At 60.7% G+C, this 56,387-nt stretch carries 53 protein-coding genes (1 of these 53 cut by a window edge); 36 read left to right on the top strand and 17 right to left on the bottom strand.

The annotated features are described in order from the left end of the window. Window positions 1-62: the end of a DUF6482 family protein gene (locus ACPF7Z_RS00525; protein ID WP_425191204.1), read on the top strand. Its footprint begins 241 nt before the window's first position; only the last 62 of its 303 coding nucleotides appear in the window; the start codon falls outside the window, past its left edge; it ends in the stop codon at window positions 60-62. A gap of 15 nt (window positions 63-77) precedes the next feature. On the opposite strand, the gene ACPF7Z_RS00520 is transcribed toward ACPF7Z_RS00525, so the two are convergent. Continuing rightward, entirely contained in the window at window positions 78-1,658 is a 1,581-nt protein-coding gene (locus ACPF7Z_RS00520; RefSeq protein ID WP_425191203.1) for a cryptochrome/photolyase family protein, read from the bottom strand. Window positions 1,659-1,766: 108 nt separating this feature from the next. On the opposite strand from ACPF7Z_RS00520, the gene hemH reads away from it, so the two are divergent. Further along, a complete protein-coding gene (gene hemH, locus ACPF7Z_RS00515; protein ID WP_425191202.1) occupies window positions 1,767-2,756 on the top strand; it encodes a ferrochelatase in 990 nt (329 codons plus the stop codon). Window positions 2,757-2,777: 21 nt separating this feature from the next. Here the strand turns inward: hemH and ACPF7Z_RS00510 are convergent, their stop codons facing one another. Genes ACPF7Z_RS00510 through ACPF7Z_RS00485 form a run of 6 tightly spaced genes read right to left on the bottom strand, consistent with a single transcriptional unit; the run spans window position 2,778 to window position 8,623 of the window. After that, complete coding sequence (locus tag ACPF7Z_RS00510) at window positions 2,778-3,176, bottom strand: Na+/H+ antiporter subunit G (protein WP_425191201.1); 399 nt, start codon at window positions 3,174-3,176, stop codon at window positions 2,778-2,780. 21 nt (window positions 3,177-3,197) lie between these two features. After that, the gene (locus ACPF7Z_RS00505; RefSeq protein ID WP_425191200.1) at window positions 3,198-3,467 is read right to left on the bottom strand and encodes a K+/H+ antiporter subunit F; all 270 of its coding nucleotides are present in this window, start codon (window positions 3,465-3,467) and stop codon (window positions 3,198-3,200) included. After that, a complete protein-coding gene (locus tag ACPF7Z_RS00500; RefSeq protein WP_425191199.1) occupies window positions 3,461-3,958 on the bottom strand; it encodes a Na+/H+ antiporter subunit E in 498 nt (165 codons plus the stop codon). The genes ACPF7Z_RS00505 and ACPF7Z_RS00500 overlap by 7 nt, the downstream gene beginning before the upstream one ends. Beyond that, window positions 3,955-5,478, bottom strand: coding sequence for a monovalent cation/H+ antiporter subunit D (locus ACPF7Z_RS00495; RefSeq protein WP_425191353.1), 1,524 nt, complete (start codon window positions 5,476-5,478; stop codon window positions 3,955-3,957). Before ACPF7Z_RS00495 ends, ACPF7Z_RS00500 begins: the two co-directional genes overlap by 4 nt. Continuing rightward, the gene (locus ACPF7Z_RS00490) at window positions 5,475-5,825 is read right to left on the bottom strand and encodes a Na+/H+ antiporter subunit C (RefSeq protein WP_425191198.1); all 351 of its coding nucleotides are present in this window, start codon (window positions 5,823-5,825) and stop codon (window positions 5,475-5,477) included. The genes ACPF7Z_RS00495 and ACPF7Z_RS00490 overlap by 4 nt, the downstream gene beginning before the upstream one ends. Then, window positions 5,825-8,623 carry a monovalent cation/H+ antiporter subunit A gene (locus tag ACPF7Z_RS00485; RefSeq protein ID WP_425191197.1) on the bottom strand — a complete coding sequence of 933 codons (2,799 nt, stop codon included), beginning with the start codon at window positions 8,621-8,623 and terminating at the stop codon, window positions 5,825-5,827. Before ACPF7Z_RS00485 ends, ACPF7Z_RS00490 begins: the two co-directional genes overlap by 1 nt. 524 nt (window positions 8,624-9,147) lie before the next feature. Here ACPF7Z_RS00485 and ACPF7Z_RS00480 point away from each other — a divergent pair. Beyond that, window positions 9,148-9,615, top strand: coding sequence for a DUF3429 domain-containing protein (locus tag ACPF7Z_RS00480; protein WP_425191196.1), 468 nt, complete (start codon window positions 9,148-9,150; stop codon window positions 9,613-9,615). Between the two features lie 78 nt (window positions 9,616-9,693). Beyond that, the gene (locus tag ACPF7Z_RS00475) at window positions 9,694-10,998 is read left to right on the top strand and encodes a lytic murein transglycosylase (RefSeq protein ID WP_425191195.1); all 1,305 of its coding nucleotides are present in this window, start codon (window positions 9,694-9,696) and stop codon (window positions 10,996-10,998) included. Window positions 10,999-11,016: 18 nt separating this feature from the next. Here the strand turns inward: ACPF7Z_RS00475 and ACPF7Z_RS00470 are convergent, their stop codons facing one another. Then, entirely contained in the window at window positions 11,017-11,730 is a 714-nt protein-coding gene (locus ACPF7Z_RS00470; protein WP_425191194.1) for a 16S rRNA (uracil(1498)-N(3))-methyltransferase, read from the bottom strand. Between the two features lie 187 nt (window positions 11,731-11,917). Between ACPF7Z_RS00470 and phaR the strand changes: the two genes are divergently transcribed. From phaR to xylB, 18 genes are all read left to right on the top strand, one after another. Then, on the top strand, window positions 11,918-12,391 hold the full coding sequence (gene phaR / locus ACPF7Z_RS00465; protein WP_425191193.1) for a polyhydroxyalkanoate synthesis repressor PhaR: 474 nt from the start codon (window positions 11,918-11,920) through the stop codon (window positions 12,389-12,391). Continuing rightward, window positions 12,388-13,674: a phosphoribosylamine--glycine ligase gene (gene purD, locus ACPF7Z_RS00460; RefSeq protein ID WP_425191192.1), complete on the top strand. Its 1,287-nt coding sequence runs from the start codon at window positions 12,388-12,390 to the stop codon at window positions 13,672-13,674. The genes phaR and purD overlap by 4 nt, the downstream gene beginning before the upstream one ends. Window positions 13,675-13,734: 60 nt before the next feature. Continuing rightward, complete coding sequence (locus ACPF7Z_RS00455; RefSeq protein WP_425191191.1) at window positions 13,735-14,184, top strand: acyl-CoA thioesterase; 450 nt, start codon at window positions 13,735-13,737, stop codon at window positions 14,182-14,184. Next, window positions 14,184-15,056 (top strand): phosphoribulokinase, encoded by an 873-nt coding sequence (locus ACPF7Z_RS00450; protein ID WP_425191190.1) that lies wholly within the window; start codon window positions 14,184-14,186, stop codon window positions 15,054-15,056. Before ACPF7Z_RS00455 ends, ACPF7Z_RS00450 begins: the two co-directional genes overlap by 1 nt. 79 nt (window positions 15,057-15,135) lie before the next feature. Further along, entirely contained in the window at window positions 15,136-15,477 is a 342-nt protein-coding gene (locus ACPF7Z_RS00445; protein ID WP_425191189.1) for a histidine triad nucleotide-binding protein, read from the top strand. Window positions 15,478-15,742: 265 nt separating this feature from the next. Beyond that, entirely contained in the window at window positions 15,743-16,699 is a 957-nt protein-coding gene (locus ACPF7Z_RS00440; RefSeq protein ID WP_425191188.1) for a sugar-binding transcriptional regulator, read from the top strand. Between the two features lie 131 nt (window positions 16,700-16,830). Beyond that, window positions 16,831-18,141 (top strand): ABC transporter substrate-binding protein, encoded by a 1,311-nt coding sequence (locus ACPF7Z_RS00435; RefSeq protein ID WP_425191187.1) that lies wholly within the window; start codon window positions 16,831-16,833, stop codon window positions 18,139-18,141. 68 nt (window positions 18,142-18,209) lie between these two features. Next, window positions 18,210-19,100 (top strand): carbohydrate ABC transporter permease, encoded by an 891-nt coding sequence (locus ACPF7Z_RS00430; protein WP_425191186.1) that lies wholly within the window; start codon window positions 18,210-18,212, stop codon window positions 19,098-19,100. An 18-nt stretch (window positions 19,101-19,118) separates the two neighbouring features. Continuing rightward, on the top strand, window positions 19,119-19,937 hold the full coding sequence (locus ACPF7Z_RS00425) for a carbohydrate ABC transporter permease (protein ID WP_425191185.1): 819 nt from the start codon (window positions 19,119-19,121) through the stop codon (window positions 19,935-19,937). Window positions 19,938-19,950: 13 nt separating this feature from the next. Then, window positions 19,951-21,120: an ABC transporter ATP-binding protein gene (locus ACPF7Z_RS00420; protein ID WP_425191184.1), complete on the top strand. Its 1,170-nt coding sequence runs from the start codon at window positions 19,951-19,953 to the stop codon at window positions 21,118-21,120. Window positions 21,121-21,130: 10 nt separating this feature from the next. After that, window positions 21,131-21,835 carry an HAD family hydrolase gene (locus ACPF7Z_RS00415; RefSeq protein ID WP_425191183.1) on the top strand — a complete coding sequence of 235 codons (705 nt, stop codon included), beginning with the start codon at window positions 21,131-21,133 and terminating at the stop codon, window positions 21,833-21,835. A gap of 36 nt (window positions 21,836-21,871) precedes the next feature. Next, the gene (locus ACPF7Z_RS00410) at window positions 21,872-22,663 is read left to right on the top strand and encodes an L-iditol 2-dehydrogenase (RefSeq protein ID WP_425191182.1); all 792 of its coding nucleotides are present in this window, start codon (window positions 21,872-21,874) and stop codon (window positions 22,661-22,663) included. 2 nt (window positions 22,664-22,665) lie between these two features. Further along, on the top strand, window positions 22,666-23,289 hold the full coding sequence (locus ACPF7Z_RS00405) for a nucleoside triphosphate hydrolase (protein WP_425191181.1): 624 nt from the start codon (window positions 22,666-22,668) through the stop codon (window positions 23,287-23,289). 83 nt (window positions 23,290-23,372) lie between these two features. Further along, window positions 23,373-24,860 carry a mannitol dehydrogenase family protein gene (locus ACPF7Z_RS00400; protein WP_425191180.1) on the top strand — a complete coding sequence of 496 codons (1,488 nt, stop codon included), beginning with the start codon at window positions 23,373-23,375 and terminating at the stop codon, window positions 24,858-24,860. A gap of 62 nt (window positions 24,861-24,922) precedes the next feature. Beyond that, window positions 24,923-25,873 carry a transaldolase gene (gene tal / locus ACPF7Z_RS00395; protein ID WP_425191179.1) on the top strand — a complete coding sequence of 317 codons (951 nt, stop codon included), beginning with the start codon at window positions 24,923-24,925 and terminating at the stop codon, window positions 25,871-25,873. A gap of 133 nt (window positions 25,874-26,006) precedes the next feature. Next, window positions 26,007-27,479, top strand: coding sequence for a mannitol dehydrogenase family protein (locus ACPF7Z_RS00390; protein WP_425191178.1), 1,473 nt, complete (start codon window positions 26,007-26,009; stop codon window positions 27,477-27,479). A 7-nt stretch (window positions 27,480-27,486) separates the two neighbouring features. Beyond that, complete coding sequence (locus ACPF7Z_RS00385; RefSeq protein ID WP_425191177.1) at window positions 27,487-27,825, top strand: hypothetical protein; 339 nt, start codon at window positions 27,487-27,489, stop codon at window positions 27,823-27,825. After that, window positions 27,710-29,185, top strand: a complete 1,476-nt coding sequence (gene xylB / locus ACPF7Z_RS00380; RefSeq protein ID WP_425191352.1) for a xylulokinase — start codon at window positions 27,710-27,712, stop codon at window positions 29,183-29,185. Before ACPF7Z_RS00385 ends, xylB begins: the two co-directional genes overlap by 116 nt. Window positions 29,186-29,226: 41 nt before the next feature. Here xylB and ACPF7Z_RS00375 read toward each other — a convergent pair whose 3' ends face one another. Further along, the gene (locus ACPF7Z_RS00375) at window positions 29,227-30,189 is read right to left on the bottom strand and encodes a carbohydrate kinase family protein (RefSeq protein ID WP_425191176.1); all 963 of its coding nucleotides are present in this window, start codon (window positions 30,187-30,189) and stop codon (window positions 29,227-29,229) included. Further along, the gene (gene pgi, locus ACPF7Z_RS00370) at window positions 30,186-31,850 is read right to left on the bottom strand and encodes a glucose-6-phosphate isomerase (RefSeq protein WP_425191175.1); all 1,665 of its coding nucleotides are present in this window, start codon (window positions 31,848-31,850) and stop codon (window positions 30,186-30,188) included. Before pgi ends, ACPF7Z_RS00375 begins: the two co-directional genes overlap by 4 nt. Before the next feature lie 316 nt (window positions 31,851-32,166). Here pgi and coq7 point away from each other — a divergent pair, with 316 nt between their 5' ends. Beyond that, on the top strand, window positions 32,167-32,808 hold the full coding sequence (gene coq7, locus ACPF7Z_RS00365) for a 2-polyprenyl-3-methyl-6-methoxy-1,4-benzoquinone monooxygenase (protein WP_425191174.1): 642 nt from the start codon (window positions 32,167-32,169) through the stop codon (window positions 32,806-32,808). A gap of 95 nt (window positions 32,809-32,903) precedes the next feature. Here the strand turns inward: coq7 and speD are convergent, their stop codons facing one another. From speD to ACPF7Z_RS00345, 4 genes are all read right to left on the bottom strand, one after another. Beyond that, window positions 32,904-33,698 (bottom strand): adenosylmethionine decarboxylase, encoded by a 795-nt coding sequence (speD, locus tag ACPF7Z_RS00360; RefSeq protein ID WP_425191173.1) that lies wholly within the window; start codon window positions 33,696-33,698, stop codon window positions 32,904-32,906. Between the two features lie 222 nt (window positions 33,699-33,920). Then, window positions 33,921-34,340 carry an OsmC family protein gene (locus ACPF7Z_RS00355; RefSeq protein ID WP_425191172.1) on the bottom strand — a complete coding sequence of 140 codons (420 nt, stop codon included), beginning with the start codon at window positions 34,338-34,340 and terminating at the stop codon, window positions 33,921-33,923. Window positions 34,341-34,425: 85 nt separating this feature from the next. Beyond that, on the bottom strand, window positions 34,426-35,097 hold the full coding sequence (murU, locus tag ACPF7Z_RS00350) for an N-acetylmuramate alpha-1-phosphate uridylyltransferase MurU (RefSeq protein WP_425191171.1): 672 nt from the start codon (window positions 35,095-35,097) through the stop codon (window positions 34,426-34,428). Then, window positions 35,094-36,134 (bottom strand): aminoglycoside phosphotransferase family protein, encoded by a 1,041-nt coding sequence (locus tag ACPF7Z_RS00345; RefSeq protein ID WP_425191170.1) that lies wholly within the window; start codon window positions 36,132-36,134, stop codon window positions 35,094-35,096. Before ACPF7Z_RS00345 ends, murU begins: the two co-directional genes overlap by 4 nt. Before the next feature lie 299 nt (window positions 36,135-36,433). On the opposite strand from ACPF7Z_RS00345, the gene ACPF7Z_RS00340 reads away from it, so the two are divergent. From ACPF7Z_RS00340 to ACPF7Z_RS00300, 9 genes are read left to right on the top strand one after another with little or no spacing between them, the layout of a single operon-like run. Continuing rightward, entirely contained in the window at window positions 36,434-38,854 is a 2,421-nt protein-coding gene (locus tag ACPF7Z_RS00340) for an LPS-assembly protein LptD (RefSeq protein WP_425191169.1), read from the top strand. Window positions 38,855-38,873: 19 nt separating this feature from the next. Further along, window positions 38,874-40,193: a peptidylprolyl isomerase gene (locus tag ACPF7Z_RS00335; RefSeq protein ID WP_425191168.1), complete on the top strand. Its 1,320-nt coding sequence runs from the start codon at window positions 38,874-38,876 to the stop codon at window positions 40,191-40,193. Beyond that, window positions 40,190-41,203 (top strand): 4-hydroxythreonine-4-phosphate dehydrogenase PdxA, encoded by a 1,014-nt coding sequence (gene pdxA, locus ACPF7Z_RS00330; RefSeq protein WP_425191167.1) that lies wholly within the window; start codon window positions 40,190-40,192, stop codon window positions 41,201-41,203. The genes ACPF7Z_RS00335 and pdxA overlap by 4 nt, the downstream gene beginning before the upstream one ends. Before the next feature lie 39 nt (window positions 41,204-41,242). After that, window positions 41,243-42,046, top strand: coding sequence for a 16S rRNA (adenine(1518)-N(6)/adenine(1519)-N(6))-dimethyltransferase RsmA (gene rsmA, locus ACPF7Z_RS00325; protein WP_425191166.1), 804 nt, complete (start codon window positions 41,243-41,245; stop codon window positions 42,044-42,046). Further along, window positions 42,043-42,426, top strand: a complete 384-nt coding sequence (apaG, locus tag ACPF7Z_RS00320; RefSeq protein WP_425191165.1) for a Co2+/Mg2+ efflux protein ApaG — start codon at window positions 42,043-42,045, stop codon at window positions 42,424-42,426. Before rsmA ends, apaG begins: the two co-directional genes overlap by 4 nt. A 40-nt stretch (window positions 42,427-42,466) precedes the next feature. Then, entirely contained in the window at window positions 42,467-43,291 is an 825-nt protein-coding gene (locus tag ACPF7Z_RS00315) for a symmetrical bis(5'-nucleosyl)-tetraphosphatase (protein ID WP_425191164.1), read from the top strand. A 22-nt stretch (window positions 43,292-43,313) separates the two neighbouring features. After that, window positions 43,314-43,655 carry a thiosulfate sulfurtransferase GlpE gene (gene glpE / locus ACPF7Z_RS00310; RefSeq protein WP_425191163.1) on the top strand — a complete coding sequence of 114 codons (342 nt, stop codon included), beginning with the start codon at window positions 43,314-43,316 and terminating at the stop codon, window positions 43,653-43,655. Next, window positions 43,652-44,791 (top strand): polynucleotide adenylyltransferase, encoded by a 1,140-nt coding sequence (locus ACPF7Z_RS00305; RefSeq protein WP_425191162.1) that lies wholly within the window; start codon window positions 43,652-43,654, stop codon window positions 44,789-44,791. Before glpE ends, ACPF7Z_RS00305 begins: the two co-directional genes overlap by 4 nt. Window positions 44,792-44,838: 47 nt before the next feature. After that, entirely contained in the window at window positions 44,839-45,912 is a 1,074-nt protein-coding gene (locus ACPF7Z_RS00300; protein WP_425191161.1) for an NAD(P)H-dependent flavin oxidoreductase, read from the top strand. 16 nt (window positions 45,913-45,928) lie between these two features. Here the strand turns inward: ACPF7Z_RS00300 and folK are convergent, their stop codons facing one another. Beyond that, the gene (gene folK / locus ACPF7Z_RS00295; RefSeq protein ID WP_425191160.1) at window positions 45,929-46,435 is read right to left on the bottom strand and encodes a 2-amino-4-hydroxy-6-hydroxymethyldihydropteridine diphosphokinase; all 507 of its coding nucleotides are present in this window, start codon (window positions 46,433-46,435) and stop codon (window positions 45,929-45,931) included. Then, entirely contained in the window at window positions 46,432-46,788 is a 357-nt protein-coding gene (gene folB, locus ACPF7Z_RS00290; protein WP_425191159.1) for a dihydroneopterin aldolase, read from the bottom strand. The genes folK and folB overlap by 4 nt, the downstream gene beginning before the upstream one ends. Before the next feature lie 87 nt (window positions 46,789-46,875). On the opposite strand from folB, the gene plsY reads away from it, so the two are divergent. Both plsY and ACPF7Z_RS00280 read left to right on the top strand, forming a co-directional pair. Beyond that, window positions 46,876-47,511 (top strand): glycerol-3-phosphate 1-O-acyltransferase PlsY, encoded by a 636-nt coding sequence (plsY, locus tag ACPF7Z_RS00285; RefSeq protein ID WP_425191158.1) that lies wholly within the window; start codon window positions 46,876-46,878, stop codon window positions 47,509-47,511. Window positions 47,512-47,576: 65 nt separating this feature from the next. Beyond that, window positions 47,577-52,718, top strand: coding sequence for a RecQ family ATP-dependent DNA helicase (locus tag ACPF7Z_RS00280; protein WP_425191157.1), 5,142 nt, complete (start codon window positions 47,577-47,579; stop codon window positions 52,716-52,718). Here ACPF7Z_RS00280 and tsaD read toward each other — a convergent pair. Beyond that, the gene (gene tsaD, locus ACPF7Z_RS00275; protein WP_425191156.1) at window positions 52,702-53,730 is read right to left on the bottom strand and encodes a tRNA (adenosine(37)-N6)-threonylcarbamoyltransferase complex transferase subunit TsaD; all 1,029 of its coding nucleotides are present in this window, start codon (window positions 53,728-53,730) and stop codon (window positions 52,702-52,704) included. The two genes, ACPF7Z_RS00280 and tsaD, sit on opposite strands and share 17 nt — an antisense overlap. Window positions 53,731-54,001: 271 nt before the next feature. Between tsaD and rpsU the strand changes: the two genes are divergently transcribed. Next, entirely contained in the window at window positions 54,002-54,217 is a 216-nt protein-coding gene (gene rpsU / locus ACPF7Z_RS00270) for a 30S ribosomal protein S21 (protein WP_089726707.1), read from the top strand. Between the two features lie 138 nt (window positions 54,218-54,355). After that, window positions 54,356-56,212, top strand: a complete 1,857-nt coding sequence (gene dnaG / locus ACPF7Z_RS00265; protein WP_425191155.1) for a DNA primase — start codon at window positions 54,356-54,358, stop codon at window positions 56,210-56,212. Window positions 56,213-56,387 lie beyond the last annotated feature (175 nt).

Genomic DNA, 56,387 nt, shown 5'->3' with positions numbered 1-56,387 from the left:
TGATCGGTCGCGCACCTCACTATCATGACCCTCTGAGTTCCTATATCCCCTTGGTGTTCTAATCCGCTGACGTTCTCTTACTGCCGTTGCCGTGAGTCCGAACGACGATAGCCCTCCAGGTGATCGCCCTGACCGTAGGCCGGTTCCCAGTCGAGACTTTTCAGGAACCGCCGTGCCTGATCGCGCATCGCCGTTCGCTTGTCGTCGCTCATGCGCCGGAGCGAGCCGTAGATCAGTTTCATGCGGTGATTCTTTTCCAGACGCTCCGCGTGTTCTTCGAGAAAATTCCAATACAGGCTATTGAAGGGGCAGGCGTTCTCACCGGTCACCTTTTTGACGTCATAGCGGCACTGGCTGCAATGATCCGACATGCGGTCGATATACTTGCCCGAGGCGCAATAGGGTTTCGATCCCATCAAACCGCCATCGGCATGCAGTACCATGCCCAGGGTATTGGGTAGCTCGACCCACTCGAAAGCGTCGGCATACACCGCCAGATACCAGTCGCATAATGCCTCCGGCTTGACGCCGCACAACAGGGCGAAGTTACCGGTGACCATCAGGCGCTGAATATGGTGCGCGTAGGCGTTGTCGTGGGTCATCTCCAAGGCGCGTTTGAGACAGTGCAGGTCGGTGTCACCAGTCCAGTAGAAGGCGGGCAGATCACGCTTGGCATTCAGATGATTTTCGCATTTGTAGTCGGGCATCTTCAGCCAGTAGATGCCTCGTACATACTCGCGCCAGCCGAGTATCTGACGTATGAATCCCTCCACTGCATTGATCGGCGCGTCTCCTTGGTAATAGGCTGCCTCGGCCGCCTCGCAGACTTCCCGGGGCCCGAGTAGACCGATGTTCATGGCCGCCGAAAGACGAGCATGAAAAAGATAGGGCTGCGTGTCGCTGATGGCATCCTGATAGCGACCGAAATCCGGTAGGCGGTGATCGATGAAGTGGCGTAGATCGGCCAACGCTTGGCGTCGTGTTACGGGCCAGTTGAAGCCTTCCAGCGAGCCAAAATGTTCGCTGAAGTGACTTTCGACCAGAGCGAGCACCCGACGAGTCGTATCGTCGTGACGATGACGGGGCAAGGCAGGAACATCGATATGGCGATCAATGGGTTGGCGATTGTCGTGATCGAAATTCCATTGCCCACCGGCAGGTTCGTCGTCTTCCATCAATAGGCCGGTGCGCCGGCGCATCTGACGATAGAAATTTTCCATGCGCGGTTGTTTGCGGTCCTTTGCCCAGGTGGCGAAATCCGCTAACGGACAGAAGAAGCGATCATCCTCGATGATCGTCCAGTTCGCCTTGCGATTCGCTATCCGCTTCCATAAGCGCCATTCTCCGGGGCGAACGACGCGTATCTCATCGCAGGTGTAGAGAGTGGCCAGCCGCTCGGCTTCATCGAGCAGGTCCTGGCAGTTATCATCGTCGTCCAGCGCGCTGTAATGAACCTGTCGACCCTTGTCACGTAGCTGCTGTGCGAAGTGCCGCATGGCAGCGAAGATCAGAGCGATCTTCTGAGGGTGATGAGGAACATAACGGCCTTCTTCCGTTACCTCGCAGAGTGCAATCACGGCATCGTTCGTCGCGTCGCGGAGGGTTGGCAACTCAAGGCTTAATTGATCGCCGAGCACGAGAACCAGTGGCTTGGACATGAATTGACCATAAGTTATACAAAACTATCTGATAGTATAGTGCCATTCTTCATCGCGATAGGGTGCGGTTAACCTTTTCGTTTTCCAATCAAGGTCAGGAGAAAGCAGATGTCCACCCCTCGTTTCGGCGTATTGCTGGCCAATCTGGGTACGCCGGATGCCCCCACCCCTGAGGCAGTGCGGCGCTATCTGGCGGAATTCCTATGGGATGAGCGGGTCGTCGATGTCTCGCGGCCGTTGTGGTGGCTGATTCTCAACGGGGTGATTCTGCGCTTTCGGCCGAGCAAGGTGGCCAAGGGTTACGCGGCGGTGTGGCAGGAAGGTGGCTCGCCCTTACTGGTCATCGCCCGGCGCCAGCAGCAGGCACTCAGGGCGCTACTCGCTGAGCGCCTAGGCGAGAACGTTCCCGTCGAGCTGGCCATGACCTATGGTCAGCCGAGCATGGAGGAGGCGGGGTTGCGACTGCGGGATGCGGGGGTCGAGCGCATTCTGGTATTACCGCTGTATCCTCAGTTCTCACGCTCCACTACCGCGGCGGTGTTCGATCGTCTTGCCAAGGCGCTCAAGCCCTGTCCGCATCTGCCGGAGCTGCGTTTCATCCGGGATTATCACGATCACCCTGCTTATATCGAAGCGCTGGCCAATAGCGTGCGCGAGCACTGGCAGCAGCACGATGAGCAGCGCGGACGCCTGATGATGTCCTATCATGGCATCCCACAGCGCTATGCCGACAATGGCGACCCCTATCCACGGCATTGCGAGACCACCAGCCGACTATTGGCCGAGGCTCTGGGTCTGGAGGAAGGCGAATGGCAAATGACCTACCAGTCACGCTTTGGCCGTGAGGAGTGGCTCAAACCCTATACTGATCACACCTTGATGGCTTTGCCGCAACAGGGCGTCGAGCATGTCGATATCATGAGCCCGGCGTTTTCCGCGGACTGTCTGGAAACCCTGGAAGAGCTGGAGGTGGAAAACCGCGATAATTTCATGAAGGCCGGCGGCAAGCGTTACCGCTATATTCCGGCTCTCAACGATCGTGACGACCACATCGCCTTGTTCGCCAGTCTGGTCGAACAACACACCCAGGGCTGGTGAGCTGATCCTGATTGACGAGGATCAGGACGGTGGCGGGGTAATGGACCGCTGCTGTGGCTTGGGATTTTCTTCTTCTTCGTCGAGCTCCTCGGGGTGGCCTTGAGTGCGCGGATCATGCGGCAGTTTCTGGTGCAACGCACTCTTGGCCAATAGGTGGGCCGAGACTGGGGCGGTGATGAAAAGAAAGATGGTGATCAACAATTCCTGCACATTGAAGCCTCCATCCACCAGGCTGAAATAGCAGGCGGATGCGATCAGCACACAGCCGACGCCTAACGTCGAGGTCTTGGTCGGGCCATGCAGGCGCATGTAGAAATCCTTGAGATGAGTCATCCCTAACGCGCCAATGAAAGCGAACAGCCCGCCGGCGATAAGGAAGAAGGCGATCACGCCCTCCATGAAGGTGTAGAAGCCGATCATATTGCGTCTCCTGCTTGATCCTTACTCGATGATATCGCCGCGCAGTAAGTACTTGCAGACCGCCACCGTACTGATGAAACCCAGCATGGCGATCAACAAGGCGGCTTCGAAATAGATCTTGGAATTGATCCATATGCCGAACAGGATGATCAGGCCGATGGAGTTGATGTACATCGTATCCAGAGCCAGGATCCGGTCGGGCAGGCTAGGCCCGATGATGGCGCGATAAAGGGTGAGTAGCACCGATGCCGTGAACAACGCCAGGCTGGTCCACAAGGCGACGTCTAGCATTCGAAGATCTCCATCAGTGGGCGCTCGTAGCGTTCGTGGATTTCATGAATGACCGCATCGACATCGTCCACGTCGAGGGCATGAATCAACAGACTCTTGCCGCTCATACGCAAGTGCGCTGATACGGTCCCCGGGGTCAGGGTGATGGTGCTGGCCAGCACCGTGATGGGGAAATTCTGCGTGAGTTGCAGCGGGTACTCGATGAAGGCTGGGTTCATACGCCCTCGCGGATCGAGGATGATCCAGGACACCTGCAGGTTGGCGAGTATGATATCGCCGAGCACGCGAACAATGTAGCGGGCCATCAATCCGGGACGCTTGAGAAGCGGCGGGTTCTCGTAGAAGGGCGCCACTGCCAGCGGAATCAACAGCGCTAGCACGCCGCCCAGCAACCAGTGACCCAAGCCGATGCTTTGCTGCAGCAATAACCAGACTACCAGCAACAGGATAGAGAGTATGGGCATGGGCAGCCAGCGACGCGATCGTATCATGGGATCTCTCCTGTCTCCTGAGGCGCGATGATGGCGCGGATATAAGCGTCATGGTTGGCCAGCTGTTCCGCGGTAGCCTGGGCATACTCGGTCACTGGCCCGGCCAGTAGCGCCAATACCGGCGAAGCGCCGATCAGCAGTCCGATGGCGATACCCCGCCAGGGACCAAGATTCGGAACGGATGCCTCATCCTTGGGAGTGGTCCGCCAAAAAACCGTCGAGCCAGCGCGGCTCATGGCGACGATGGCAACAAGCCCGCTAATCAATAGGGCGGCCCAAAGCCAAGCTTGTTGGGTCGGTCCTGTCGCCGCCTGTAACAGCAACGTCTTGCCGATGGCACCGGAAAGCGGCGGCATACCGGCGGCGGCCATGGCGCCAATGAAGAAGAACAGTCCCAGAGGTGCAGCCTGCTTGACGCCCCGGGACCGTACGATGCGTGCCCCGGCTTGTCCACGCTGCATCGCGATGCTGTCGACCAGCAGAAACATGCCGCCGGTGACCAGCGTGGTATGGGGTAAATAATAGAGCAGCGCACTCTGGGCGGCGAGGCTATTCATGCCGATGCCAGCCAGCAGTGTCCCTACGGAAATGATGATCAGGTAGGCGACTTGGCCGCGCAGGTCCCGGGCGGCTATCACACCGACAGTGCCCAGTACCAGGGTGGCCAGCCCGAGCCACCACACCCAGGGTTGGGCCAGGTTGTCCAAGGGGGCGGCATCGGGACCGAAGATCAGGGTATAGACTCGGATGATGGCATAGATGCCGATCTTGCTCATGATGGCGAACAGCGCCGCCACCGGTGCGGGCGCCGCCGCGTAAGCGCGTGGTAGCCAGAAGTACAGCGGTAGCATCGCAGCCTTGAGTCCGAAGACCACCAGTAACAGCATGGCGCCGACCTTGACCAGTTCCGTCTGTTCAGGCTCCAGATTCTCGATGCGCGAAGCCATGTCGGCCATGTTGAGGGTGCCAGTGGCACCGTAGAGTGTCCCGACCGCCAGCAGGAAAAGTGCCGAGTTGGCCAGATTGAGCGCGACGTAATGAAAGCTGGCGTGAATGCGCGTCTTGCCGCCACCGTGCATCAGCAAGGCATAGGAGGCAATCAGCAGCACCTCGAAGAAAACGAACAGGTTGAACAGATCGCCGGTCAGAAAGGCACCGTTGATGCCCATCAGTTGAAGCTGGAAGAGGCCGTGATAGTTCGTGCCTTTTTCGTCCTCTCCGGCACAGGCATAGATCACGCTTCCCAGTGCCAGAACCGAGGTCAACAGCACCATCATGGCGGATAAACGATCGAGCACCAGGATGATGCCGAAAGGCGGTTGCCAATCGCCAAGGGCATAGTAGCGGATATCGCCATTCGTCGCCTGGGCTACCAGAGCGATGGCAACCACCACCAGCAGCGAGGTCGAAATCAGCGAGATAATACGTCGCGGACGCGTCGCACCGTCACGATTGAGCAATAACAGCAAGCCGGCGAATAACGGCAGAACGATGGGCAGGATGGGCAAGTGCTGCATCAGGACTTGTTCTCCCGGGACTCGTTGGTGCGACCGGCGTGGACATCGTCGCTGCCCAGTTCACCTCGCACGCGAATGGCGAGGATGACCGAGAAGGCGGTCATGGCGAAGCCGATGACGATGGCGGTCAGCACCAGTGCCTGGGGAAGCGGGTCGGTATATTGACCGCCGTGATCATCGATGACGGGGGCGGCGTCCGTGTTCAGCCCCCCCGTCGAGAACAGGAACAGGTTGACGGCATAGGACAATAGCGTCAGTCCGACCACCACGGGAAAGGTTCGTCCGCGCAGGGCCAAGAAAAGGCCGCAGGCTGCCAGTACACCGGTAATCGTGGCGTAAAGCGCTTCCATCAGCTGGGCTCCTTTTGCTTGCTGGGTCGGTGAGGCGTGGTGATCTTGCCCAGATTGGCCAGGATCATCAGCGTCGCCCCGATGACAGTGAGATAGACCCCTAGATCGAAGAGCAAGGCGGTCGCCAGCTCCACGTCACCGATCAGCGGAATATGGAAGTGCCCGTAGCTCGAGGTCAAAAAAGGATAGCCGAACAGCCAACTGCCTAGACCGGTCAGGGCAGCGATACCGACACCGACCACGGCAATCGGCTGAAACTGGAAATCCAGGCGTTGCTGTGTCCATTCGACCCCGCGGGTGATGTATAGCAGGATCAGCACGACCGCCGTTACCAGACCTGCGATGAAGCCGCCCCCCGGCGCGTTATGGCCGCGAAGGAAGATGAATGCCGATACCAGCAATGCCATCGGCATCAACGACTGGGATACCGTGGCCAGAATCATGGGGTGGCGATCCGGCGACCAGGGTCGCCCTTCGAAATCACTGGAGGGCATGAATAGACGCAGACGATTGAGCAGCTTGTAGATGCCGATACCGGCGATGCACAGCACGGTAATCTCGCCCAGGGTATCGAAGCCACGGAAATCCACCAGAATGACGTTGACCACATTGTGGCCGCCGCCGCCGGGCACGCTGTTCTCGAGAAAGAAATCGGAAATCGATGACACCGGCCGCGTGAGTACCGCGTAATTGAGGCTGGCGATGATGCCGCCAAAGCCGGTACACACGAGCACATCCCGCACCACGCGTCGACCGTTGGACTCCTTGGGGGTGCGCTGGGGCAAGAAGAACAGGGCCAGCATCAGCAGAATCATCGTCACCACCTCGACCGCCAGCTGGGTGAGCGCCAGGTCCGGTGCCGAAAAACGCGCGAAGATCAGCGAGGTCATCAGGCCGACGATCGATAGCATGAGGATCGAGATCAGCCGGCGACGATGCAGACAGGCCGTGGCCAGCCCGGCGAAGATGGTGATGGCGGCGCCGATGATCAAGATGCCATCAAGAGGCTGTAATGCCTTGCCTCCGTAAAGTGCGGAGACCTCCATCAAGCTGCTGCCGGCCAAGGCCAGTACCGCGATGACCAGCCATAGCATGTAACGCTGCAACGATCCATTCTCCAAGGCTTCTAGACCCCATTGGAAGGCCTTGACCAGCGCCTGCATGAAGCCTTCGTAGACCGACAGGGGATCGATTGCAGCGAACTGGCGCTGAAAGCTGAACAGATGCTGACGCAGCAAATAGACGACTACACCGCCAGACAAGGCAATGGCGCTCATCAAGAGCGGCAGATTGAAGCCATGCCATATCGCAAGATGCAGCTCCGGCGGAGAGGCCATTAGCGCGGCATCGGCAGCGGCGTAGACCAAGCTCGTCACAGTGATGGCCGGTAAGAGCCCGATCAGCACACATAGCGATATCATCAGGATGGCCGGGGCGCGCATCAGCCAGGGCGGTTCATGGGGCGTCTTGGCCACCTCCCGGGGCGGGCCGTCGAAAAAGATATTGCGTACGAAGCGCAGCGCATAGGTGACGGAGAGCACGCTACCCAACGTCGCCAGTGCCGGTATCAGCCAGGAAAGCCCACCCAGCAACTGGGTGTCGAGGGACTCAGCGAGCATCATCTCCTTGGACAGAAAGCCGTTGAGCAGCGGAACCCCCGCCATGGACGCGCAGCCCAGGGTCGCCAGTAGCGTAGTGACCGGCATGTAGCGCCACAGGCCCTTGAGCTTGCGGATGTCCCGAGTGCCGCATTCGTGGTCCACGATACCCGCCACCATGAACAAAGAGGCCTTGAACAGGGCGTGGTTGAGAATGTGGAAGACTCCGGCCACCACGGCCATGCGGCTATCGAAGCCGAACAGCATGGTGATAAGCCCCAGGTGGCTGACGGTGGAGTAGGCCAGGATCGCCTTGATGTCGTACTTGATGATGGCGAAGTAGGCGCCATAGATCAGGGTCGTCAGACCTGTCAGGCCGACCAGGTAGAGCCAGATATCCGTGCCTGCCAGCGCCGGATGAAGTCGTGCCAGCAGAAAGACCCCGGCCTTGACCATGGTGGCGGAATGCAGGAAGGCGGAGACCGGGGTCGGGGCGGCCATCGCCTGAGGCAGCCAGAACTGGAAGGGGAATTGGGCCGACTTGGTGAAGGCACCCAGCAGCACCAGCAGCACGGCCGGTACATAGCGTGGATCGTACTGAATGGTCTCGCGACTATCCAGTACCACCTGCATGTCGTAGGAGCCGACGATATCGCCGATCAGCAGCAGTCCTGCCAGCAAGGCGAGTCCACCCAGGGCGGTCACGGTCAGTGAGGCCCGCGCGCCACGTCGCGCGTTGGTCTGGGTGTACCAGAAGCCGATCAGCAAGAATGAGGTGAGACTGGTCAGCTCCCAGAACATCCATAGCAAAATCAGATTGTCCGCCATGACGATGCCCAGCATGGCCGTCATGAACAGCATCAGAAACGCATAGAAGCGCGGCATGCTGTCCTCTGGCGACAGGTAGAAGCGCGTATAGAGGATAATCAGCAGGCCGATACCCAGGATCAACAAGGTGAACAGCAGCGACAGGCCATCCAGGCGCAAGGCCAGATCGAGATTGAGTGCGGGGATCCAGGATAGCGAAAAGCGCAGTACCTCGCCGTCGAGGACACTGCCTGCCTGGGTCAGCAGGATGCTCAAGGCAATCGCCGGAGCCAATGCCGTGAGCAGGGCGCAGGTGTCACGCTTGTCGTTGGAGCCCAACAGGGGCATCAGACTGCCCAACAAGGGGAGCAGTATTATCAGAAGCAATGGCATGAACGACCCACTCTTATCGTTGGTATTACGCTGAGCATGACGCGCCGAGCGTCAAGCCGATCAGTTCACAGTTCAGCCGGTAACGCGACGGCTATCAAGCATCCATGTGTGGAGGGTCGGTCAGGAAAGGTCGCCAGTATGCTCGCGGTGACAGCATCCAGCGCGCTATACAGCCACAGGCACAATTTGCCGAGGCGGCGACGCGAGAATGAACACGCGGATCAAACAATCTGCAGCGATAGCGGTCCGTCACGATCTCTTGTCTCCTTTCATGGCCTCTGGTATCTCGTGCCCTAAATCTAACAGCCTGAAAGTGAATGAAATTTTGCGCAATCAGTGGCGCCGCGTCGAAGATGGTTCGACTCTACCACGGCTTTCCAATCCCTCGCCAGCGCTGGTCGAGGGATAATGGAAAGTTGCCACCTGCGTTACGCCATCACTGGCGGGCACCGAATGGGCTCGTTAGCATGCAGGCTCGGTCTTTTTTCACTTGCGACTCACAATCAGAGCATAAAGAAAACTGCATGAACAACCTGGAGCATACACCGTCGCCGCGTTTACCCTTCTGGCTTGGCTGCGCTGGGCTGATTCCCTTTCTAGCTGGCGCCATCTGCATCTATGTAGCCCCCGTGCTGTGGCAGGCGCTGGCGATCAAGGCATTCGTTTTCTACAGCGCGGTCATTCTGTCGTTCCTCGGTGGTATTCATTGGGGGCTGGCCATGAGTCAAGACGCATCAGAAACACGGGCCTTCGATGTTCGGCTATCGTTGAGCATGGTGCCCAGCCTGCTGGCGTGGCCGGCATTATTGTTCAATTATGATGCCGCTGCCCTGATCCTGATGGTCGGCTTCCTGCTGGTGCGTCTGTACGAACGTCAGTCCAGTAGCGTTCAGCGTTTACCCCACTGGTATCAGAATTTACGTAGTTTGCTGACAGTCGTGGTGGTCCTTTGTCATCTTGCGGTACTGATAAGACTTAATCTGATGGGCTAAGCCGATACTGTTAGAGAACTCTGGTCGCCACTATCATCTTGGGTGAGAATGCCTCTTTTACTTTTGTAAGGACGTTTCATGCATCGTCGTCTCAGCACTATTTCCTCCTTGACCCTGGCGCTGCTGGTTGCGGCAAGTGGCTGTCAATCAAGTGCCAACACCACCGGGAATAGCGAAAACAGCGCCACCGCTTCCAGCGAGGCGGATAATACGGTCACTTCTGCCGAGGCCTCGGCGAAGAACGATGATGCGCAGGAAAAAGCCGAATTCTCCGAGTGGGTCGCTAACTTCAAGCGTCAAGCGCGGGGCGAAGGAATTAACGATGTGACCCTGGCGGCTGCTTTCGATCCAGTCCGCTTTCAACCACGCATCATCGAGTTTGATCGTAGCCAGCCCGAATTCAGCCGCCAGATATGGGATTACCTCGACAGCGCCGTCTCGAAGGCCCGGGTCGAACGAGGACGTGAGCAGCTCTCGCAGCATCGTCCGGCTATCGAGGCTGCCAGTCAGCGTTATGGCGTTCCCGGCAACATACTTGTCGCTATCTGGGGTATCGAAAGCAATTACGGCAGCAACTTCGGCAGTTTCTCTACCATCGATGCGCTGGCCACCCTGGGATATGACGGGCGGCGTCCCGGCTTTGCTCGAAGCGAGCTGATGGCAGCACTACGCATTCTGCAGCGTGGCGATATCGACCGCGACCACATGCGCGGTTCCTGGGCCGGTGCCATGGGGCACACCCAGTTCATCCCTTCGAGTTTCGAGGCCTATGCTCAGGACGGCGATAATGACGGGCGGCGTGATATCTGGGGCAGCATCGACGATGTCATGGCGTCGACGGCGAATTATCTTGCCGAGGCCGGCTGGCGCGAGGGTGAACCCTGGGGCCTGGAAGTGAGCTTGCCTGAGGATTTCGATTATGCCCAGACCGAACTGGCCAATCGCCGGCCGAGTCAGGCTTGGGCCGCCCAAGGGGTGACGGCGATACAGGGAGGTGGATTGCCGACGCTTGATGAGGCCGCCATCATTGCGCCCGCCGGCGCCCAGGGGCCGGCATTCCTGGTCGGACACAACTTTCGTGTGATCATGCGTTACAACGCCTCGACCAGTTATGCTCTGGCCGTGGGCTTGCTCTCCGAGCGGCTTGCAGGGCAGTCGGGAGTTCATGGGGATTGGCCACGAGGTGAGAAAGCCTTGTCCCGGGCTCAGGTAGAAGAGCTGCAAGAACTGCTCAATGCCCAGGGTATGCAGGTAGGCAAGCCCGATGGCATTCTGGGCCCCAACACCCGCAGTGGTATTCGTGAGTATCAGCGCCGTCTGGGTCACACGCCGGATGGTTTTGCCACCCTAGAGCTCTTGCAGCGTTTACGCAGCGAAGGATAGTTCAGGGTCACGCAGAATTCAGAAAAGTCTGGCAAGCAAGGCGGTCACCGCGGTTTCGACGCGTAGAATCCGCTCGCCGATATGAATGCCTTCGCAACCCGCTGACAGCAAGCACTCTACCTCATAGGGAATGAAGCCGCCTTCGGGGCCTATGACCAATGTGCACTCCTCGCTCAGGGCGCGAGGGCAGGCCTTGGGCATGCCGGGATGTGCCACGAGCCCGCGCCGACCTTCCAGCAATTCAGGCAGGCGATCCTCCACGAAAGGTTTGAAGCGTTTTTCCAGCGTTACCCTAGGCAGCACGGTGTCGCGGGCCTGCTCCAGGCCCAGTACCAGATGTGCATGAATCCGTTGCGGATCAAGCTCCGGTGATTGCCAGTAACTCTTCTCGACACGGCGGGTATGCAGTAGCGTGATATGCTTGACCCCCAGGGCGGTGACGTGCTCCAGCGAGCGCGCCAGCATGCGAGGGCGCGGTAGGGCCAGTACCAGATGTACCGGCAACGGCATGGGAGGTGCCAGTTCGAGACGTATCACCTCGAAGCAGGCCCCATGATCATTCAAGCTTATCAATCGACCACGCCCAATCGCGCCGCCCTGGATGCCCAAGGTCAGTTCCGTGCCAATGTCGGCACCCTGTACGTCGCGTAGATGGCGTACTCGACGTGGATCGCGCACCCAGGCATATCCCTCGGTATCGATGTCCGCAAGGTCGAGTAGAATCAGGTTCATGCCGATCCTCATGAGTAAGTTTTCAGAGGCATTAAGCGTCATGCGCTTAATGAATGGCAAGGGTGGTTGGCATAGAGCGGTTGCAAGCAGCATAGTGCGGTGCACAATGTGTCGAGGATGCGCAATGTAAAAGCACCGCGCGCAATGTATAAAATGAAAAGCGATACTATTTAAATAGGGGGGCGCCGTGCGCGTAATTCGCAAATATGCCAATCGTCGGCTTTATGACACTCAGCAGAGTCGCTATGTCACTCTCGAGGATCTGCGCCGCCTGATTCTCGAGGAAGAACCGTTTCGGGTCGAGGATGCCAAAACCCGGGAAGACCTGACACGCACGATTTTGCTCTCGATCATCATCGAACAGGAGCAGGCCGACGGTGAATCCGAGGTCTTTTCCAACGATCTGCTGCAACAGTTGATTCGCGTCTATGCCATGGCGCGACCCTTGCCGCTGGCGCGCTATCTCGAGCAAGGCACCCAGCTCATGCTGGAGCAGCAGAAGCGCCTGCAGGATCAGTGGAAGCAGGCCATGCGCAATTCTCCCATGGAGTTGATGCGTGAGATGGCCGAGGACAATATGCGCTTCTGGCAGAACACCATCACCAAGGCGCAGCAGAAGGAAGACGATGAGAGTGAGGGTGAGGGGAAGGGGAAGCAATGAAGGTCCTGATCATCGGCGGCGGTGGCCGTGAGCATGCACTCGCCTGGAAGGTGGCTCAGTCACCTCGAGTGGAAAATGTCTTCGTGGCGCCGGGCAACGCTGGCACAAGCCGCGAGCCGATGCTGACTAATGTCGATATCGCCGCGGACGATCTCGAGGGCCTGGAAGCGTTTGCTCTGCAGAATGCCATCGAGCTGACCATCGTTGGGCCGGAAGCGCCTCTGGTCGCGGGCGTGGTGGATCGCTTTCGTGCCGCGGGGCTGACGATCTTCGGGCCCTCTCAGGCGGCAGCCCAGCTCGAGGGCTCCAAATCCTTCACCAAGGATTTTCTGGCTCGGCACAATATCCCCTCGGCATACTATGCCACGTTTACCGAGGTTGATTCGGCGTTGGCTTATCTCGCCGAACAGGGCGCCCCCATCGTGATCAAGGCCGATGGCCTGGCCGCGGGCAAGGGGGTCGTGGTCGCCATGACCGACATCGAGGCCGAAGCCGCGGTGCGCGACATGCTCGAGGCTAACGCCTTTGGTGATGCGGGGGCGCGGGTGGTGATCGAGGAATTTCTCGAGGGGGAAGAGGCCAGCTTCATCGTCATGGTAGACGGCGAACATATATTGCCCATGGCCACCAGCCAGGATCACAAGCGTGCCGGTGATGGCGATAGCGGCCCCAATACCGGCGGCATGGGCGCCTATTCTCCGGCACCGGTGGTCACCGAAGCCGTCTATCAGCGCGTCCTCGACGAGGTGATTCTGCCGACGGTCAAGGGTATGGCCGAGGAGGGTCACCCCTACACCGGGTTTCTCTACGCTGGACTGATGATCGACAGTGAGGGTGCGCCCAAGGTCATCGAGTACAACTGTCGCTTCGGCGATCCTGAAACTCAGCCCATTCTGTTACGTTTGAAGAGCGACCTGGTGCAATTGTGCCTGGCCGGGGCCGAGGGGCATCTCGATGAGTACCGGTGCGAGTGGGATTCGCGGACTGCGGTCGGCATCGTCATGGCCGCCCAGGGCTATCCCGGGAAGTATCGCAAGGGCGATGCCATCAGCGGTCTTGAAGAGGCAGAGGCCGATGGCTGCAAGGTATTTCATGCGGGCACGAGTCTGGATGATCAGGGGCGCATCCTCACGAGCGGCGGACGTGTACTGTGTGTGACCGCCCTCGGCGAGACCGTATCCCAAGCCCGGGATCGTGCCTATGCAGGCGTGGCGGCGATCGACTGGGAGGGGGCGATGTATCGCCGTGATATCGCCTACCGGGCCATTGCCCGCGAAGGATGATCGCGTGCCGACACGGGCGCTAAAAAAACGCAACATCAAAAATAACGATCGGAGCATCCCATGGAGCGAGTACAGCTCGAATTCCCCGAAGTGGACATCATTCATCATCATCCACTCTCGGTACGCATTGGTGATATGAATTATGGCCGTCACCTGGGCCATGACGCCTTGATTACGTTGCTGCATGAGGCTCGCGCTCAGGCCTTTGTCGCACTGGGATTTCGTGAATGGGATGTGGCGGGTTACCCCAGTGTGGTGGCGGATCTGGCGGTGCAGTACCGTGCCGAGGCCAAGTGGCCCGACATGCTGGAGGTGGAAACGGCGATTCCCTCGGCCGAAGCGCGTGGCTTCTGCGTTTACCAGCGTCTTCACCGTCCCGCAGACAAGCGCACCATCGCCGTGGCGCGACTGAATCTGGTGCTGCTCGATCCCGAGGCGGGCAAGCCGGTAGCAGTACCCTCTGCCTTGAACGAGGCGCTGGACGCTGTACGACAGCGGAGGAGCGACTGATGTCGCGGGAGTATCCTGTCCTTGCCGTCACCGGTTCCTCCGGAGCTGGCACGACGACGGTGCGTCGTACCTTCGAGCGCATGTTCGCTCGGGAAGACGTGCACGCTGCCTTTGTCGATGGTGACGCCTTCCACCGTTACACCAAGGAAGAGTTGATCCGGATCTTTCACGAGGAGCCGGAGCGTAAAGACGAGCTGTCGCATTTCGCCGTCGAAGCCAACCTGCTCGATCGCCTCGAGGCACTGTTTCAGGAGTACGGTGAGCATGGTAGCGGTACCTACCGTCACTACATTCATGCCGAAGACAAGCAGATGATCGAGGCGGGTCAACGGGTGGGTACCTTCACCGACTGGCAGGCGCTACCCTACGGCACCGACCTGCTCTTCTACGAAGGACTGCACGGCGGTCTTGTGACCAGCGATCACGATATTGCCCGGCATGTCGATCTGCTGGTTGGGGTGGCGCCGACCATGAACCTGGAGTGGATCCAGAAGATCGATCGCGACACCAAGCTGCGCGGCTACTCCCAGGAGGCGGTGATCGATACCATCGTGGGGCGCATGCACGACTACGTGCGCTACATTCAGCCGCAGTTCTCGCGTACCCACATCAACTTCCAACGTGTGCCGACGGTGGACACCTCCAACCCTTTCGAAGTGCAGGATATCCCCACCGATGCAGAATCCTTCGTGGTGATCCGCTTTCGCGATCCCTCGACGGTGGACTTTCCTTATCTATTGACGATGATTCAGGATGCTTTCATGAGTCGACCGCATACGCTGGTCGTACCGGGGGCGCGCATGTCGCTGGCCATGGAATTGATCCTGGCGCCGGTGATGCGGCATTTGCTGGGTCAGCGGCGCTTCCGTTAGGTTTTGTCCGAGAAGTGACTGCGCTCGCCGACTTTCAAACAAAACGTAGAGGTTGAATGCGTTACAGAAGGAGTCTGTCATGGAATGTCTGTTCTGCAAGATGATCGAGCGGGAGATCGAGCCGGATGTGGTCTTTGAAGACGAGCATGTGCTTGCCTTCAATGACATCAATCCCCAGGCGCCGACCCATGTGCTGATCATTCCCAAAAAGCATATCTCGACGCTGAACGATATCGGGTCGGATGATCTGACGCTGGTCGGCCGTCTTCAGCACACTGCCGCGCAACTGGCGAAGAAATTCGGTTTCGCTGAAGACGGCTATCGAATAGTGATGAATTGCAACGACCACGGCGGCCAAAGCGTCTATCATATACACATGCATCTGATGGGCGGTCGTCGCTTCTCTTGGCCGGCGGGATAGTCGGCAGATTGCGCCTCACCTTGCGTGACGCGCATTCATTGCAAGTGCATGGCACCATCAGTGCATACGGGGTCGTTTCCGGTCAGTATTTTCGGGAGCGGCCCTTTCTTTTGGTTGCCTTCCCGATGTAAGCCCCTTTCCGCCTAGCTCGGCGATCGGCTGCCTATCGTAGCCCCTGGCAGCGATATTTGTTCGAGCGCTTTATCACGCCCCGAGATTTTTATAGGCTCGTCAGATACTGCGACAACCGGAGTGATCGAAGCGCGTGGATAAGTTCGAATTGAAGCTGGATCAGGCCGCTCGCGCTGCCTGGCTCTCCTACGTTGGGGGGCGCACCCAGGATGAGATCGCCAATCAGCTCGGCGTTTCCCGCCCCGGTGTCCAGAGGCTGCTGGCCCTGGCACGCCAGGAAGGTCTGGTCAAAGTGCATATCGACCATCCGCTTGCCAATTGCATGGTGATGTCGGATGCCATCGTCCGGCGTTTCGGGCTGGATTTCTGCGACGTGGTGCCCGCCGACCCCGATGCCAGCGATGGTGATGTGCATTACCTGGCGGTGGCTGGCGCCGAACGACTCTCCCGGTATCTGGATCGCACCGAACCATTGACCCTGTCGCTGGGCACGGGACGTGCGATACGCGCCATGGTGGAGGCGCTGAGCCGTGTTGACCGATCCCAGCATCGTTTCGTGTCGCTGGTCGGTAACGTGGCCAGGGACGGTTCCTCGAATCGCTATGACGGCGTCATGGTGCTGGCGGACAAGGCCGGTGCCGAGCGCTTCCTGTTGCCGGCGCCGGTGGTGGCCGGATCGCTGGAGGAGAAGCAGGCGTTGCAGGGGCAGCGATTGTTTCAGGCCGTCGCCGAGGTGGCCAGTCAGGCAGAGGCGGCGTTCATCGGAGTAGGGCGCATTGATCGACGGGCCACCCTGTTCCAAGATCACTTCATCAGCGAGACGGAGCTCGAGGAACTGCTGGCGCTTGACGCCGTGGGGGAGTTACTGGGGTGGCCGATGAACCAGGCCGGCGAGGTGATCGACTGTTCCATCACCCGCCGTGTCACCAGTCTTCCGCTCGAGATGCTGCGTGATCAGGCGCTGGTGGCCCTGGCCGGCGGACGTGACAAGGGCCCCGCCATTCTGGCGGCGCTTCGGGGTGGCTGGCTCAAGGGGCTGGTCACCGACGAGAGTGCTGCACGGCATATCGTCGAATCCGCCAACCACTAATAAATTGAACTAATGTCTAATACGGTGGGCTTTGCTTTTTTCGGGTTTCGGGTCGATCATTTGATCAGTCAGAGATTAAATTGATCAAAAGCGGTCGACAACAACGCCAAAACGCCCCAAAGGAGCCCATCATGAAGCTCTCCCGCACTCTCTCTTTCATGGGTATCGCCGCCTTAGGCGCCGGTGCCGTGAATGCCGAGACCCTCACCGTGGGAACGGTGAACAACAACGACATGATCATCATGCAGGGACTGACCAGCGAATTCGAGAAAGCCCATCCCGATATCGATCTCGAATGGGTGGTGCTCGAGGAAAACGTGCTGCGCCAGCGCCTGACCACGGATATCGCGACCAACGGTGGCCAGTTCGATGTCATGACCATCGGGACCTATGAGGTGCCGATCTGGGCCAAGCAGGGCTGGCTGGTCGAACTCGACGATCTTCCCGATGACTACGCCAAGGAAGATCTACTCGAGTCGGTTCGCGATGGCCTGAGCCACGATGGCACCCTGCATGCCTTGCCGTTCTATGGCGAGAGCTCGATGATGTACTACCGCAAGGACCTGTTCGAGCAGGCCGGCATCAAGATGCCCGAACAGCCGAGCTGGGAGCAGGTGCGCGACTGGGCCAGCCAGCTTCATGATCCCGATAACGATGTCTACGGCATCTGTTTGCGCGGCAAGCCGGGGTGGGGTGAAAACATGGCGCTCGTGTCCACCATGGTGAATACCTTCGGCGGCCGCTGGTTCGACATGGAGTGGAACCCCCAGCTCGACTCCGCGGCCTGGCAGGAAGCGGTCGGCTTCTATGTCGATCTGCTCAACGACTATGGGCCTCCCGGCGCCAGCTCCAACGGCTTCAACGAGAATCAGGCACTGTTTTCCAGCGGCAAGTGCGGCATCTGGGTCGATGCCACTTCCGCCGCGGGACGTATCTACGATTCGCAGGAATCCAAAATCGCCGACCAGCTCGGTTTCGCGCCGGCGCCGGTGGCGAAGACGCCGAAGGGATCGCATTGGCTGTGGTCCTGGGCCCTGGCGATTCCGGCGTCCTCCGATTCCAAAGAGGACGCCAAGGAGTTCATTACCTGGGCGACTTCTCAAGAATATATCAAGCTGGTCGGCGAGAAGGAGGGCTGGACCAGCGTGCCGCCGGGCACCCGCGAATCCACCTACGCCAACGAGAACTACCAGCAGGCGGCACCCTTCGCGGACTTCGTGCTCCAGGCCATGCAAAGCGCCGACCCGACCGATTCGACGCTTGAGCCCAGCCCCTATGTCGGCGTGCAGTTCGTGGGCATTCCCGAGTTCCAGTCCATCGGTACCCAGGTCGGCCAGATGGTGGCGGCTGCCCTGACCGGGGAGCGCACCGTCGAGCAGGCTCTTCAAGCCGCCCAGCGTTCTACCGAGCGGACCATGCAGCGTGCCGGTTATATGGATTGAGCTGAGCATTCCTGGGCCGGGGCTTTGTCCCGGCTCTCCTGACGCTCCCAACGTTCGCGGTAAATCTCATGAACAAGACACGCGCATACGGACGCACCGTCGGCGGGCTACGTTCCCTGACGCTACAGGCGCCCGCCGTCACCCTACTGTTGCTGTGGATGCTGGTGCCCCTGGGCATGACCCTGTGGTTCTCGTTCCAGCGTTACAATCTGTTGATGCCCGGCATGAGCGGTTTCGCCGGGCTGGAAAACTACGAATACCTGCTCACCGACCCGGCACTCTGGTCGGCCATGGGCACCACCCTGCTGCTGGTTGGCTGGGTGCTGATCATCACCGTGGTCGGTGGCACCCTGTTGGCGGTGCTCTTCCAGCAGGACTTCCTGGGGCGAGGCGTGGCCCGGGTGCTGGCGATATCGCCGTTCTTTGTCATGCCCACAGTTAGCGCCCTGGTGTGGAAGAATATGATGATGCATCCGGCCAACGGGGTGCTGGCCTGGCTGGCCAACCTGTTCGGCCTGCCGGCGGTGGACTGGTTCTCGTCGCTGCCGCTGACCTCGATCATCATCATCGTCGCCTGGCAATGGCTGCCCTTTGCGTTGCTTATTCTGCTCACTGCCATCCAGTCGCTGGACGACGATCAGGTGGAAGCCGCGCGCATGGATGGGGCCGGCCCCCTGGCGGTGTTCTTCTTCATCACCCTGCCGCATCTCAAGCGGGCGATCAGCGTGGTGATCATGATCGAGATGATCTTCCTGCTGACCGTGTTCGCCGAGATCTTCGTCACCACCTCTGGTGGGCCGGGGCTGGCCACCACCAATCTGGCCTATCTGATCTACATCCAGGCACTGCTCGACTTCGATGTCGGCACCGCCTCCGCCGGCGGGGTGATCGCCATCATCCTGGCCAATATCGTCGCCATCTTCCTGGTCCGCCTCGTGGCCAAGAATCTGGAAAGCTAGTTCATTCGGGAGCCTCTCATGACGACCCCTCGATACAAGCGTTTCTTGCTGGCGGTGCTGGCCTGGTCGATCGCCCTGATCATCTTCTTCCCCATCCTGTGGATGGCGCTCACCGGGTTCAAGACCGAAGCCGACGCCATCGCCGATCCCAGTTTCTTCTTCTCGCCGACGCTCGAAAGCTATGTTGCCGTCCACGCGCGCGCCGACTATCTCAAGTTCGCCTTGAACAGCGTGGTAGTGGCCTTCGGCTCGACCTTGCTGGCGCTGCTGATCGCCATCCCCTCTGCTTATTCCATGGCCTTCTTGCCGACCCCGCGCACCAAGGGCACCCTGCTGTGGATGCTCTCCACCAAGATGCTGCCGCCGGTCGGCGTGCTGATGCCGATCTATCTGCTGTTCCGCGATACCGGTCTGCTCGATACGCGTACCGGGCTGATCATCGTCTACACGCTGATGAACCTGCCGATCGTGGTATGGATGCTCTACACCTTCTTCAAGGATCTACCCCGGGACATCCTCGAGGCAGGACGCATGGACGGCGCCAGCACCTTTCAGGAGGTGCGTCATCTGCTGCTGCCATTGACGCTACCGGGGATCGCCTCCACCGGCCTGCTGGCGGTCATTCTCAGCTGGAACGAGGCGTTCTGGAGCCTCAATCTCACCTCCTCCAGTGCGGCACCGCTGACCGCCTACATCGCTTCCTTCTCGAGCCCCGAAGGCCTCTTCTGGGCCAAGTTGTCCGCGGCCTCGACCATGGCCATCGCACCCATCCTGGTATTCGGCTGGTTGACCCAAAAGCAGATGGTACGGGGTCTGACCTTCGGCGCCGTCAAATAACAAGGAGTTGCTCATGGCAACGCTACAACTCAAGCAGGTCGTCAAGGAATTCGGCGATACCCAAGTCATCCAAGGCGTGGATCTCGATATCAAGGATCGTGAGTTCGTGGTCTTCGTCGGCCCCTCGGGCTGCGGCAAGTCGACTCTGCTGCGCATGATCGCCGGGCTCGAAAGCGTCTCGTCCGGCGACATCCTGATCGATGGTCAGCGTATGAACGACATCGGCCCGGCAGAGCGCGGCCTGGCCATGGTGTTTCAAAGCTACGCGCTCTACCCGCACATGACCGTCGAGGACAACATGGGCTTCAGCCTGCGACTGGCCAAGGTTCCCAAGGAGCAGCGTCGCGAGAAGGTACGCGAGGCGGCCAGTATCCTGCAGCTAGAGCCGCTGCTGGATCGCAAGCCCAAGGCGCTCTCCGGGGGGCAGCGTCAGCGCGTGGCGATCGGCCGCGCCATCGTGCGCAACCCCAGCATTTTCCTGTTCGACGAGCCGCTCTCCAACCTGGATGCCTCCTTGCGCGTACAGATGCGCATCGAACTGGCACGTCTGCACGACGAGCTCGACGCCACCATGATCTACGTCACTCACGATCAGATCGAGGCCATGACCATGGCCGACAAGATTGTCGTGCTCCAGGGCGGCGTGATCGAGCAGGTCGGCTCGCCCATGGAGCTCTATCATCATCCGCGCAATCGCTTCGTGGCGGGCTTCATCGGCTCGCCGAAGATGAATTTCCTCGATGTCGAGGTGGTGGAAGCCAAGGCTGATGGCGTCCAGGTCACCTTGCCCGGTGGCGCCACCTGCGAAGTGCTTGTGGACGGCAGCGGCCAGGCACAAGGTGCTGCCCTGGAACTGGGCATTCGTCCCGAACACCTGGAACTAGACGAGCAGGGCCCTCTGGAAGGCGAGATTCAGGTGCTGGAGCGCCTGGGCGGCCAGACCTCTTTGTACGTTCGCAGGGAAGGCATGATGATAACCATCATGGCGGATGGCGACGTCCGGCATCGGGTGCACGACCGGGTGCGTTTCGGTTTCGCGCCGGAACGAGCGCATCTCTTCGATCGCGAGGGCCTGGCGCTATCCAGTCTGCGGGAGCATCCCCTGGCCCGTCTCAATCGGCAAGACCATAAAGCGCGTGCCGATGAAAAACACGCCAATGGAAAACACGCTGATGGAGAATAGGCCGAGCTCGATGCTGAAAGAAATCCTGATCTTCGACTGCGACGGGGTGCTGGTCGACAGCGAGATCATCGCCGAGAGGGTGTTGAGCGAGTGTCTGGACGCCTGGCTGCCCGATCTGCACGCCGAGGCCGAATTGCGCCAGGTGCTGGGCATGACCACGGCGGCGATTCTCGACAAGCTGGCCCGACGCAGCGTGCACGACTTGCCCCAGGACGCTCAGGGGCACATCGAACGGACCATCGACGCACGTCTTGCGACCGACCTGCAGGCCATCGAGAGGGTTGCCGAGACCATCGAGGGGCTCGAGATGCCATTGGCCATCGTCTCCAACAGCGGTCGCCAGCGCGTGAAAATATCGCTGGAATGCACGGGCCTCTCGAGGGTGCTGGCCAGGGCGCTGGGCGAGGTGCCGCTGTTCACCGCCGAGCAGGTCGCGCGACCCAAGCCCGATCCGGCTGTCTACCAACTGGCGGCCCGCACCCTGGGATATGCCCCGGAGGATTGTCTGGTGGTGGAGGACAGCGTTTCCGGGGTCACGGCCGCCCATGGCGCGGGCATGACGGTTATCGGCTTCATCGGCGCGAGCCATATCGAGCCCGGTCATGACCAACGCCTCGAGCAGGCCGGCGCCTGGCAGATCATGTCAAACATGCAGGAATTGGCATCGTTGGTGAAACGCTGGCGCGAACAGCGCGGGCCCGTCGCGAAAGCATGAGACGTCGGGAAAATAGACTCGAGGCAGGAAGAGATCATGAAACTCAATGAGAAGGTTGCGGTAGTCACCGGCGGGGCGCGAGGCATCGGCCTGGCCATCGGTCAGGGCTATCTAGCCGAAGGCGCCAAGGTGGTCGTCGCCGATATCGATGAGGCGTCTATCGAAGACGCCGTCGAGCGGCTGAAGCGTGAGGCGGGGGATGATGCTGAACGAGTGATGGGGGTGCGTCTCGATGTCTGCGACCAGGCCTCCATCGACAGCATGGTCAAGGCAGTCGTCCAGCGCTTTGACGGTATCGATATCCTGGTCAACAACGCCGCCATCTTCGACATGGCGCCGCTGCTGGAGGTCAGCGAGGAGAGCTTCGACAAGCAGTTCGCGGTCAATACCAAGGGAATGTTCTTTACCCTGCAGGCCGTCGCCCGCGCCATGGTCGAGCGCGACCGGGGCGGCAAGATCATCAACATGTCGTCCCAGGCCGGGCGGCGTGGCGAGGCCCTGGCAAGCGTGTACTGTGCCAGCAAGGCGGCGGTGATCAGCCTCACCCAGTCCGCGGGGTTGGCGCTGATCAAGCACGGCATCAACGTCAACGGTATCGCGCCGGGGGTGGTCGATACGCCGATGTGGGAGGTGGTCGATGCGCTGTTCGCGCGTTACGAGAACCGCCCCTTGGGTGAAAAGAAGCGCCTGGTCGGCGAGGCGGTGCCCTACGGGCGCATGGGCAGGCCGGAGGATCACGCCGGTGCCGCCGTGTTTCTGGCCTCCAGCGATAGCGACTACGTCGTCGCTCAGACACTGAATGTCGACGGCGGCAACTGGATGAGCTGAACATGAATCCGAACATTCACGACATGGCTGCGCGTCTGCTCGAGGCGGCACAGGGGCACGAGCGCTTCGTCGTGGCCCTGGCCGGACCACCGGCGGCGGGCAAGTCCTTTCTTTCGGAATGGCTTTGCCGCGAAATCAACGAACGCCAGCCGGGTATTGCCGCCGTGGTGCCCATGGATGGCTATCACTTCGATAACGCGGTACTCGAGTCCCAGGGGCTGGTGCCCATCAAGGGCGCGCCGGAGACCTTCGATGCCGATGGCCTGCATCAGGACCTGATGCGTATCCGGCGTGCGGACAAGAGTGTCGCCGTGCCGGTGTTCGATCGCCCCCTGGACCTCGCCCGCGCTGGCGCCCGGCTGATCACGCTCGAGCACCGCATCGTGATCGTCGAGGGCAATTACCTGTTGCTGAATCAGGCACCCTGGCCAGCGCTGAACGAACTCTTCGACATGACGCTGCTGCTCGAGGTGCCCGACGAGATTCTCGAGGAGCGTCTGATCCAGCGTTGGCTGGACATGGGCCAGGATCGGCGCGCCGCCTACGACAAGGCCTATCACAAGGACATGCGCAATGCGCGACTTATCAAGGCCGAATCGATCGAGCCCGACCTTCGCTGGAGCTAGGGCAAGGACAGTCGCCGACCGCGCTCGCCTCAGCCCACCCGTTCACTCATTCTCGATTGCCGTTTGCGGCAAGGAGCGCCCTTATGTCCACTCTCAGCAATGCCACTTTTGATCGTCTCGATCCGCAGGTGGCCGTGCCCGCCTACGACCGGCGCCAAGTCACCCCTGGCATCATCCATTTCGGTGTGGGGGGGTTCCACCGCGCCCACCAGGCCATGTACCTGGATGACCTGATGAACCGCGGCGAGGCGCTGGACTGGGGCATCATCGGTGTCGGCGTGATGCCCGGCGACCGGCGCATGCAGAAGGCGCTGGCCACCCAGGATTATCTGTATAGCCTGTTGGTGAAGCATTCGGATGGCCACTACGACGCCCGGGTGATCGGTAGCATGATCGATTACCTGTTTGCCCCGGACGATCCGCAGGCGGTGATCGAGAGCATGGCCGACCCGGCGATCCGCATCGTCTCGCTGACGGTCACCGAGGGCGGCTACAACTTTCATCCGGTGACCGGCGAGTTCAACGTCGACAATCCCGACGTGCAGCACGACCTGACCAATCCCTCGGCCCCTCGCACCTCCTTCGGGCTGATCACCGAGGCGCTCAAGCGACGGCGTGAGCGGGGGCAAGCTCCCTTCACGGTGATGTCCTGCGACAATATCCAAGGCAATGGCCATGTCGCCCGTAAGATGTTCACCGCCTATGCGCGCCACCGTGACGCCGGACTGGGTACCTGGATCGAGGCCGAGGTGCCGTTTCCCAACGCCATGGTCGATCGCATCACGCCGGTGACCACGGCCAGCGATATCGAGGAACTGGCCTCACGCTTCGACCTCGAGGACGCCTGGCCGGTGGTCTGCGAGCCCTTCACACAGTGGGTGCTGGAAGATCGCTTCGCCGCCGGACGGCCGGCCTTCGAAGAGGTGGGCGTACAACTGGTCGAGGATGTCGAGCCCTACGAGCTGATGAAGCTGCGCCTGCTCAATGCCAGCCACCAGGCGCTGGGCTACTTCGGCTACCTGGCCGGCTACCGCTATGCTCATGAGGTCTGTCAGGATCCGCTGTTCGTCGATTTCCTGCTCGGCTACATGGCCCATGAAGCCACCCCGACCCTGGCCCCGGTGCCCGGTGTGGATCTGGAGGCGTATCGCCATACCCTGATCCGACGCTTCGCCAACCCGCAGATCAAGGATACCCTGGCCCGATTGTGCGCCGAGAGCTCGGATCGCATTCCCAAGTGGCTGGTGCCGGTGATTCGCGAGCAGCTCGCGCGAGACGGCGAGATACACCGCACCGCGGCCGTGGTGGCCAGCTGGGCGCGCTATGCCGAGGGCGTCGACGAGCAGGGCGAGCCCATCGAGGTGGTCGATCGCCTTCGAGACGAGCTGATGGGGATCGCGGCACGTCACGGCGAAGAACCGACCGCCTTTATCGACAATCGCGAGCTGTTCGGTGACCTGGCCGAGCACACGCGCTTCCGCGAGGCCTACCGGTGGGCCCTGGCGTCACTCCACGAGCGAGGCGCGCGCGCCACGCTGGAGACCCTGGTGACGACGCGAGGAGAGGCCTGATGTACACCGCGGTATTTCCTGATCGATCCTGATCGAATTCCACAACCAAGGAGGAACCTCCCATGACCACACGGCTCGATAGTCTGAAGACCCACTCCCTGGTGGTCGCCGACACCGGCGACCTGGACGCCATCAAGCGCTACCGGCCCCATGACGCCACCACCAATCCCTCGTTGCTGCTCAAGGCCTTCGACCTGCCGGGCTATCAGGCACTGATCGACGAGGAGCTCGCCGCCTTGCGGGCCGAGTTTCAGGACCGCCAGGCTCGGGTGGAGCACGCCGTGGATCGCCTCGCCGTGGCCAAGGGGGCCGAGATCGCCCGGCACATCCCCGGGCGGATATCCACCGAGGTGGCCGCACGGCTCTCCTTCGACGAGGAGGCCAGCGTTCGCAAGGCCCATGAGCTTATCGAACTCTACGAACGACGCGGCGTGGGCACCGATCGTGTGCTGATCAAGCTGGCCTCCACCTGGGAAGGCATCCGCGCCGCCGAGCGGCTGGAGCGCGAGGGCATCCAGTGCAACCTGACCCTGCTGTTCAGCGAAGCCCAGGCCCAGGCCTGTTTCGATGCCGGCGTCTTCCTGGTCTCGCCCTTCGTCGGCCGCGTCACCGACTGGTACAAGAAGGAAACGGGCCGCGACTGTGCCCCTGAGGAGGATCCAGGCGTACGCTTCGTACAAGGCGTGTGCCAGCGGGCCGGGCATGGCGGCTACGACACCGTGGTGATGGGCGCGAGCTTCCGCACCGTCGGCCAGGTGCTGGCGCTGGCGGGCTGCCCGCGACTGACCATTTCGCCGTCCCTGCTTGAAGCGCTGGCGGCGGAGGAAGGCGAGGTCGCCCGGGCGGTGGAGTTTCCCGCCGCCGGCGAGCGTCCCGCGCCGCTCACCGAGCCCGCCTTCCGCTGGGGCCACAATCAGGACGCCATGGCCAACGACAAGCTGGCAGAGGGCATCCGCCGCTTCGACGAGGACCAGCGCAGCCTGGAGGCACGCCTCGCCGAGCGGCTGGGCTGATCGCAGGCCCGTCTTGGGTGTCCCGGGCGCCTGGCGTCGGGGGTATCACCACGGGAAGGCAAGGCGGTGCTAAAGTGTATCGGCCGACGGGGTCTTGCTGGGGGCGCCAGCCTGAGGGGGCCGGGGGAAGTCAATGGGTGATGCACTTACGCAGAAGTCGCTTGCCGCCGTCCGGCACCGGGTGGCGGTGCCGGCCTACGATCGCCGCGGGCTGCGTCCGGGGATCCTCCATATCGGGCTGGGCAACTTTCACCGCTCGCACATGGCGACCTACTTGGATCGCCTCTTCGAGCAGGGCGAAGCCCATGACTGGGCGATCATCGGTTCCGGAGTGATGCCGGCGGATGTCCGGATGCGCAGGCGTCTGCGCCAGCAGGACTGGCTCTCCACCGTGGTCGATCTCGGGCCGGGGGCGGTGTCGGCCCGGGTAGTGGGCGCCATGGTCGACTTCGTTCCCGTCGTGTCGGCGGCCATCGTCGAGGCGCTGTCCGACCCGCGTGTTCGTATCGTCTCCCTGACCATCACCGAAGGGGGCTACTTTCTCGATGCCTCCACCGGCCGCTTCGATTCGAATCATCCCCGAATCCGGGCCGACGCGGCCGGCCCGGCGCGCCCGAGGACCGTCTTCGGCATGATGGTCAAGGCGCTGGCCGAGCGTCGGGCGAAGGGCCTGCCTCCCTTCAGCGTGCTCTCCTGCGACAACCTTCCCGGCAATGGCGATGTGACGCGCCGGTCGGTCGTCGGCCTGGCCGAGCTCATCGACGACGACCTGGCCGGATGGATTCGGCGGGAGGCGACTTTCCCCAACTCGATGGTCGACTGCATCACGCCCCCCACCACCGCCCGCGAGCGTGAGCTGGTAAGCCGTCGTTTCGGCATCGAGGATGCCGCTCCCGTGGTGTGCGAGCCCTTCCGGCAGTGGGTGGTCGAGGATCGGTTCTGTGCCGGTCGCCCGCCGCTGGAGAAGGTCGGCGTCGAGTTCGTCGACGACGTGTCGGCCTACGAGACGATGAAGCTGCGGATCCTCAACGCGGGCCATGCCAGCATCGCCTATGCGGCGGCACTGCTGGGATATGATCACGTGCATCGCGCCATGGCCGATCCGGACATCCGCGACTGGCTGCTCGCGCTGCAGAAGCGGGAGATCATGCCCGCCCTGGAGGAGGTCGAGGGCGTGGCCTACCCGGCGTACCTGGCGTGGATCGTCGAGCGCTTCGGCAACGCCGAGATCGGCGATACCGTGTCGCGGCTATGCGCCAACGGTTCGACACGACAGCCGAAGTTCATCCTGCCCGCGATCAGAGATGCCCTGGGCCGTGGTTTCCCCGTCGCGGGACTGGCGCTCGAGCTGGCGCTCTGGTGTTGCTATTGCCGGGTGGCCGGCGAGGTGTCACAGGTGCCCGAGCTCTCCGATCCCCTGTCGGCACGGCTGAGGGCGGGGGCGCGGGCGTCTGTTCGCGATCCGCGAGCCTTCCTGGAGATCCGTGAGGTTTTCAACAATCTGGCTGAATCGCAGAAGCTCCTGGGCGCCTTTGCCAGGTGGCTCGACATCATCGACGGTCAGGGCGTTCGTGCTGCCATCAGGCGCTATATTGCTGAAGAGTGAGAAATTGATGATGCAAGGCCGCTTCGTGCTCTCCAACGGCCACGGCCCCATGCTGCACTACTCCCAACTGCACCTGACCGTCTATGCCCGGGCCCGGGCTCCGGAACTTGTCGCGCGGCCCACCTCGACACCCTGGGCATGCTGCATCGGGACGGCGCCCGCGCTACCCTTGAAGCCTTGCCAAATCCTGGATGAGAAACGACGCGGGGAGAGTAGGCATGTACGTTGGTGTGGATTGCGGTACCCAGAGCACAAAGGTGGTGGTGATCGATGTCGAGAGGGCCATCATCCTGGGCGAGGCGAGTCGTCCCCATCGTTTGACCGAGGGCGACAACGGTCGCCGTGAACAGGCTCCAGCCGATTGGCTGACAGCCTTTCGTGGAGCCTTCACCGAGGCCGTGGTCAATGCCGATATCGACGCCCGGGCGATCCGGGGCATCGGCGTCTCCGGCCAGCAGCACGGCATGGTGGCGCTCGATATTCAGGGCGAGCCGGTGCATCCAGCCAAGCTGTGGTGTGACACCGAAACCACCACTCAGAATGCCGCCCTGGTCGAGCGTTTGGGAGGTGAGTCCGGGTGTCTCGACAAGCTGGGCCTGGTGCTGCAGACCGGCTATACCGCTTCCAAGCTGGCCTGGCTGCGCGCGATGCACCCCGAGGCTTACCGGCGTATCGACAGCCTGCTGCTGCCCCATGACTACCTGAATTTCTGGTTGACCGGTGAACGGGTCGCCGAGGCCGGTGATGCCTCAGGTACCGGTTATTTCGATACCCGAACGCGCCGCTGGCGCGAGGACGTGTTCGCTATGATTGCCCCGGAATTGAATCCCGAACGGGTCCTGCCGCGGCTGATCGAGTCCCACGAACCGGCGGGAGTAGTTCGTTCGGAATTAGCGCGGGATCTGGGGCTCGAAGAGGATGTACTGGTCGCCAGCGGCGGTGGCGATAACATGCTGGGTGCCATCGGTACCGGCAACATCATCCCGGGAGTGGTGACCATGAGCCTGGGCACCTCGGGCACGGTATGCGCCTATTCCGATGCGCCGGTGATTGCCGACAATGCCATGGTCGCCAATTTCTGTGCCAGCCATGGCGGCTGGTTGCCCTTGGTATGCACCATGAACGTCACGTCCGCGACCATCCGAGTGCGCGAATTGTTCGGACTCGATCTGGAGACTTTTGGCCGAAGGGTTGCCAGTGCCCCGATCGGAGCCGAGGGGCTGAGCGTATTGCCGTTCTTCAATGGCGAGCGGGTGCCGGCGTTACCCCAGGCCACGGCCAGCTTCCTGGGGCTGACCAATGCCAACGCGACGCAGGCCAACCTATGCCGGGCGGTGGTTGAAAGTGCCACCTTCGGCCTGCGCTATGGTCTGGAGTTGATGGGTGATCTGGCCGAGGGCGCCAGCCAGATTCGCCTGATCGGCGGCGGCGCCAAGAGCCCAGTGTGGCGACAGATGGTCGCCGATATCACCGGCACCCAGGTGATCTGTCCGCAGGTCACCGACGCCGCGGCACTAGGGGCGGCCATTCAGGCGGCCTGGTGTGATCGCCAGACGACGGATTCCCTCGACGCCCTCTGCGCGCGCCTGGTACATCTCGACGAGTATTCGCTGGACGATCCCGATCCTGCCCGAGTCGAGGCCTATCACGGCGTCTATGCGCGCTATCGCCGGGCGCTGGCCGAGCACCACGGCGTGCCCGCTTGAAGCGACGCCTGTGATGACGGCCTCGTCATGAGGCGTTTGGATCACTCCCGTAAGGCCATGAGATCGGCACGTGTCGGCAGGGCGGCGTAGGCGCCGGGACGGGTCACCGCATGGGCGCCGCAGCGACAGGCGACCTTCAGCGCCTGGTGCAATCGCGGCTCATCTCGATGCCAGTCTGCCTCGATGCCATTCTCGGCGAGCATCGCCAACAGACCCCCGATGAAGGCGTCTCCGCCCGCTGTGGTGTCCACGGCTTTCACTTTGGGGGGCGTGACGCGAAGTGCTAGATCCACGCCGCGCGCCTCGACATCATTGGCGCCGTCGGTGATCACGATCAGGCGTACCCCGGCGGCCAGGCGTTCGGCCAGCCAGGCGTCACGCGGATGATCGCCACGTAGATAATCGAGCTCGTCGCTGGACAGCTTGACCAGCTGCGCATGGTCCAGCAGGCGGGTCACCAAACCAATGTTGGTGCATTCCTCGGCCCACAAGTTATGTCGCAGGTTGGCATCGACACTGACCAGACAATCGGCGCGCTGCGCCATCCCGGCTAGACGCATCGTAGTGTCGGCGATGGCGTCCTCGGTAAGACTATTGCTGCACAGGTGCAGGATGGCCGGCGTATCGAAGACGCCCACGGGCAGATGCTCGATGCGGTAGAGCAGATCCGCCGCCGGGGGACGGTAGAAGTCGAAGGTGCGTTCACCGTCCGCGTCCCGGGAGACGAAGGCCAGGGCTGTACGGGCATCCCTCGTCCTCACCACGCCCGAGGTGTCGACGCCATGATCGGCAAGCTCTCCGGCCAGGAAATCGCCGAAATAATCCGCACCGAGCATGCCCAGGAAGCGGCTGGGCACCCCCAGGCGGGCGCAGGCCACAGCCACATTGGCCGGAGCACCGCCGGCATAGGGCGTGAAGGTCTCCGGCCCCTCTTGGGTGTCGTCACCCAGACGGCTGGAGAGCATGTCGACGAGGGCCTCGCCGAAGGCGATTACCGGGGTCATGAACGCTTCTCCTTGTCTGGCTTGTCCGACGTTGTTGCCGTCCGGGTCGCTGGCGCTTTGTGCGCATCGAAGCGATCGCGCACCAGGGCGAGCAGCCCCTGGGTAGAGGCGTCGAAATCCTGAGTATGGGCGTCGATGCGCTCGCTGATCTCGCCGGCGATTCGCTTGCCCAGCTGCACGCCCCACTGATCGAAGGAGTTGATGTTCCAGATCACCCCCTGCACGAACACCTTGTGCTCGTAGAGGGCGATCAATGCGCCCAGATTTCGGGGGGTCAGCTCGTCGAGCAGCAGCGTGCTCGACGGGCGGTTGCCCGGGCAGCTGTAGTGATCGAGTTGGCCGTGTTCCTGGCCCTCTCCCTGGCTGCCTTCCATGAAGGCGTTGGCCTGAGCGAGCATGTTGGTCAGCAGCGCGAAGTGATGCTCCTCCATGCCGGGCTCAGGCTTCAGCGAGGCGATGAAGTCGATGGGCACGTAGCGGGTGCCCTGATGCAGCAGCTGAAAGAAGGCGTGCTGGCCGTTGGAGCCGGTCTCGCCCCAGACGATGGGGCCGGTCTTGTAGTCGACGGGCTGGCCGAAGATGTTCACCGACTTGCCGTTGGACTCCATGTCGAGCTGCTGCAGGAAGGCGGGCAGCTGATGCAGGGCCTGATCGTAGGGCACGATGGCCTGGGTCTCGGCATCCTGGAAGTTGATGTACCAGATGCCGATCAGTGCCATCAGTACCGGCATGTTGCGGGCATTGGGAGCCTCGATGAAGTGGCGATCCATGGCATAGGCGCCTTCGAGCAGTTCCATGAAGCCTTCGAAGCCGATCGCCAGGGCGATGGGCAAGCCAATGGAGGACCACATCGAGTAGCGACCGCCGACCCAGGCCCAGAACTCGAAGACGTTCTCCTCGCGGATGCCGAATTCCATGGCGGCCTTGCGGTTCGTCGAGGCGGCGATGAAGTGGGCGCCCACGTCGGCGTCTTCGCCGGCATTGTCGAGGAACCAGCGCCGTGCGGTCTTGGCGTTGAGCAATGTCTCCTGGGTGGAGAAAGTCTTGGTCGAGACGATGAACAGTGTCGTGGCCGGATCGAGGCGCTTGAGCACCTTCTGGATGTGCGCACCGTCGACGTTGGAAACGAAGTGGAAGTTGAGTTCCGGATGGCGATACTTGAGCAGCGCCCGGCAGGCCATGTTGGGCCCCAGGTCCGAACCGCCGATGCCGATGTTGACCACGTCCTGGATGCGCTTATCGTTGTAACCCAGCCAGTCGCCGCTGCGCACCGCTTCCGAGAAGCGCCGGATCTGTTCTCGGGTCTGATGAATCTCCGGCATCACGTTCTTGCCATCGACATGCACGGGGTCGTCGCCCAGGTGTCGCAGAGCCGTGTGCAGTACCGGTCGGTCCTCGGTGACGTTGATGATGTCGCCAGAAAACATCTGCGCACGGCGTTGCACCAGCGCCGAGTGATTCGCCAATTCCAGCAGCTTGGCCATCACGGCATCGGAGATCAGGTGCTTGGAGTAGTCGAGAAACAGCCCGCCGACGCGCAGGCTCATCTTGTCGAAGCGCTGTGGATCGGTGTCGAAATAGTCGCTGATGCGGTCATTGACAGTGCTGTCGCGTAGACGCTCCAGGGCCTGCCAGGTGACGCTGCGGGTGAGTTGGAACATGGCATCCTCGCGTTGTTGTTGGGGATCGAGCCGGCCTTGGTTGGGGTAAGCGCTATCAATCAAGATTAGCGCAAGGATGGCTAAGAAAACATCCATTCAATGTAGTAAGTTAACCAAATTTACAGGAGTTTTGTCGCTATATTGACCCGATATATTTATATTTTTTAGTTTTTTTAGTTATATGACCTGAATGTGAGCCGTATGCGTCGAGTTGCAGCGCCAAATCAGCCTGAACGTGTCCGTTTGAAACCAACCTTCGCTTCTGCTCCTTGCATGGCTCGTCTACAATGAGTGACGCACTTCCCGGGAGTTCATCATGGATCGCAAGCTCACCCGCACCGACAATCTGATTCATCAATTCGATACCATCCTGCGCACGCTGGTGCCGCATGCTGCCCAGTCATCCCGCCCCTCGCCGGCCACGGGCCAGCAGGACGTCGAAATGAGCGAAAGCGAGCGCAGCCAGGCTGAAAGCCTGATGCGTATCAACCATACCGGTGAGGTCTGTGCTCAGGCGCTTTATCAAGGTCAGGGGCTGACCGCCAAGCTGGCGGACACGCGCGCACAGATGGAGAAAGCCGCGCAGGAAGAAGTCGATCATCTCGCCTGGTGCGATGCGCGGCTCACGGAACTCAATGGTCGTACCAGCTATCTTAATCCGCTGTTCTATGCCTCCTCCTTCGGTATGGGCGCGCTGGCCGGCGCGGTGGGTGACAACATCAGTCTAGGGTTCGTTGCCGCTACCGAGGAGCAAGTGGGACGGCATCTCGATAGTCATCTGGATCGGCTGCCCAGTGGCGATCGGCGTTCCCGCGCCATTCTCGAGCAGATGCGCGAAGACGAGGCGCACCATGAGCATTGGGCACTGGAGGCCGGTGGCAGCCGTTTCCCGGCACCGGTCAAGCTCGGCATGCGATTGGTGTCGAAGGTGATGACGCTGAGCGTATCTCGCCTATAAGCGACGCAGCGCGTACCAAGTACAAAGCCCGCGCCATTTCAATGTCGCGGGCTTTGTTACAAGGGTATGAGCCAGGCATTCTCGCGCTGGCCGAGTCAATCCAGATTTCGCGAATAGAAGATCTCGAGCATCTCCTTGCGTAGTCGGCTCTCGATGTCCCTGGCTTCCTCGAAGGTCAGATCGCGGCGCGAAGTGCCGAAGAGGTAGTTGTCGAGGTTGAAGTCCTTCAGGAGCATCTTGGTATGGAACATGTTCTCCTGATAGACATTGACGTCGACCATCTGGTAGGCGTGCTTGGTATCGTCCGCCAGATAATCCTGGATCGAGGTGATGTCGTGATCAATGAACAGCTTGCGACCATCCACGTCCCGAGTGAAACCGCGTACCCGGTAATCGGTGGTGACGATATCCGAGTCGAAGCTATGAATCAGGTAGTTCAACGCCTTGAGCGGACTGATCATGCCACAGGTCGACACATCGATATCCAGGCGAAAGGTACTGATGCCGTTGTCCGGGTGGGATTCCGGATAGCTGTGCACCGTGACATGGCTCTTGTCCAGATGGCCGACAACGGCCTGAGGTAGTGGGCCGGGACCGGGTTCGGTGTGTTCCACGTCGGCATCGTCGAGTTCATGCTCGGCGATCAGGATGGTCACGCTGGCGCCGTGAGGCTCGTAATCCTGGCGGGCGATATTGAGCACATGCGCGCCGATGATATTGGTGACATCCTTGAGTATCTGAGTCAGGCGCTCGGCGTTGTAGAGTTCATCGATGTAGTCGATGTAGGCTTTGCGCTGCTCTTCCGTCTTGGCGTAGCAGATATCGTAGATGTTGAAGCTCAAGGAGCTGGTCAGGTTGTTGAACCCGTGGAGTCGGAGATTTCCACTCACGTCCGAACCTCCCAATCGATCAAAGGATGACTATCCGGCGAGCGGGCGCCGGAACCGGGACAAGACAAGCCGCGACGATACGTCTGTTGTGGTAAGGCGAAGAAACGCTCGCTACCGACCTGACCTGAAGAGAAGGCGCGTATTATGCACAGCCTGCGCCAATGACGCACTCGTGTGGCGTAAAAAAATTGCGCCGGAACTCAGACATGCGCGCATACCCGTCTAGGCATCGACGATCTCGTAGGAATGGGACACCTCGACGCCGCCACGAGTCAGCATGATCGAGGCACTGCAGTACTTTTCTGCCGAAAGTTCGACGGCGCGCTTGACCTGGCTCTCCTTGAGACCCTGACCGGTGACGGTGAAGTGCACATGAATCTTGGTGAATACGCTGGGTACGCTGTCGGCACGTTCGGCCTCGAGGCTGGCGGCGCAGTCGCTCACCGGGGCCCGGGATTTCTCGAGAATCTCGAGCACGTCGAAGGCAGTGCAGGCACCCATGCCCATCAGCAGCATTTCCATGGGACGCGGTCCGGTGTTGCGTCCTCCATGATCCGGCGGACCATCGATCACCACGCTGTGACCACTGCCGGCTTCGGCGACGAATTGACGACCCTCGGTCCATTTGACGCTGGCTTTCATAAGCTCTTTTCTCCACTGCGAGCGTTGACGTGAGAAGCAGCATAGCACTTGCGCGCCGGCCCTCGTTAAGTGGTCATCCTGAAGTTCATTCTGATCTCCGTCGCAGCCAGGCATCCAATGCTCGCAGCCGCTCCGGGGTGCCCACATCGACCCAGGGTCCGCGGTGATGACATCCGCCGACACGATTCTCGGCCATGGCATCACTCAGTAGTGGCGCCAGCTTGAAGACTCCCGGGGGCTGATCGGCGACCAGGGCTGGATCGAGCAGGCTGATGCCGGAGTAGGTGAGGCGTGGCTGGCCGTTGTTGTGTACGCGACCATCGGCATCGAGATGAAAATCCCCGCTGGTATGATGATCCGGGTTGTCGATCAGCACTAGGCGGGCCAGGTCGTCGCTCAAGGGCGCGAGCCAATCTCGGTCGAGGTCGCACCAGACATCGCCATTGACCAGCAGGAAAGGCGCGTTGCCGAGTAGTGGCAGCGCCTGGCGGATGCCGCCACCGGTTTCCAGCGGCGTGTCCTCCCGGCTCCATCGAATGCGCACACCGTGCTGGCGGCCGTCGCCCAGGGTCTCGATGATCTGCTCGGCAAGGTGGCTGACATTGATGACGATGTCCTCGATGCCGGCGGCGGCCAGGCGCTCGAGATGATGCACGATCAGCGGTTTGCCGCCGACCTCGAGCAGGGGTTTCGGGGTGTGGTCGGTGAGGGGGCGCATGCGGGTGCCAAGTCCCGCGGCGAGAATCATTGCCTTCATGCGCCCGCTCCTGAAATGCCGCGCGTCGTCAGCTTGCGTTCCAAGGACGGAGTGAAGACGTCATCGAGCCAGTCGACAAACTCGTCGAACTCCGACCAGGGCGTCAGGCTGTCGCGCAGATGGTTCAGAAAGTGGGGCAGGCGTGCCAGATAGCCTGCTTTGTCATCGCGCAGGGTCAAACGGCAGAAGATACCCAGTACCTTTAGGCAGCGTTGGGCGGCCATGGTGTCGGCCAGATGCAGGAAGCTGTCGCTGTCGACACTGGCCCTGAGGCGTCCGTCCACGATGGCCTGGCGTCGGAACGCTTCCAGCCAGGCGGTGTAGCGCTCCCGGGAAAAACGGCAATAGCGTCCGCGTAGCAACGAAACCGGATCGTAGGTAATGGGCCCATGTACCGCATCCTGAAAGTCGATCAGCCAGAGTCGGTCATCGTGCAGCATCAGGTTCATGGCATCGAAATCCCGGTGCACTGCCGCCATGGGCTGACCCAGAGCCAGATCGATCAGGCGCTGATGCAAGACCGGCCAGCAGGCCGGTGGCGCGATATCGAGTAGCTTCTCCAGACACCAGTCGGGAAACAGGTCCAGCTCTCGGGCGAGCAGGCTGGAGTCGTAGACCGGCAAGCCTGTGCAGGGTGCGCGGTTCTGTAATGTAGTGATCAGATCCAGCGCGCGGTCATGCCAGGACAGGCTCGCCGCACTCTCGCACTCGCCAAGAAACAGGTGCAAGGGGGCGTCGCCCAGATCCTCGAGTTCGATGAAGCCACCAGGAAGATGGGTGGCGTGGATGGCGGGTACCGGTAATCCGGCATTGCGCCAGGCTTCGGCGATAGCGACGAAGGGTTGGCTATTTTCTTTTTCCGGTGGTGCATCCATGAGAATGCGGGTACGGCCTCCCTCCAGCCACAGCCGGAAGTAACGACGAAAGCTCGCATCGCCCGCCGCCAGTTCCAGGCGCGCATCCGAAGGGAGACGATGACGGGCGGTCGCCCACTCGCGTAGGGTATCCAGGCGGTCGGTCTCTCCAGCGTTGGACATAGGGACTCCTTGGTTGACGGGGATAATTGGCCACCGCATGCTGAGAGGGTGTTTACAAAACGCCTGCACTCGGCAATACAGCGTTGAAATTGTCCTCAAAATGCTCATTTACCCCGTGTAAACTGCGCTTTTTCGTTCAATTTCGCCTTGTCTTGCCTTCGTTCGCCTGTTTTGTAAACACCCTCTGGGGACAGCTTAGCTTTACATTCTCTGTTTTCACCGCCAGGTCATCGAGAACAAGACGTGTGGCTAAGGGACTGTATAATACCGATTCCAACCGCCAAGGACACCGAGGACCCATGGGCAAGCGATTGTTGTGGACTGCCCTCGCCGGCCTGGTCACGAACAGTGCTCAGGCCGCACCGCCGCCGACACTACCGGCAGATCAGCTCGATTGGCAGGCCTGGGGCGACGATGCCCCCGCCGGCGCCATTTGTCGAGGCCGCTACGTCATGCCGGACTATCGACTTGCTCCCGGCAAGACGCCTCGGGAGGTACTGTCGTCATCCGATAGCGCCGAGTACGGCAAGCAGGGCGAAACATTGCTGCGCGGCGACGTCATATTACGCCGCAATGCCAGCCAGCTCGAGGCGTCCCAGGTGCGAGTCAACGCCGCTCGGGATACGGTATTTGCAGAAGGACCGCTGACGCTGCGCGACCAGGGGTTAATGGTGCGAGGCGGCGCGGCCCAGTTGGCCCTCGACAGTGATGCCGCCCAGGTCGACAGTGCGCATTACGTGGCCCATGAGCAACGTCTGCGTGGCGACGCCCAGCGTCTGGCACGCCTCGAAGATGGTCGTTATCGCTTGACCGACGCCAGCTTCACCACCTGCGAACCCGATAGCCGGTTGTGGCGATTGATCGGCAGCGATGTCCTGCTCGATCGTGAGAAGGGCGTGGGTACCGCCACCAATGCGCGCCTGGAGGTTGGCCGGGTACCGGTTTTCTACTGGCCCTGGGTGCGCTTTCCTATCGATGATCGGCGTCAGTCCGGTTTTCTATGGCCGACCCTGGGCTTTTCCGGGGACTCCTTCGATTACGCGCAACCGTATTATTTCAACCTGGCCCCCAACTACGATGCCACCCTGACGCCGCGCTGGCTGAGTAATCACGGACTATTGCTGGGGGGTGAGTTTCGTTACTTGTTCTCCGAGGACGTGGGGCAGATCGAGGGGGCTTATCTGTCCAGCGACGAGGGTGGTGACAACGACAATCCCAACGATCCCAGGGACGTTTTCGAAGGTGAGGATCGCTGGTACGTGGATTACGCCCACAGCGGGCGGTTCACCCCACGACTGCGCTATGACCTGCGCTACGGAGCCGCCAGCGATGGGCGCTACTTCGAGGATTTCGGGCGCAATTTCGCCGAAAGCGATACCGAGTATCTCTCTCGCCTGGCCCAGCTCAGCTACACCGGTTCTACCTGGTTTCTCGAAGCCAAGACCCAGGGCTACCAGAAAATGGAGTTTCCGCTGTCAGATAGCGATAAGCCGTTCTACCGTCTGCCGAGCTTGACCGCCAACGCCGGCTGGTCCCAGGACAACGGCCTGTATCAGCAGTGGCGCTCCAACGCGACCTACTTCTGGCGTGATGTCAACGAGAGCCGGGTGCCGATAGCGGAATCGGCGACCGGCTCACGGGTTCACCTGGCGCCGGCGGTCGGTTGGCGCAACGACGTTCCCTGGGGCTTTCTCGAACCGCGCTTCGAGCTTTTGCAAACCGCTTATGAATTGGATTACGGCCAGCGCAATACCGATCGCGATATCGATCTGACACGTACCGTGCCGGTCGGCTCGATGGACAGCGGCCTGATCTTCGAGCGTGATCTGCGTGCGTTCGAGTCCGACTGGCGCCAGACGCTGGAGCCGCGTCTTTACTACGCTTACGTGCCGGAGCGCGACCAGAGCGAGTTCCCGGATTTCGATACCGACGAGCGCGCCTTCTCCTACAGCCAGCTGTGGTCGCCCTATCGCTTTACCGGCGCCGATCGGATCGGCGATGTCAACAAGGTGTCCTATGGCGTGGCGACCCGTTTTCTCGAGGATGACAGCGGTCGCCAGCGTCTATCGCTGGGGGTAGGGCAGAGTGCCTACTTCGAGGATCGCAATATCGACATGAACGGCGATCCGGACACACTGCCCGATCGGGAGACCAACTTCGAGCGCTGGTACAATGCCACTCGGGATCGCTCGCCGGTGGTCACCCAGCTCGACTGGCAGATCACCGATCGCTGGAGCACGCGCTATGAATGGTTCTACGACCCGGATCGCGAACTCACCGAGCGCACGGCAAGCTATGTGCGCTACCGCGATCCTGCCGGCCACGTGCTCAACCTGGGCTACCGCTGGCAGCTCGAGGGCTTCGATCCCTCCGGCGACCCTGAGGACCAATTGAGCTACGATCGCGAGGAGTACGATGTCTCCTTCGCCTATCGAGCCAGCCCGAGTCTGGATCTGATCGGTCGCTTCACCTACGACAATACCAACGACCGCTCCCTGGAACAGTTGGCCGGCGTGCAATGGAACGATTGCTGTTACGGGGTCCAGGTCGCCTGGCGTGAATGGATCGAGGACAATGATACCGCCAATACCATCGAAGACGACTATACCGATCGTGGGCTCTTCCTGAGTTTTGTATTCAAGGGGCTGGGCGGCGTCGGTCAGGGAACCGATGCCTTCTTCGAGGAGTCCATTCCCGGTTATCAACCGACACAATTCTAGATAGCAAGTGAGGTTTTGCATGGGCAAACGCATGTTTGCATCGCTGGGCTCGACATTAGCCCTGTCACTGGTACTGGCATTGAGTGCCACTGGCCAAGCGCTGGCCGCCGAGCCGTTGGATCGTATCGTGGCGGTCGTCAACGACGACGCCATCATGGCCAGTGAGCTGGAAGACCGTGTCATCCAGACGCGCAGCCAACTCTCCAGTCGCAACATTGCCCTGCCCGATGAAGCGGCACTGCGCAGCCAGGTACTGGAGCGCATGATCGTCGAGCAGATCCAGTTGCAGATGGCCGAAAAGGCCAACCTGTCCGTGGACGATACCGAGCTGAATCGGGCGGTGCGTTCCATTGCTCAGAACAATGGCATGAGCCTCGATCAATTCGCTGATGCCCTGGAGGCGGATGGCCTTTCCCTGGCGGTGGTGCGCGAGCAGGTTCAACGTGAGATGCTGATGCGCGAACTGCAGCAGCGCCGCGTTGCCAGTGGCATCAATGTTTCCGACCGTGAAATCCAGCGCTATATCGACCAGCAGGGCAGTAGTGACAATACCCGTTACCGTCTTAGCCACATTCTAGTAGGGTTGCCCCAGTCGCCGAGCCCGGAGCAGGTACAGTCGGCACAGCGCGAGGTTCAGGCGCTGTATCAGCAGCTGCAGTCCGGCGCCGATTTTGCCGAGCTGGCCGCGGCGCAGTCCGATGGATCCAACGCCCTGGAAGGCGGGGACCTGGGCTGGCGGCGCGCCGCCGAGATTCCTGCTGGGTTTGCCGATGTGATTCCACAGTTGAATGTCGGGCAGGTGAGTGAGCCGATTCGAAGTCCCAACGGCTTTCACCTGATCAAGCTGCAGGCGCAGGAGGGTGGTAACGCTCAGCAGCAGGCCGTCGTCGACGAGCAGCGCGTGCGTCACATCCTCATCGAGACCAATCCCAACCGTGATTCGCAGCAGGCCGAGGCCCTGGCGGAACAGGCGCGCCAGCGTATTGCTTCCGGTGAAGATTTCGCACGTGTCGCCCAGGAGGTCAGCGACGATCGCGGTAGCGCCCTCAACGGTGGCGATCTGGGCTGGGTACGTCCCGGACAAATGGTGCCTGGCTTTGAGGAAGCCATGAACTCGCTGTCCGTGGGCCAGGTCTCCCAGCCGGTGCGCTCACGCTTTGGCTATCACTTGATCGAAGTGCTCGAGCGGCGTCAGCAAGATGTCACCAACGAGGCTCAGCGCGAACAGATACGTCAGACGCTGTTCCAGCGCAAGGTCAACGATGAGCTGGAAACTTGGATGCAGCAGATTCGCGCCGAGGCCTACGTCGATAATCGTCTGGAACAAGACGCCGGATGAGTACGCCGGTGCTGGCGCTGACCACCGGCGAACCGGCCGGTATTGGTCCCGACCTGCTCCTGATGCTGGCCGCCACACACAAGGCCCTGCCGGGCCGTATCGTGGCGGTGGGCGATCCTGACATGCTGGCCCAGCGGGCTGCTCAATTGGGGCTCGAGGTAGAGTGTCGCGTGCTCGGTGAGCAGGACGCAGTGCCGGTCCCGCGTCCCGGAATCTTGCCGGTATGGCCGGTAGCGCTTCAAGTACCTGTCGTGCCGGGCCGACTCGACTCTGGTAACGCGGACTATGTGCTTGACGTACTCGACCTTGCGATTGATGCCTGTCGTCGGGGCAGGGCTCAGGCCATGGTCACCGCGCCGCTGCACAAGGGCGTGATCATCGAGGGGGGGCATCCGCAGTTCACCGGCCATACCGAGTACCTACGTGATGCCTGTGGAATCGAAGAGGTGGTGATGATGCTCGCCACCCGTGCCACCGGCAAAGAGCTGCGGGTGGCGCTTGCCACCACGCACTTGCCGCTGCGCAAGGTGGCCGAGGCCATCACGGTCGATGGATTGTGCCGGGTGCTGCGCATTCTCGACGACGATCTCAAGCATCATTTTGGCGTCCCACAACCGCGTATCGCTGTCTGTGGCCTCAATCCGCATGCCGGTGAAGGTGGGTATCTAGGGCGCGAGGAGATCGATATCCTGATTCCGGCATTGACGCGACTACGTGAGGAGGGGTTGGTCCTCGACGGCCCCTTGCCCGCGGACACACTTTTCACCCCCAAACATCTTGACGGCGTCGATGCGGTATTGGCCATGTATCATGATCAAGGGCTACCAGTGTTGAAGTACGCAGGCTTTGGTCGCGCCGCCAATATCACGCTGGGGCTACCCATTGTGCGCACCTCCGTGGATCATGGCACCGCCCTGGATCTGGCCGGCAGCGGCAAGGCCGATACCGGCAGCCTGTACGAGGCTCTCGAGGTAGCGGTCAAAATGGCCAACGCCTCTCGCCCCCATTGATTGATTGGCAGGCTACTATAGCAAGGACACTTTTTTCGTATGGCATCTCGCCCTCCAACACCTCGTGCGCGCAAGCGTTTCGGCCAGAATTTCCTGCGCGACCCGGGTATCATTTCACGCATCGTGGGGGCTATTGCGCCGCGTCCCGAGCAGCGGTTGATCGAAATCGGTCCCGGCCAGGGTGCCTTGACCGAGCCACTGCTCGAGGCCACGGGAAAACTCGAAGTGATCGAGCTCGACCGTGACCTGATTCCTGGCTTGCGCGTGCAGTTTTTCAACTACCCGGATTTCGTGATCCATGAAGGCGACGCATTGACCTTCGACTTCGCCGCACTCCGAGGGGATGGGCCGCCGCTGCGTATAGCGGGCAATTTGCCCTACAATATTTCCACACCGCTGATCTTTCATCTGCTCGCGACGCGGGGTGCGGTAGCCGACATGCATTTCATGCTGCAAAAAGAGGTGGTCGAGCGCCTGGCAGCGACGCCGGGCAGTAGTGATTGGGGACGCCTGTCGATCATGGCGCAGTATCACTGTCAGGTGGACTCCTTGTTTCTCGTGCCGCCGGAAGCCTTCACGCCGCAGCCCAAGGTCGAATCGGCCATCGTTCGTCTAGTGCCGCACGAGACGCTGCCGCATCCAGCCGCGGACGAAGTTCTGTTTGCCGACATCGTGCGCGAGGCGTTCGGTCAGCGGCGCAAGACGCTGCGCAACAATCTCAAGCAGCGACTCGATGTGGCCACTCTCGAGGCCTTGGGGGTCGATCCGGGGCGGCGGCCGCAGACGCTGAGCGTGGCCGAGTTTGTGGACATCGCCAACCACCTGGCGGGGGAGGGTGTATGAACGAACGCGCCCAGGACGTACACGTCGAGGTGGAGCCGACCTACCGCGCCGATGAGTCGTCGGTGGCCGAGCAGCGTTTCGTGTTCAGCTACACCATCACCGTTCACAACCACTCCACACATTCGATACAACTCCTGGCGCGCTACTGGAAAATCACCCAGGGTAGCGGCAAGGTCCAGGAAGTGCGCGGCAAAGGGGTGGTCGGCAAGCAGCCCATGATCGGACCGGGACAGACCTTTCGCTATACCAGTCGTGCGGTGCTCGACTGTCCGGTCGGTGTCATGGAGGGGACTTATACCTGTGTGGATACCGCTGCGCATCGGTCCTTCGAAGTCGCTATCGCACCCTTTCGCCTGGCGGGCCCCAATCAGGTGCATTGATTGCCGTTCATCTTCTTCACGATTTTTTGATAGGAGACCCATGACCACCTATGCCATCGGGGACCTTCAGGGTTGCCACAATGAATTCGTCGCTCTGCTCGAGCGTTTGAGCTTCGACCCGCGCCGGGATAGCCTGTGGCTGGCCGGCGATCTGGTCAACCGCGGGCCCGGCTCTCTGGCCTGTTTGCGCGAGGTTCGCGATCTGGGCGGCGCGGCGCGGGTGATTCTGGGTAACCATGACCTGCACTTGCTGGCAGTCGCCCGAGGCCGGGCGACGCCCAAGCGTTCGGATACCCTGGAGGATATACTCGCCGCGCCGGATCGTGAGACGCTGCTCGACTGGTTGCAGGCCCTGCCTTTATGGGTCGACGATGGCAGCGCCAGTGATCGGTGCACGCTGATGACCCATGCCGGGGTGTTGCCTCACTGGTCCCTCGACCAGGCGCGGAGGCTGGCCGAAGAGGCGGAAGCGGTACTGCGCGGTAACGAAAGCGGAGCCTTCCTGGAGTGCATGTACGGCAATGCGCCGGCGCGCTGGGAAGACGACCTGGAGGGTATCGATCGCCTGCGGATGATCGTCAACGTCTTTACCCGCATGCGCTTCATCGCCGCCGACGGCACCCTGGATTTCGACGCCAAGGAAGGGCTCGATTCGGCACCGCCGGGGTTCAAGCCCTGGTTTACCTTTCCCCGAGATGATGATCCGCGCTTCATCTTCGGCCATTGGGCCGCATTGCAGGGGCGTACTCCCAATGCCGCTGTACGGGTCGAGGCATTGGATACCGGGTGCGTCTGGGGCGGCAGCCTGACGGCGCTGAACCTCGACAACGGCGAACGGGTCAGCGAACCTAGCCAGCAAGGTTAATTACATCACGCAGAAGGTGCTCATGAGCCAATCTTTCGAACATCTCGCCTTTGATCATCTCGATCAGGCCACCCTCAAGGCGTGGCTGGACGATGCTCAGCCGCTCACCCTGGTGGATATTCGTGACCCCTTGAGCTATGCCCAGGGCCACATACCCGGGAGTCGTCACCTCGACAACACCACGGTAGGCGATCTACTGGCTGATACCCCTCGCGAGCGTGCGCTGGTGGTGGTGTGCTATCACGGTCATTCCAGTCAGCAGGCGGCGAGTTGGCTGGTCGGGCAGGGTTTCGAGCAGGTCTACAGCCTGGACGGCGGTTTCGTCGACTGGGAAGTCAGACATCCTCAGCGAGTTGCACGGTGACATCCCAGGATCCAGTCATCCAGGGGCTCGAGGTCTATCGCGTCGGCGGGGCGGTGCGCGATGCGCGCCTCGGTTGGCCGGTGGTCGACCAGGACTGGGTGGTGGTCGGTGCGACGTTTGAGGCTATGCGCGAGCGTGGCTTCAGGCCGGTCGGGCGGGATTTTCCGGTGTTCCTGCATCCGGTCACGCAGGAGGAGTATGCGCTGGCCCGCACCGAGCGCAAGCAAGGCCATGGCTATACCGGCTTCGAGGTCCATGCGAACCCCGAGGTGACGCTGGAAGAGGATCTGGCCCGGCGCGATCTGACCATCAACGCCATGGCCGAAACCCTCGACGGTGAACTGATCGACCCGTTCAACGGTCTTGAGGATCTCGACGCAAGGATACTTCGACATGTGTCGCCGGCGTTCATCGAGGACCCGTTGCGAGTACTGCGCACCGCACGCTTTCTGGCCCGCTACCAGGGACTGGGGTTTGTCATCGCCGACGAGACCCTGGCCTTGATGCGTCAGCTTGCGGTGAATGGCGAGATCGCGCATCTGGTCGCCGAGCGCGTCTGGCAGGAAACCGAGAACGCGCTGGGCGAGCCCCATCCACAAGCCTACTTCGAGACACTGCAAGACTGTGGGGCGCTCAAGGCCTTGATGCCCGAGCTTGCAGCGGACGACGCCGAGCTAACGTCGGCCCTGGCGCGAATGGCGCGCCTGCCAGAAGACAACGGGCATCTGGCTCGTTGGCGCTGGGCACGACTCTGCGAACATCTCGATGAGCCATCGCGTCAGGCGCTTGAAGAGCGTCTGCGCATCCCCAACGCCTGGCGAGATCTGGCGCGACAGGTGAGGCTGACCCGGGAACTTCGTGACGAGGCCGCCGAACGCACGCCGCAAGCCGAGCGGGTCCTGCGCTGGCTGAACGCCATCGACGCCTGGCGGCGCAGCGAGCGGGTCGCGCCCTTGCTTTCCCTGGTGAGTCTCCAAGACGAAACACTGGCCGCAGACCTGTCCTTGGCCTGGCGGCTGGCGTCCCAGGTATCGCCGCGTCAACTCGTCGACGAGGGATTCAAGGGCGGCAAGTTGGGTCAGGAGCTGGCCCGGCGTAGGCAAGCCGAGATCGAGGCGGCTCTGGCGGGCGATTGATAGACTCACTACGCTTTCGTTCATCATCTATCGACAAAGGAATCGCCATGCAGCCTACCAGAAAATTTCTCGAACGATTGGGTATCCGCCATCCCATCATTCAAGCGCCGATGGCGGGTGTTGCCACGCCTGCGTTGGCGGCGGCGGTGTCCAATGCCGGTGGTCTTGGTTCGTTGGGGATCGCTACCAGCACGACCGCTAAGGCTCGCCAAATGATCGAGCAGACCCGCGCCTTGACCGAACGACCGTTCAACGTGAACCTGTTCTGCCATGCGCCCGCAAAGCGCGACGCCGAGAGAGAGACGGCCTGGCTTGAGCATCTTGCCCCGCTGTTCGCCGAGGCTGGATTGGAATTACCCAGTGCCCTTGACGAAATCTACACGTCCTTCATCGATAACACCGAGACGTTCGAGATGCTGCTCGAACTGAAACCCGCTGTGGTCAGCTTCCATTTCGGCCTGCCTTCGGCCGATCGTATCGCCTCACTGCGCAATGCCGGCATCTACACGATGGCGACGGCCACCTGCCCCCGTGAGGCAAGGTTGGTCGAGCAGGCGGGAATAGACGCCATCGTGGCTCAAGGCATCGAAGCCGGCGGGCATCGAGGCATTTTCGATCCAAGCGCGACCGATGAATGCTTGAGCACGATGGTGCTCGTTCGGTTGCTGTCGCGTCAGACGGCGCTGCCCATCATTGCGGCAGGCGGCATCATGGATGGCTATGCCATCAAGTCGGTGCTGGATCTCGGTGCGACGGCTGTTCAGCTCGGGACGGCGTTCATACGGTGCCCGGAGTCCTCGGCGAATGACGCCTACCGCGAGAGTCTGAAAAGCGAGCGGGCGACACAAACCCGGCTAACCAAGGTGTTATCCGGGCGGCCTGCACGAGGCATGGTCAATCGACTGATTGCTTTCGGCGAGTCGGAAGGCAGCCCGCCGCCCGCCGACTATCCGCTTGCCTACGATGCGACCAAGCGCCTCAACGCGGCCGCCTCACAACTCGGAAATCACGAGTTTGCCGCCCAGTGGGCGGGCCAGGGGGCGCCACTAGCGCGGGAATTATCGGCAGCGGAGCTGGTTGCGTTGCTTCTGGAAGAGAGCGAAATGCTGCCAACGTCATGACGTCAACCAGGGAAGCTCAGTCGGTCTGGGAAATGACCTGCCCTCGCCACGTGAAGTGCACCGGCCACAGTTGCTGCTCTCCCAGGTCGAAATTCGCCCAGAGCTCGGCATAGCGTTGGCCGGTGATCGGATGGCACTCGTTCGGCAGCAGTTCCGCCAGTGGTTTGAGCACGAAGGCGTAACGCAGGATATCGGCGTGGGGCAGCGTGACACCATTGATGCAACCGACTAGATCGCCCACGCTGAGCAGGTCGATATCCAAGGGCACCGGGCCCTGGTCGGTTCGACCGTTGGCCTGTTCCGTGTGTTTGCACCACGTCTTCAATTCGCCGACCGGGGCTTGGCTTTCGAAGGTCACCACCAGGTTATAGACGTTTCCACCCTCTTGAGTGCCGACCCGCTTGCTTTCGAACACCCGGGAAATGCGCAGGTCGCCGAACTCGGCCGATAACGCATCGAGACAAGCACCGATATGGCGCTCTCGATCAATGTGACTGCCGATGCCGACGATGACTTGTGTCATTCGCGTTTCCCACGTTCGATGCACACACCAACGGCAGCAGCTTCCGCCACGGCGCCGGGCTTGCGTAGCGTCAGGCGCAGCCAGGGGATGGCGAAATCTTCGCATAACAAAGTAGCCAAGCGCTCGGCAAAGGTCTCCACCAGCTCGAAGTGGCTAGCGTCGGCGAATTCGCCGATGCGCGCGCTGATGGCGGCATAATCCAGGGTCTTGGTCAGATCATCCTGTGCCGCAGCGGGGCGAATATCGGTGCCCATTTCCAGGTCCAGCACCAGTCGCTGACGGATGCTGCGCTCCCAGTCATAAGCCCCGATGACGGTTTCGACGCGCAATCCTTCGATCAGTACAAGATCCACATCCCTATCCTTTGGCGATGAACAAAGCTTCGATTGTAAGGCAGCGAGGTGGCAGAATCATGGCTTCGTTCCGTTGTCGAAGGCTTCATGTCGCTTTCCTCGTTGTTCACGACTACCGCTTGGCAGACTGGCTTACTGATGGGGCTGGGCTATCTATGCGCCTCTTGCCTGGGCGCGGTATGGATATGCCGCCGAACCGGCGTTGCCGATCCGCGCCTGAGAGGGTCCTGTAATCCCGGGTTTTCCAATGTGCTGCGGCTATATGGTAAACGCCTGGCCCTGGCGACGTTAGCCTTCGATGCCGCCAAGGGGATGCCGGCGCTATGGCTGACAAAGAGTGCAGGTTTGCCGATCTGGGCCCAGGGGTTGGTTGGCCTGAGCGTGCTATTGGGTCACAGCTATCCCGTCTGGCATCGTTTTCGCGGAGGTAAAGCGGTAGCGAGCGCCTTTGGCGTATTGCTGGTGCTGACGCCCCCGGTGGCCCTGCTGTGTGCCACATGCTGGACACTGCTTGCCTGGCGAGTGCGCACCGCTGCCATCGCGTCCCTGGCCAGCGCCACCCTGGCGCCTTTGGCCAGCGTCTGGCTGGCTCAGGACTACGTATGGGTCATCATCGCTTTTACGCTGCTGGTGCTGGTGCGCCATGTCCTGAATATTCGGCAACTAGGTAGCGGCGACGAACCGCGCATCTCGAGAAGAAAACCTGTTGATCCTCCGCTCTAATCAAGGCTTTCTAAATAAAATGCTTATGCTATAACGTTCCTGAATATCAGGAGGAATGATGCTGGATGGTACCGTGCTCTTGGCAAAAAGGTCTGATCTTTGATCTGGAAGTGACCCCTGAGAAGCCGGGTCGTCCAGCACAGATATTCAAGCTCGGTGCCCTGCGAATCGATACCGGCGACACCCTTGAGCTGGATACTGGCAAAGATGTCGAGGGCGCTTTGCGCCAATTGGATGAGCTGGCAACGGGGGCGGAGTTTCTGCTTGGGCACAACGTGTTCGAACATGATTTGCCTATTCTGCGACAGGTAGCACCCTCCCTTGATCTACTTGCCTTGCCCGCGCTGGATACATTGCGTCTGTCGCCGCTGGCGTTTCCTCAAAACCCTTATCATCGGCTGATCAAGGATTACAAACTGATCCGTGACAGCCTCAACTCTCCGTTGGCTGACTGCCGCTCGACATTGACGCTCTTCGGCGATCAGCAAACCGCACTTCGCCGCCTGGGCCAGACACACCAGGATGAACTGCTCTGTTATCAGGCGCTGGTCGGAAATTCGGGCGCATGGGGGAGCCTCTTTTCAGCGCTGAGTGGCCAAGCAACACCATCAGTGGATGCCGTGGGGCTGCTGTTGCCGAAGCTGTTGCGGGAAACGGACCCTACTCTGAGTCGTGATCTGAAAGTATGCCGAAGCCGTCTGGCCCGACTCATCGACAATGACCTTGCGCAAGTCGAATTGCACTGGCCCCTGGCCTATGTACTGGCGTGGCTGCGGGTCTCGGGGGGTAACTCCGTGTTGGCGCCCTGGGTTCGGCATCAGTTTCCCGAAGTGTCTCGCCTGATCCATGAACTGCGGGATACCCCTTGCGGAAACTCAGCCTGTGAATACTGTTGCACGGTGCACGACCCCCGCCATGAACTGAAGCGCTATTTCGGCTTCGAGGATTTTCGGCGCGAGCCGGAGGGCGACAGCCCTCAGCACGACATCACCCTGGCCGGTATGCGAGACGAGTCGGTGCTGGCGGTGCTGGCGACCGGTGGCGGCAAGTCCGTGTGCTACCAGTTGCCGGCCTTGAACCGCTATCATCGCAACGGCAGCCTGACGATACTTATTTCTCCCCTGCAGTCGCTGATGAAAGACCAGGTGGATGGCCTTCTGGAACGCAATATTTCCTGTTCCGCCGCCCTCAACGGCCTGCTGACCATGCCCGAACGGGCTGAAGTCCTGGAAAAGATCCAGTTAGGCGACGTGGGTATTCTACTGGTCTCTCCGGAACAGTTTCGCAATAAGGCATTTCGCCGCGCCATCGAGAACCGCCAAATCAGTGCCTGGATCTTCGATGAAGCGCATTGTCTATCGAAGTGGGGCAACGATTTTCGTCCAGACTACCTCTATGCCGCGCGCTTCATTCGTGAATTTACCGGCCAAGCGACTCAGGCGCCGATAGGCTGCTTTACGGCTACTGCCAAACAGGATGTGCTTGACGATATCCGCGAGCATTTCCGGGAGGAGTTGGGCACCGCCTTCAAGGAGTTTCTCGGCAAACCGGATCGGGTCAATCTCGAGTTCGACGTTCTGCCCGTTACCCCCGGGGAGAAATGGCCCTGCATTCAGCAACTGCTCGAACAGGCGCTTACTGACCGCGAGGGGGGCGCAGTGGTGTTCGTGGCCAGCCGCAGCAAGGCGGAACAGCTGGCGGAATTTCTGGCCCATCAGGACTGGGCGTGTCGATACTTCCATGCTGGCCTGCAGCCTCATGAGAAGAAGGACATACAGGATGCCTTCAAGGCGGGAACCCTGCGTCTGATCGTCGCCACCAATGCCTTCGGCATGGGCGTGGACAAGCCGGATGTCCGTCTGGTCATTCATGCGGACATTCCTGGCTCCCTGGAAAACTATCTTCAGGAGGCGGGCCGAGCAGGACGGGATCAGCAGCAGGCCCGCTGCGTGCTACTTTACGACCCCCAGGACATCGAAACCCAGTTCGGTCTCAGCGAGCGAGCCAAGCTTAGTCTGCGCGATATTCAACAGATCCTGCGCAAGGTGCGCCTGGAGAGTCAGCAACGCCAAACGCAGCGGTTGGTCATTACTGCAGGAGAAATCCTTCAGGATGAACAAGTAACCACCAGCTTCGAGATCGAGGACAGCAACGCGGAAACCAAGGTGGTGACCGCCATTGCCTGGCTGGAAAGGGGCGATTTCCTGCGCCGGGAGGAGAACCATACGCGGATCTTTCCCGCTCGACTTACCTTGGCTCGTGAGGAAGCCGAGCTGCGCTTGAACAAGGCCAAGCTATCCCAGCGTCGCAGAGAGGAGTTTCTGGTCATCCTGCGCTATCTGTACGAGGCGGAAGCGGATGAACGCATCAATACCGACCATCTCATGAGCCTGACCGGGCGCTCTTCCGAGGAAGTGAGTGCCGCACTGAGACAGCTCGAACAGCTCAATCTGCTTGAGAATGACACCCAGCTGACGATCTATTTGCGTCACAAGGTGGCGGGACACGCGCGTGCTCGGCTCGATAAGACCCTGAGCCTGGAGAAGGCGCTGATCGACGAACTCCGCGAGCAGGCCCCCGATGCGGATCAGGGCGGTTGGCAGGATATTGCGTTGGTTGCCTTGACCGCACGGTTGCGGGATAGAACAGATAGACAAGACCTGCTCCCCCTGCATCTTCTGCAATTGCTGCGCAGCCTGGCCAAGGACCGAGACGGCGATAGCCAGCAGCGCAGCAGCATAGAGCTGCGCCAGATCAACCGAGACTATCTCAAGCTGCGCATCCGCGGTGGTTATACCTGGTGGCAGGTCCAGAAACTAGGAGAGAAGCGTCGTGATCTCGCCGGAGTGGTGATGCCTTTCCTTGTGGGCAAGCTACCCGACGACGCTCGTGGCAAGGATTTGCTGGTGCGCACCACTTTCGGCGAGTTGCTGCAACTGATCGACAAGGATCTGCATCTCAACGCCACCATAAAGCCGGATCAGCGGCGTCGTTCTCTGGAGCATGTGCTGCTCTACCTTCATCAACAGGAGGTGCTGACCCTCAACCACGGCATGACCGTGATGCGTCGTGCCATGACGTTGGAAATCAACCGCGAAAAGCAGCAGAACTATCTCAAGAAGGATTATCAAAGGCTTGACGAGCATTACCGGGAAAAGCGCATCCAAGTGCATGTGATGCGAGAGTATGCGGAAGTTGCGCTCAAGGAAATCTCGAGGGCGCTAGAGTTGGTGCGCCATTATTTCGAGGAAACCAAGCAGGATTTTCTTCGGCACTATTTCGCGGGCAAGACGAGCGTGCTCAAGCTGGCTACCAGTGAAGCTTCCTGGCACGCCATCGTCGGTGGACTCAACGACACACAAAAAGCCATCGTTACCGACGAGGAGGATGGCAATCGTCTTATCCTCGCCGGCCCAGGCTCCGGCAAGACCCGTGTGGTGGTGCATCGCGTCGCCTATTTGTTACGCGTGCGGCGTATTCCCGCCAGTAGCATCATTGCGCTGACCTTCAATCGCCACGCCGCCAATGAGATTCGCCAACGGCTCCTTGAACTGGTAGGCAACGAAGCCTATGGGTTGACTGTGCTCACCTACCACGCCATGGCCATGCGCTTGACCGGCGTTAGTTTTACGCGGCGCGATACGATCGCCAAGGATGAGCTGGATGGCTTGCTCGAGGAGGCTGCGGCACTTCTGGAAGGAAAGCGTATCCTCGATGGCGAGGATGATCTGCGCGAGCGTCTGCTGCGAGGATATCGGTACATCCTGGTGGATGAATACCAGGACATCGACGAGCGTCAGTATCATCTGGTTAGCAGCCTGGCCAAACGCCACAGCGACAATGACCAGGCGCTATGCATTCTCGCCGTGGGGGATGACGATCAGAACATCTACCAGTGGCGGGGCGGCAACAATCGCTATATCGAACAGTTTCGCGAGGAATATCAGGCCTCTACCAGCTATTTGATCGAAAACTACCGCTCCAGCAAGGCGATCATCGAGGCTGCCAATCATCTGATCGAGTGCAATCCGGCGCGCATGAAAGCCAGGCAGCCAGTACGCGTCGATGCTCGACGTGAAGAGCTTTCCGCTACCGGTCGCTGGCAGAACCTGGATAATCAGCGCAAGGGGCGGGTGTTGTGCCTGACGCTGCCACCGGAAGATAGCGCGAGCGGTAATTTGCAGGCCCAGGCGGCGCTTGGGGAGCTTCGCCGTCTACTTGCCCTGGAAGGCCGCGACGACTGGCAGGATTGCGCCGTATTGGCTCGTACCCATCGCTGTCTCTGGCCGTTACAGGCCTGGTGCGAGCGCGAGCATGTGGACTATTTTCTCGCAGCGGACAAGCAAGGCACCGCACCTCTGACTCGCCAGCGCGAATTCCTCGACGTGGTCAGGTGCTTGGGTGCCGGGGATGAAGCGACTCTGGAACTAGTTCAATTGCCTGGCATGCTCAAATCCCTGAGTCTGGATGGGTCATGGCGATGCTTTTTCGAGACCGCCTTTGCGCAACTCCTGGGCGAGTTCGGCGATAATCGCCTGGCACCCAAGACTCTGGTCGATTGGCTATACGACTATGCTCACGACATGCGTCAGCAGCCGCGCCCAGGCCTTTTCCTGGGCAGCGTGCACGCCGCCAAAGGACTCGAGTTTCGTCATGTGGTGGTCCTCGATGGTGGTTGGAACCAGCGCCTCGACCAACTGCCTGAGGAGCGTCGCCTCTACTATGTCGCCATGACCCGCGCCGAAGAGACCCTGACGCTCTGTGCCTACGGCTCGGATAACATCTTTACGCGTGATGTGGCTGAATGTGCTGAAAGGCGCCCATTCCAGGGATGCCATGATCCCTCTTTGGACGTGCGCTATCGTTTGCTTGGCATGCAGGATATCGATCTCGGCTACGCGGGGCGCCAGAGCGAGCAGGCAAGCATCCATCACGCTATTCGTGAGGCGCGGCCCGGCGATGCTCTGCGCCTGGATTTCTCGGGAGATCGTTATCTGATTCGTGACCGGCAAGGCCGGATCCTGGGGCGCACTGCCAAGGCTTTTCATCTTGACTGGAAGCCGGCTCATTGCGAGGTGGAGGCCATCGTCACTCGCTACGCGGAGGACGGAGAAGAGTCGTATCGTAATGCCATGCGATGCGCCAGTTGGGAAGTCGTCTTGCCACGAATCAAAAGCCATCCGTTGGCAGCTAAGCAGGCAGTTTAAGACTTTCCAGCGGCCAGCGCGGTACCGCCTTCATGGCACTGTCGTCGCGCTCTCCGGCAAGCAAGCGTTGGGCACCCACATAGGCAATCATTGCACCATTGTCGGTACAGAAACGCCCGCGAGGGTAATAAGCACGCGCGTCGCGCTTGCGCACTTCGATGCCCAGGCGTTCGCGCAGTCGCGTGTTGGCACTGACGCCGCCGGCGACCACCAGGCGCTTCAGGCCGGTCTGGTCCAGCGCCCGACGGCACTTGATCACCAGGGTATCGACCACCGCATCCTCGAAGGCCCGGGCGATATCGGCGCGCCCCTGATCGTCGAGTTCGTTCGCCTCGCGCAGGGCATTGGCGGTGGTCAGGGTATGGGTCTTGAGTCCCGAGAAGCTGAAGTCGAGCCCGGGTCGATCGGTCATCGGTCGCGGGAAGCGAAAGCGCTTTGGATCGCCTTGCTCGGCAAGTCGCGCTACCTCGGGCCCACCGGGATAGGCCAGTTCGAGCATCTTGGCGGTCTTGTCGAAGGCTTCGCCGGCGGCATCGTCCACGGACTCCCCCAGCAGCCGGTACTGACCCAAGCCGCCGACTTCGACCAGTTGCGTATGCCCGCCGGAGACCAATAGGGCGATGAAGGGGAACTCGGGGGCTTCGTCCTCGAGCATGGGCGCGAGCAGATGGCCTTCCATGTGATGCACCCCCAGCACCGGTATATCGAGTGCCTTGGCCATACCATGGGCTGTGGCGGCGCCCACCATCAGGGCGCCTACCAGGCCGGGACCGGCGGTATAGGCGATGCCATCGAGATCACGCCGGGTGAGCTTGGCATCATCGAGCACTTCCTGAATCAGCGGTAATAGCTTGCGGGTATGGTCACGGGAGGCCAGTTCCGGCACCACACCGCCATACTCGGCGTGCATGGCAATCTGGCTATAGAGTGCATCCGCCAGCAGGCCGCGATCGGTATCGTAGAGGGCGACACCGGTTTCGTCGCAGGAAGTTTCTATCCCCAGTACGCGCATGATGATTGGCTCGTCGATTCTTGAAGGCGCTTATGGTAAGGCTTTTGGTTCGTTGTCGGCAGGGGGTGGAGCAAATCGATTTGCAAAGCGCCATGCCGACGACTAGAATACTTCGCTCTGTAAGACTGGGTCGTGCGTCCAGCGGTCGTTAAGAACTCTTTGCATTTGCGTTGGTCGTTTGCCCATTATGCAAGCGGGCAGTCGCGATGCCCAACGGCGCTCCATATGCACGTCAAACCGAACTCATGATTTCAAGGTAGGTGAGTGCTTAATGCCTTCTGTTAAAGTACGCGATAACGAGCCGTTCGACGTCGCCTTGCGTCGTTTCAAGCGTTCCTGCGAAAAAGCCGGTGTGCTGTCCGAAGTACGTCGTCGCGAGAACTATGAAAAGCCGACTGCAGTACGCAAGCGTAAGGCTGCAGCAGCAGTCAAGCGTCACGCCAAGAAGTTGCAGCGTGAGCACAAGCGTTTCGAACGGTTGTATTGATCCGTACTGGGGGTAGCGTGCTACCCCAGAGGGATGCCAAGCGGCTACCATCCGGTGGCCGTTTGTTTTTGTAGACAAACATTGCCTGTCGTTTTGGTAAGCAGCCCCTGTCTACGTCTTTCGGATTCTTCTTTGCCTATGGCCGGTCAAATTCCGCAACGGTTCATCGACGATCTACTTGCCCGTGTCGACGTGGTAGAGGTCGTAAGCGAACGGGTGCAGTTGAAGAAGGCGGGTCGTAACTACTCAGGGCTGTGTCCCTTTCATCAGGAAAAGTCGCCGTCGTTTACCGTCAGCCAGGACAAGCAGTTCTATCACTGCTTCGGCTGTGGCGCGCATGGTACGGCCCTGCGCTTTTTGATGGAGTACGACAACCTGCGTTTTCCCGAGGCCGTGGAGCAACTGGCGTCGCGTCAGGGACTCGAAGTCCCCCGGGAAGGCGCCGACGATCCCCGGGCTCAGGCGCGGGAGAAAAAACGTCGCGAAGGCGTCAATCTGCTCGAACTGGCGGCGAATTTCTTTCGTGAACGCCTGCCAATGAGCGAGGGTCAGGCGGCTCGCGACTATCTGGAGCACCGCGGCTTATCACGAGACGTGCTCAAGGATTTCGGCATCGGCTACGCGCCCCATGCCTGGGATGCGCTCAAGCGCCATCTTGCTGAGCAAGGTATTTCGGAAGCGGTACAGGTCGAATACGGTCTGCTGGTGCAACACGAGGATAGCGGGCGTAGTTACGATCGTTTTCGCGACCGGGTGATGTTTCCGATTCGCGATTTCAAGGGGCGAACGATTGCCTTCGGCGGCCGCGTGCTGGGCGATGCCAAACCCAAGTACCTCAACTCGCCGGAAACACCGGTATTTCACAAGGGGCGTGAGCTCTATGGTCTCTATGAGGCGCGCCAGGCCAATCGGCAGCTTGAACGTCTGGTGATCGTCGAAGGTTACATGGATGTGGTAGCCCTGGCTCAGTTCGGCATCCGTAACGTCGTGGCTACCCTGGGAACGTCGACCAGTGAAGATCATCTCAATCGCTTGTTTCGCCTGGTGGGCGAGGTGGTGTTCTGCTTCGATGGCGATAATGCAGGACGTCAGGCCGCACGGCGCGCGCTGGATACCGTGTTGCCGCAGATGATCGATGGGCGTCAGGCGCGTTTCCTGTTCCTGCCCGAGGGCGAGGATCCAGACACTCTGGTGCGCCGTGAGGGGCCGGAGGCGTTCACCGACCGTATCACCTGCGCCAGCCCTTTATCAGAGTTTCTTTTTGAGCAGGCGTCCCAAGGACGCAACCTCAAGCATATAGAGGATCGTGAGCGCTTCGTGAGTAGCGTGCTCAAGTCGCTGGAGCAACTCCCGGATGGCGTGCTCAAGTCATTGTTATTGCGCGAGCTCTCGAGTCGTACCGGTGTCGAGCAAAGCCGCTTTCACGCGCTGTTGCGGGCCAGGGAGAGTCCCAAAGAGCAGGCTGGAAAAGAAGCTGACGCAGCGGCCAATGAGAGGCCTGATGATGCCCCCCTGGGCGCCTCGGTACCGCCCGGGCGGCAACGTGAACGTGGGGAGCAGCCGCTGAGTCTCATGGCACGTACCTTGCAGTTGCTGATATATGAGCCAGAATTGGTAGAGCGGTTACCGGAAAACCTGGATTGGTGCGCTGATGAAGACGACGGCGCGCTCTGCCGAGAGGTCATTGGTTTGTTGCGCGCAGGGCGCTACCGCAGCTCCCAAGTATTGCTGGCGCACTTTCACGGAACCCGTGAAGGTGGTCGCCTGGAAACATTGGCAAAGCGCGAGCTATTGATACCGCGGGCCGCCAGGGCAGCCGAGCTGGATGGGTTGGTGGGCTATTTTCAGCAGCGTTTATCGCGCTGTAGCCCGCAAAACGAGATTGATACATTGCTGGCCAGGGAAAAAGGCGGCGAAAAACTATCCAAGGAAGAGAAACAGCGCTTGATGGAGTTGCTGATGATGCTGAAAGGCAATGGCGCACGCAAACAGTGAGCGGGTTGAAATATGGCCAATTGCCACCATCTAGAGGCAATGATAGAAAGCGCAACAGATCAAATTAACATACCTGGATAAGGGTGCAAGCAAAATACTGGTGGGTTGGTGTTGTTAGCCGCTATAATTTCCGGTTAATCGAATCTTCATCGCCGGTTTTATCCGGGTGTTTCAT

The sequence above is a fragment of the Halomonas sp. GXIMD04776 genome (assembly GCF_049808615.1).
GTDB lineage: Bacteria > Pseudomonadota > Gammaproteobacteria > Pseudomonadales > Halomonadaceae > Modicisalibacter.
The sequence above is the reverse complement of the archived record's forward strand: the minus strand, read 5'-3'. Positions and strand labels throughout refer to the sequence as shown.

Excerpts from the sequence above, each read along its gene's own strand:
- ACPF7Z_RS00280 (WP_425191157.1), top strand. The coding sequence starts at position 47,577 with ATGGTACCGTGCTCTTGGCAAAAAGGTCTGATCTTTGATCTGGAAGTG.
- ACPF7Z_RS00445 (WP_425191189.1), top strand. The coding sequence starts at position 15,136 with ATGGAATGTCTGTTCTGCAAGATGATCGAGCGGGAGATCGAGCCGGAT.
- ACPF7Z_RS00410 (WP_425191182.1), top strand. The coding sequence starts at position 21,872 with ATGAAACTCAATGAGAAGGTTGCGGTAGTCACCGGCGGGGCGCGAGGC.
- ACPF7Z_RS00415 (WP_425191183.1), top strand. The coding sequence starts at position 21,131 with ATGCTGAAAGAAATCCTGATCTTCGACTGCGACGGGGTGCTGGTCGAC.
- plsY (WP_425191158.1), top strand. The coding sequence starts at position 46,876 with ATGTCGCTTTCCTCGTTGTTCACGACTACCGCTTGGCAGACTGGCTTA.
- ACPF7Z_RS00490 (WP_425191198.1), bottom strand. The coding sequence starts at position 5,825 with ATGGAAGCGCTTTACGCCACGATTACCGGTGTACTGGCAGCCTGCGGC.
- ACPF7Z_RS00340 (WP_425191169.1), top strand. The coding sequence starts at position 36,434 with ATGGGCAAGCGATTGTTGTGGACTGCCCTCGCCGGCCTGGTCACGAAC.
- tsaD (WP_425191156.1), bottom strand. The coding sequence starts at position 53,730 with ATGCGCGTACTGGGGATAGAAACTTCCTGCGACGAAACCGGTGTCGCC.
- purD (WP_425191192.1), top strand. The coding sequence starts at position 12,388 with ATGAAGGTCCTGATCATCGGCGGCGGTGGCCGTGAGCATGCACTCGCC.
- folK (WP_425191160.1), bottom strand. The coding sequence starts at position 46,435 with ATGACACAAGTCATCGTCGGCATCGGCAGTCACATTGATCGAGAGCGC.
- ACPF7Z_RS00345 (WP_425191170.1), bottom strand. The coding sequence starts at position 36,134 with ATGTCCAACGCTGGAGAGACCGACCGCCTGGATACCCTACGCGAGTGG.
- ACPF7Z_RS00315 (WP_425191164.1), top strand. The coding sequence starts at position 42,467 with ATGACCACCTATGCCATCGGGGACCTTCAGGGTTGCCACAATGAATTC.
- ACPF7Z_RS00500 (WP_425191199.1), bottom strand. The coding sequence starts at position 3,958 with ATGATACGATCGCGTCGCTGGCTGCCCATGCCCATACTCTCTATCCTG.
- ACPF7Z_RS00470 (WP_425191194.1), bottom strand. The coding sequence starts at position 11,730 with ATGAACCTGATTCTACTCGACCTTGCGGACATCGATACCGAGGGATAT.
- ACPF7Z_RS00355 (WP_425191172.1), bottom strand. The coding sequence starts at position 34,340 with ATGAAAGCCAGCGTCAAATGGACCGAGGGTCGTCAATTCGTCGCCGAA.
- rpsU (WP_089726707.1), top strand. The coding sequence starts at position 54,002 with ATGCCTTCTGTTAAAGTACGCGATAACGAGCCGTTCGACGTCGCCTTG.
- ACPF7Z_RS00485 (WP_425191197.1), bottom strand. The coding sequence starts at position 8,623 with ATGCCATTGCTTCTGATAATACTGCTCCCCTTGTTGGGCAGTCTGATG.
- ACPF7Z_RS00475 (WP_425191195.1), top strand. The coding sequence starts at position 9,694 with ATGCATCGTCGTCTCAGCACTATTTCCTCCTTGACCCTGGCGCTGCTG.
- ACPF7Z_RS00375 (WP_425191176.1), bottom strand. The coding sequence starts at position 30,189 with ATGACCCCGGTAATCGCCTTCGGCGAGGCCCTCGTCGACATGCTCTCC.
- tal (WP_425191179.1), top strand. The coding sequence starts at position 24,923 with ATGACCACACGGCTCGATAGTCTGAAGACCCACTCCCTGGTGGTCGCC.
- coq7 (WP_425191174.1), top strand. The coding sequence starts at position 32,167 with ATGGATCGCAAGCTCACCCGCACCGACAATCTGATTCATCAATTCGAT.
- ACPF7Z_RS00390 (WP_425191178.1), top strand. The coding sequence starts at position 26,007 with ATGGGTGATGCACTTACGCAGAAGTCGCTTGCCGCCGTCCGGCACCGG.
- ACPF7Z_RS00430 (WP_425191186.1), top strand. The coding sequence starts at position 18,210 with ATGAACAAGACACGCGCATACGGACGCACCGTCGGCGGGCTACGTTCC.
- ACPF7Z_RS00510 (WP_425191201.1), bottom strand. The coding sequence starts at position 3,176 with ATGATCGGCTTCTACACCTTCATGGAGGGCGTGATCGCCTTCTTCCTT.
- ACPF7Z_RS00385 (WP_425191177.1), top strand. The coding sequence starts at position 27,487 with ATGATGCAAGGCCGCTTCGTGCTCTCCAACGGCCACGGCCCCATGCTG.
- pdxA (WP_425191167.1), top strand. The coding sequence starts at position 40,190 with ATGAGTACGCCGGTGCTGGCGCTGACCACCGGCGAACCGGCCGGTATT.
- pgi (WP_425191175.1), bottom strand. The coding sequence starts at position 31,850 with ATGTTCCAACTCACCCGCAGCGTCACCTGGCAGGCCCTGGAGCGTCTA.
- rsmA (WP_425191166.1), top strand. The coding sequence starts at position 41,243 with ATGGCATCTCGCCCTCCAACACCTCGTGCGCGCAAGCGTTTCGGCCAG.
- ACPF7Z_RS00505 (WP_425191200.1), bottom strand. The coding sequence starts at position 3,467 with ATGCTAGACGTCGCCTTGTGGACCAGCCTGGCGTTGTTCACGGCATCG.
- murU (WP_425191171.1), bottom strand. The coding sequence starts at position 35,097 with ATGAAGGCAATGATTCTCGCCGCGGGACTTGGCACCCGCATGCGCCCC.
- ACPF7Z_RS00455 (WP_425191191.1), top strand. The coding sequence starts at position 13,735 with ATGGAGCGAGTACAGCTCGAATTCCCCGAAGTGGACATCATTCATCAT.
- ACPF7Z_RS00335 (WP_425191168.1), top strand. The coding sequence starts at position 38,874 with ATGGGCAAACGCATGTTTGCATCGCTGGGCTCGACATTAGCCCTGTCA.
- ACPF7Z_RS00420 (WP_425191184.1), top strand. The coding sequence starts at position 19,951 with ATGGCAACGCTACAACTCAAGCAGGTCGTCAAGGAATTCGGCGATACC.
- glpE (WP_425191163.1), top strand. The coding sequence starts at position 43,314 with ATGAGCCAATCTTTCGAACATCTCGCCTTTGATCATCTCGATCAGGCC.
- ACPF7Z_RS00400 (WP_425191180.1), top strand. The coding sequence starts at position 23,373 with ATGTCCACTCTCAGCAATGCCACTTTTGATCGTCTCGATCCGCAGGTG.
- hemH (WP_425191202.1), top strand. The coding sequence starts at position 1,767 with ATGTCCACCCCTCGTTTCGGCGTATTGCTGGCCAATCTGGGTACGCCG.
- ACPF7Z_RS00405 (WP_425191181.1), top strand. The coding sequence starts at position 22,666 with ATGAATCCGAACATTCACGACATGGCTGCGCGTCTGCTCGAGGCGGCA.
- dnaG (WP_425191155.1), top strand. The coding sequence starts at position 54,356 with ATGGCCGGTCAAATTCCGCAACGGTTCATCGACGATCTACTTGCCCGT.
- apaG (WP_425191165.1), top strand. The coding sequence starts at position 42,043 with ATGAACGAACGCGCCCAGGACGTACACGTCGAGGTGGAGCCGACCTAC.
- ACPF7Z_RS00480 (WP_425191196.1), top strand. The coding sequence starts at position 9,148 with ATGAACAACCTGGAGCATACACCGTCGCCGCGTTTACCCTTCTGGCTT.
- ACPF7Z_RS00435 (WP_425191187.1), top strand. The coding sequence starts at position 16,831 with ATGAAGCTCTCCCGCACTCTCTCTTTCATGGGTATCGCCGCCTTAGGC.
- ACPF7Z_RS00450 (WP_425191190.1), top strand. The coding sequence starts at position 14,184 with ATGTCGCGGGAGTATCCTGTCCTTGCCGTCACCGGTTCCTCCGGAGCT.
- ACPF7Z_RS00520 (WP_425191203.1), bottom strand. The coding sequence starts at position 1,658 with ATGTCCAAGCCACTGGTTCTCGTGCTCGGCGATCAATTAAGCCTTGAG.
- ACPF7Z_RS00425 (WP_425191185.1), top strand. The coding sequence starts at position 19,119 with ATGACGACCCCTCGATACAAGCGTTTCTTGCTGGCGGTGCTGGCCTGG.
- ACPF7Z_RS00300 (WP_425191161.1), top strand. The coding sequence starts at position 44,839 with ATGCAGCCTACCAGAAAATTTCTCGAACGATTGGGTATCCGCCATCCC.